The 51620-nt window shown below is 46.9% G+C and carries 45 protein-coding genes and 2 pseudogenes (1 of these 47 running past the window's edge); 33 read left to right on the plus strand and 14 right to left on the minus strand.

What is annotated here, in order from left to right; translation table 11 throughout:
- Positions 1–323 carry the 3' end of an N-acetylmuramoyl-L-alanine amidase family protein gene (locus BW944_RS09010; RefSeq protein WP_076558887.1) on the plus strand. The gene continues 661 nt to the left of window position 1, outside the view, so 323 of the gene's 984 nt are visible here — the last part of the coding sequence; its start codon lies beyond the left edge, outside the window; its stop codon occupies positions 321–323.
- Between the two features lie 83 nt (positions 324–406).
- On the opposite strand, the gene BW944_RS09015 is transcribed toward BW944_RS09010, so the two are convergent.
- Positions 407–2443, minus strand: a complete 2037-nt coding sequence (locus tag BW944_RS09015; protein WP_076558889.1) for a catalase — start codon at positions 2441–2443, stop codon at positions 407–409.
- Between the two features lie 312 nt (positions 2444–2755).
- Here BW944_RS09015 and BW944_RS09020 point away from each other — a divergent pair, with 312 nt between their 5' ends.
- The 10 genes and pseudogenes from BW944_RS09020 (at position 2756) to BW944_RS09065 (ending at position 13364) form a co-directional block, all read left to right on the plus strand.
- Complete coding sequence (locus tag BW944_RS09020) at positions 2756–3487, plus strand: NAD(P)-binding domain-containing protein (RefSeq protein WP_076558891.1); 732 nt, start codon at positions 2756–2758, stop codon at positions 3485–3487.
- A 118-nt stretch (positions 3488–3605) separates the two neighbouring features.
- A pseudogene (locus tag BW944_RS15485) lies at positions 3606–4208 on the plus strand (transposase); the annotation flags it as partial.
- A gap of 279 nt (positions 4209–4487) precedes the next feature.
- Positions 4488–5201 (plus strand): ABC transporter ATP-binding protein, encoded by a 714-nt coding sequence (locus tag BW944_RS09030; protein ID WP_076558895.1) that lies wholly within the window; start codon positions 4488–4490, stop codon positions 5199–5201.
- Positions 5198–6211 (plus strand): ABC transporter permease, encoded by a 1014-nt coding sequence (locus tag BW944_RS09035; RefSeq protein ID WP_076558897.1) that lies wholly within the window; start codon positions 5198–5200, stop codon positions 6209–6211. Before BW944_RS09030 ends, BW944_RS09035 begins: the two co-directional genes overlap by 4 nt.
- Before the next feature lie 158 nt (positions 6212–6369).
- Positions 6370–7215, plus strand: a complete 846-nt coding sequence (locus tag BW944_RS09040) for an ABC transporter ATP-binding protein (RefSeq protein ID WP_200806505.1) — start codon at positions 6370–6372, stop codon at positions 7213–7215.
- Positions 7166–8107, plus strand: a complete 942-nt coding sequence (locus BW944_RS09045) for an iron-hydroxamate ABC transporter substrate-binding protein (protein WP_076558899.1) — start codon at positions 7166–7168, stop codon at positions 8105–8107. The genes BW944_RS09040 and BW944_RS09045 overlap by 50 nt, the downstream gene beginning before the upstream one ends.
- A gap of 131 nt (positions 8108–8238) precedes the next feature.
- Complete coding sequence (locus tag BW944_RS09050; RefSeq protein ID WP_076558901.1) at positions 8239–9222, plus strand: FecCD family ABC transporter permease; 984 nt, start codon at positions 8239–8241, stop codon at positions 9220–9222.
- Complete coding sequence (locus BW944_RS09055) at positions 9219–10226, plus strand: FecCD family ABC transporter permease (protein WP_076558903.1); 1008 nt, start codon at positions 9219–9221, stop codon at positions 10224–10226. Before BW944_RS09050 ends, BW944_RS09055 begins: the two co-directional genes overlap by 4 nt.
- A gap of 176 nt (positions 10227–10402) precedes the next feature.
- Entirely contained in the window at positions 10403–11716 is a 1314-nt protein-coding gene (locus BW944_RS09060) for a polysaccharide deacetylase family protein (RefSeq protein WP_076558905.1), read from the plus strand.
- An 85-nt stretch (positions 11717–11801) separates the two neighbouring features.
- Positions 11802–13364 carry a mechanosensitive ion channel gene (locus BW944_RS09065; protein ID WP_076558907.1) on the plus strand — a complete coding sequence of 521 codons (1563 nt, stop codon included), beginning with the start codon at positions 11802–11804 and terminating at the stop codon, positions 13362–13364.
- 160 nt (positions 13365–13524) lie between these two features.
- Here the strand turns inward: BW944_RS09065 and BW944_RS15140 are convergent, their stop codons facing one another.
- Entirely contained in the window at positions 13525–13677 is a 153-nt protein-coding gene (locus BW944_RS15140) for a hypothetical protein (RefSeq protein ID WP_200806506.1), read from the minus strand.
- A 308-nt stretch (positions 13678–13985) separates the two neighbouring features.
- Positions 13986–15710, minus strand: a complete 1725-nt coding sequence (locus tag BW944_RS09070) for a pyruvate oxidase (RefSeq protein WP_234983156.1) — start codon at positions 15708–15710, stop codon at positions 13986–13988.
- A 244-nt stretch (positions 15711–15954) separates the two neighbouring features.
- On the opposite strand from BW944_RS09070, the gene coxB reads away from it, so the two are divergent.
- From coxB to BW944_RS09085, 3 genes are read left to right on the plus strand one after another with little or no spacing between them, the layout of a single operon-like run.
- Positions 15955–16650, plus strand: a complete 696-nt coding sequence (coxB, locus tag BW944_RS09075) for a cytochrome c oxidase subunit II (RefSeq protein WP_076558911.1) — start codon at positions 15955–15957, stop codon at positions 16648–16650.
- Between the two features lie 16 nt (positions 16651–16666).
- A complete protein-coding gene (locus BW944_RS09080; RefSeq protein ID WP_076558913.1) occupies positions 16667–18580 on the plus strand; it encodes a cytochrome c oxidase subunit I in 1914 nt (637 codons plus the stop codon).
- On the plus strand, positions 18577–19152 hold the full coding sequence (locus BW944_RS09085) for a cytochrome c oxidase subunit 3 (RefSeq protein ID WP_076558915.1): 576 nt from the start codon (positions 18577–18579) through the stop codon (positions 19150–19152). The genes BW944_RS09080 and BW944_RS09085 overlap by 4 nt, the downstream gene beginning before the upstream one ends.
- A gap of 109 nt (positions 19153–19261) precedes the next feature.
- Here BW944_RS09085 and BW944_RS09090 read toward each other — a convergent pair whose 3' ends face one another.
- Together BW944_RS09090 and BW944_RS09095 are read right to left on the minus strand one after the other, a co-directional pair.
- Positions 19262–19441 (minus strand): YjzC family protein, encoded by a 180-nt coding sequence (locus tag BW944_RS09090; RefSeq protein WP_076558917.1) that lies wholly within the window; start codon positions 19439–19441, stop codon positions 19262–19264.
- A 182-nt stretch (positions 19442–19623) separates the two neighbouring features.
- The gene (locus tag BW944_RS09095) at positions 19624–20472 is read right to left on the minus strand and encodes an STAS domain-containing protein (RefSeq protein ID WP_076558919.1); all 849 of its coding nucleotides are present in this window, start codon (positions 20470–20472) and stop codon (positions 19624–19626) included.
- A 204-nt stretch (positions 20473–20676) separates the two neighbouring features.
- On the opposite strand from BW944_RS09095, the gene BW944_RS09100 reads away from it, so the two are divergent.
- From BW944_RS09100 to BW944_RS09155, 12 genes are all read left to right on the plus strand, one after another.
- Positions 20677–21003, plus strand: coding sequence for a four-helix bundle copper-binding protein (locus tag BW944_RS09100; RefSeq protein ID WP_076558921.1), 327 nt, complete (start codon positions 20677–20679; stop codon positions 21001–21003).
- A gap of 247 nt (positions 21004–21250) precedes the next feature.
- Complete coding sequence (locus BW944_RS09105) at positions 21251–21517, plus strand: SHOCT domain-containing protein (RefSeq protein WP_200806507.1); 267 nt, start codon at positions 21251–21253, stop codon at positions 21515–21517.
- A gap of 17 nt (positions 21518–21534) precedes the next feature.
- Entirely contained in the window at positions 21535–23028 is a 1494-nt protein-coding gene (locus BW944_RS09110) for a multicopper oxidase family protein (RefSeq protein ID WP_143525697.1), read from the plus strand.
- Between the two features lie 16 nt (positions 23029–23044).
- A complete protein-coding gene (locus tag BW944_RS09115) occupies positions 23045–25081 on the plus strand; it encodes a heavy metal translocating P-type ATPase (protein ID WP_076558925.1) in 2037 nt (678 codons plus the stop codon).
- A gap of 181 nt (positions 25082–25262) precedes the next feature.
- The gene (locus BW944_RS09120; RefSeq protein ID WP_076558927.1) at positions 25263–25997 is read left to right on the plus strand and encodes an urease accessory protein UreH domain-containing protein; all 735 of its coding nucleotides are present in this window, start codon (positions 25263–25265) and stop codon (positions 25995–25997) included.
- A 155-nt stretch (positions 25998–26152) separates the two neighbouring features.
- Positions 26153–27106 carry a F510_1955 family glycosylhydrolase gene (locus BW944_RS09125; protein ID WP_076558929.1) on the plus strand — a complete coding sequence of 318 codons (954 nt, stop codon included), beginning with the start codon at positions 26153–26155 and terminating at the stop codon, positions 27104–27106.
- 54 nt (positions 27107–27160) lie between these two features.
- Positions 27161–28558, plus strand: a complete 1398-nt coding sequence (locus BW944_RS09130) for a sensor histidine kinase (protein WP_076558931.1) — start codon at positions 27161–27163, stop codon at positions 28556–28558.
- Complete coding sequence (locus tag BW944_RS09135; protein ID WP_076558934.1) at positions 28533–29198, plus strand: response regulator transcription factor; 666 nt, start codon at positions 28533–28535, stop codon at positions 29196–29198. The genes BW944_RS09130 and BW944_RS09135 overlap by 26 nt, the downstream gene beginning before the upstream one ends.
- Positions 29199–29313: 115 nt before the next feature.
- Entirely contained in the window at positions 29314–30612 is a 1299-nt protein-coding gene (locus BW944_RS09140) for an APC family permease (protein WP_076558938.1), read from the plus strand.
- 133 nt (positions 30613–30745) lie between these two features.
- Positions 30746–31981: a hypothetical protein gene (locus BW944_RS09145; protein WP_076558940.1), complete on the plus strand. Its 1236-nt coding sequence runs from the start codon at positions 30746–30748 to the stop codon at positions 31979–31981.
- A gap of 270 nt (positions 31982–32251) precedes the next feature.
- A complete protein-coding gene (locus BW944_RS09150) occupies positions 32252–32830 on the plus strand; it encodes a hypothetical protein (protein WP_143525698.1) in 579 nt (192 codons plus the stop codon).
- Positions 32755–33555, plus strand: coding sequence for a hypothetical protein (locus BW944_RS09155; protein ID WP_143525699.1), 801 nt, complete (start codon positions 32755–32757; stop codon positions 33553–33555). Before BW944_RS09150 ends, BW944_RS09155 begins: the two co-directional genes overlap by 76 nt.
- Before the next feature lie 149 nt (positions 33556–33704).
- Here the strand turns inward: BW944_RS09155 and BW944_RS15145 are convergent, their stop codons facing one another.
- Positions 33705–33851 carry a hypothetical protein gene (locus BW944_RS15145; RefSeq protein ID WP_200806508.1) on the minus strand — a complete coding sequence of 49 codons (147 nt, stop codon included), beginning with the start codon at positions 33849–33851 and terminating at the stop codon, positions 33705–33707.
- Positions 33852–34379: 528 nt separating this feature from the next.
- Between BW944_RS15145 and BW944_RS09160 the strand changes: the two genes are divergently transcribed.
- The gene (locus BW944_RS09160; RefSeq protein ID WP_076558944.1) at positions 34380–34571 is read left to right on the plus strand and encodes a hypothetical protein; all 192 of its coding nucleotides are present in this window, start codon (positions 34380–34382) and stop codon (positions 34569–34571) included.
- A gap of 114 nt (positions 34572–34685) precedes the next feature.
- Positions 34686–36017 carry an MATE family efflux transporter gene (locus BW944_RS09165; RefSeq protein ID WP_076558946.1) on the plus strand — a complete coding sequence of 444 codons (1332 nt, stop codon included), beginning with the start codon at positions 34686–34688 and terminating at the stop codon, positions 36015–36017.
- A gap of 113 nt (positions 36018–36130) precedes the next feature.
- Here BW944_RS09165 and BW944_RS15040 read toward each other — a convergent pair whose 3' ends face one another.
- Both BW944_RS15040 and mqo read right to left on the minus strand, forming a co-directional pair.
- The gene (locus BW944_RS15040; protein WP_159438219.1) at positions 36131–36301 is read right to left on the minus strand and encodes a hypothetical protein; all 171 of its coding nucleotides are present in this window, start codon (positions 36299–36301) and stop codon (positions 36131–36133) included.
- A gap of 186 nt (positions 36302–36487) precedes the next feature.
- Positions 36488–37984 (minus strand): malate dehydrogenase (quinone), encoded by a 1497-nt coding sequence (gene mqo, locus BW944_RS09170; protein WP_076558948.1) that lies wholly within the window; start codon positions 37982–37984, stop codon positions 36488–36490.
- A 369-nt stretch (positions 37985–38353) separates the two neighbouring features.
- On the opposite strand from mqo, the gene BW944_RS14775 reads away from it, so the two are divergent.
- Complete coding sequence (locus BW944_RS14775) at positions 38354–39163, plus strand: DUF6044 family protein (RefSeq protein ID WP_084193693.1); 810 nt, start codon at positions 38354–38356, stop codon at positions 39161–39163.
- Positions 39164–39227: 64 nt separating this feature from the next.
- On the opposite strand, the gene BW944_RS09180 is transcribed toward BW944_RS14775, so the two are convergent.
- Together BW944_RS09180 and BW944_RS09190 are read right to left on the minus strand one after the other, a co-directional pair.
- Complete coding sequence (locus BW944_RS09180) at positions 39228–39431, minus strand: hypothetical protein (RefSeq protein ID WP_076558950.1); 204 nt, start codon at positions 39429–39431, stop codon at positions 39228–39230.
- A gap of 740 nt (positions 39432–40171) precedes the next feature.
- Positions 40172–41209 (minus strand): YeiH family protein, encoded by a 1038-nt coding sequence (locus BW944_RS09190; RefSeq protein WP_084193694.1) that lies wholly within the window; start codon positions 41207–41209, stop codon positions 40172–40174.
- 120 nt (positions 41210–41329) lie between these two features.
- Between BW944_RS09190 and BW944_RS09195 the strand changes: the two genes are divergently transcribed.
- Positions 41330–42220, plus strand: a complete 891-nt coding sequence (locus tag BW944_RS09195) for a LysR family transcriptional regulator (protein WP_076558954.1) — start codon at positions 41330–41332, stop codon at positions 42218–42220.
- A 57-nt stretch (positions 42221–42277) separates the two neighbouring features.
- On the opposite strand, the gene BW944_RS09200 is transcribed toward BW944_RS09195, so the two are convergent.
- On the minus strand, positions 42278–43072 hold the full coding sequence (locus tag BW944_RS09200) for a C40 family peptidase (protein ID WP_076558956.1): 795 nt from the start codon (positions 43070–43072) through the stop codon (positions 42278–42280).
- A 549-nt stretch (positions 43073–43621) separates the two neighbouring features.
- On the opposite strand from BW944_RS09200, the gene BW944_RS09205 reads away from it, so the two are divergent.
- Positions 43622–43939, plus strand: a complete 318-nt coding sequence (locus BW944_RS09205) for a DUF3870 domain-containing protein (protein WP_076558958.1) — start codon at positions 43622–43624, stop codon at positions 43937–43939.
- Between the two features lie 116 nt (positions 43940–44055).
- Positions 44056–45174 (plus strand): DUF819 family protein, encoded by a 1119-nt coding sequence (locus tag BW944_RS09210; protein WP_076558960.1) that lies wholly within the window; start codon positions 44056–44058, stop codon positions 45172–45174.
- Here the strand turns inward: BW944_RS09210 and BW944_RS14780 are convergent.
- A pseudogene (locus BW944_RS14780) lies at positions 45168–46274 on the minus strand (IS256 family transposase). The gene BW944_RS09210 and the pseudogene BW944_RS14780 sit on opposite strands and share 7 nt — an antisense overlap.
- Before the next feature lie 2160 nt (positions 46275–48434).
- On the opposite strand from BW944_RS14780, the gene BW944_RS09240 reads away from it, so the two are divergent.
- Positions 48435–48839, plus strand: a complete 405-nt coding sequence (locus BW944_RS09240) for a bleomycin resistance protein (protein ID WP_076558968.1) — start codon at positions 48435–48437, stop codon at positions 48837–48839.
- A gap of 1351 nt (positions 48840–50190) precedes the next feature.
- Here BW944_RS09240 and BW944_RS09245 read toward each other — a convergent pair.
- Positions 50191–50511, minus strand: a complete 321-nt coding sequence (locus tag BW944_RS09245; RefSeq protein ID WP_076558970.1) for a helix-turn-helix domain-containing protein — start codon at positions 50509–50511, stop codon at positions 50191–50193.
- 301 nt (positions 50512–50812) lie between these two features.
- Positions 50813–50980 (minus strand): hypothetical protein, encoded by a 168-nt coding sequence (locus BW944_RS15045; RefSeq protein ID WP_159438220.1) that lies wholly within the window; start codon positions 50978–50980, stop codon positions 50813–50815.
- Between the last annotated feature and the right edge of the window lie 640 nt (positions 50981–51620).

The raw sequence follows: 51620 nt of genomic DNA on the forward strand, positions 1-51620 counted from the left end.
CATACAATGCGGATGCATTCGTAAGTGTACACTACAATTCCAGTCGATCCGAAAACGCCAGAGGAATAAGCTCGTTCTACTATGGTTCTCCATCGCTTGCAGGAGCTATCCAGGATCGACTCGTAGCCCGCACTTCCTACCAGGATGATGGGACAAGGCATGGAGATTTCCACGTTCTTCGGGAAAACAGTTCTCCAGCGGTTCTGCTGGAACTTGGCTATGTCTCGAATGCTTATGAACTGAGCCGGGCAAAAACAAGAGATCACCGGGAACAGGTAGCTCAGGCTGTGACAGAAGGAGTAAGGAACTATTTAGCCGATTGACAACAAGAATCCTACATAATTTTAAAACCAGGCTGTTAACGTAAAAATCCCCGGATTCGATTAGGAATCCGGGGATTTTTCATTTATACGAGCTCGCGATCAAAGAAACGGTGAGCAGCAACTGCTCTGATGAAATCTTCGCCGAAGGATTCAAGATCGCTGGAAGTGATGACACCTGGTTGATGAGCCATCTCCTCTTCTTCGATCCATGTTTTTCCGTCGTGCGTAGCTCCAATGGGTTTGAAGTGCATATATGCTTCTTTCGCAAAATACTTAGCTTTGTCTTTGTAGGATTTATCGAGATTCGGTCCTCCTACAACATAGACAGCATCGAACAGGACGGAGTCACCAGTGAGGAAGGTATGGTCCGCTTCTACTGTGTCTCCGTTATCCGCTTTGATTTTTCCGAGTTTGGTACTGAAAATCTCAGCGTCTGCGCCGGCTTTATCGATACCGTCAAGCACACCCTGTACCTCTTTTCCGTTGAAACCTTCCGCAAGAAGAACGGCGACTTTGCGGGTCTCCGGTGATTGTACAGAGTTAGCGATACTTAGAGCAGGAGAAGATTTCGTGATATTTTCCGCCTGATCCTGTGGAGCTGCAAGACCGAGGTTGTCAGCTACATAAGAAGCAAGGTCATTGCTGATGTGGGAAAGCATATCTACAACTTGCTCCCGGACAGCTGTCTGCTGGCATTTGCCGAGCTCAAAGCTGATCGCATCTTTGATGTGACCTTTTTCATATTCGTTCATACTGTTCCAGAACAGAATTGCCTGGGAGAAGTGGTCTTTGAAACTCTCACTACGCTTGCGTACTTTCTTGCCGTCCACTTTCTCCTGGTAATGTTCAAATCCACCTTCTTCTGGCGGCACTGTACGTGGATGGTTATCAGCTAACGAGTTGTTGTGGTAGCTCGACTGACCACGGTTGATAGTCATCCGGTGCATGCCGTCACGCTGGTTGTTGTGGAATGGGCATACGGATTTGTTGATCGGAATTTCATGGAAGTTCGGTCCGCCGAGTCTTGTAAGCTGAGTATCCGTGTACGAGAACAGACGTCCCTGAAGAAGCGGGTCGTTTGAAAAGTCGATACCCGGCACGACATGTCCAGGGTGGAAAGCGACCTGTTCATTCTCTGCGAATACGTTGTCCACGTTCCGGTTCAGCGTCAGTTTTCCGACGATTTTTACCGGTACATCCTCTTCCGGCCACAGTTTCGTAGCATCGAGGATATCGAAATCGAAAGTATGTTCATCTTCTTCCTTGATGATTTGGAGCCCAAGTTCGTACTCGACGTGATCTCCGTTCTCGATAGCTTCATATAAGTCGGCACGGTGGAAGTCCGGGTTCTTTCCGTTCACTTTTTGTGCTTCGTCCCATACGAGGGAGTGAACGCCGAGCTTCGGTTTCCAGTGGAACTTGACGAAATGCGCTTTCCCTTCTTTGTTCACAAGACGGAAGGTGTGTACGCCGAAACCTTCCATCATCCGGAAACTGCGTGGAATGGAACGTGGGCTCATCGCCCACATGATCATATGCGCAGATTCCTGGTTGTTCGCAATGAAATCCCAGAAAGTATCATGCGCACTGGCTGCCTGCGGAATACCGTTATGAGGCTCAGGCTTCACCGCATGTACGAGATCCGGAAATTTGATGGCGTCCTGAATGAAAAAGACAGGTATGTTGTTTCCGACCAGGTCGAAATTCCCTTCATCTGTGTAGAATTTCGTAGCGAATCCACGCACGTCCCTTGCCAGATCAGCCGATCCTTTGGAGCCGGCTACTGTAGAGAAACGGGTGAATGTCGGTGTCTTTTTGCTTGTATCTGTAAGAAAATCTGCTGTTGTGTATTCTTCGAGAGATTCGTAGAGTTCGAATTCACCATGAGCGGAAAATCCTCTGGCGTGTACGGCGCGTTCCGGAATACGCTCATGGTCGAAGTGAGTGATTTTTTCTCTGAAATGGAAATCTTCCATGAGGGTAGGGCCACGTTCGCCTGCCTTCAGGGAAAACTCATCCTCCGATAGCTTCGTGCCATGATTCGTCGTCATATCTTTATCGCGGTCATCAGCTGTGAAACGGTCCAGTTGTTCCTGTTTCTTGCTTTTTTTATCGCTCACATACATCCTCCTTTTAAGAATAGATTCTTAAAGATTTTACCCAGTACATAAAACATCGAAACATGTTTTTGACATTTATTGTGAGATGATAGCGATTCTAATTTAGATATGCTCAGCATATAATTCTGATTGAGGGGAGGGCTTGAGTTTCTCTTTTGAAGATGGGGTGAAAAGTAGCGGACCACCTATGCAGAGAGGGCTTCTATGTTTCTTTTAGTCTATTTTCGATAGCGTATATACAGGTACAAAAAACCGATTTCATTTTTCGGAATACTCTGTTAGTGTTCTATTTGAACTGAGAGGAGGGGCTATATGAATGTTGTAAAAGCAGAAGAAATCAGAAAGAAATTTTCGATGAGGGAAACGATGGAACCGGTTTTCCTTTGTGACGCCATTGCGGTCACAGCCCTTCGAACCGGGGCGCTCGGGGCGCTCGGAGGGCTCGGGATGAAATATTTAGCTGATAAAAATGCGGAAACGCTCGGAATCATAGGTACGGGCACTCAAGGATGGAGTCATCTTCAGTCCGCCCTTGTGGCACGTAATGTCAAAGACGTACATATTTTCAATCGATCGAAAAGCAAGGCTCTTTCCTTTAAAGAAAAAGCGGAAAAGACGTTTTCTGAGGTGAGGTTCCACGTTTCTGATGTAGAAGAACTGGTGAAACAATCAGATATCATCGTGACTACCACTACCTCTTCGGAACCGGTTTTGCCGGAACTTCCTGAAGAAGAGTGGAAAGGAAAACTTATAGTCGGAGCAGGCTCGTTCCGACCTGCGATGCAGGAAATATCTGATCAGGTTCTGAAAGTTGCTGACGAAATACATGTGGATGCGGAAAGTGCACTTCGTGAATCAGGGGATATGATCAGAGCACAGGAGTTGACGGAGAAAATTGATGGGTCCCGGAACTTAGAACGACTCATCACGGACGGATATATTCCGGATAATACTTTAGATAAGCTTATTTTATTCAAATCCGTCGGCGCTTCAATCTTTGATTTGGTAACTGCTCGTGCTATTTATGAAAACTATTACAGGTGAATAGGGGGGGAGAAGAAAGGAGAGATTTGACGAAACAGAAATGGAAAGACCCTGGTATTGTAAGAGGCGGAGTTTTTGGTACACTAAGGGTACATTACATAAAGAGGGATGGGATGAGATGTTAGACCGGCAGTTATCGATGAATCTCAGTCAGTATGAAGGGCTCTATGATATGGTCGTCCCTCAGGGTCATTTTTTGAGGAAAATCAATGACCTGGTCGACTTTTCGTTCGTCTATGATGAACTGAAAGATACCTATTGTCATAATAACGGTCGTCATGCCATCCATCCGATCCGGATGTTCAAATACCTTCTACTTAAAACGATTTATGACCTCTCGGACGTTGATGTCGTTGAACGGGCGCAGGTGGATATGTCCTTTAAGTATTTTCTGGAAATGGCTCCGGAAGAAGAAGTCATTGATCCCAGTCTCCTCACTCACTTCCGCCGCCAACGTTTGAAAGGGGAAGGCCTCCTCGATCTTCTCATCGCAAAAAGTGTGGAGGTGGCCATCGACCAAGGAGTTCTCAAATCCAAAGCCATCATCGTTGATGCCACTCATACCAGAGCCCGTTATAATCAGAGCTCGCCGGAAGAAATCCTGCGAAAGCGTTCCAAGGAAGTAAGGAAGATGATCTACAAAGCCGACGAAACGAAAAAAGATATCATGCCGGAAAAACCGGTGGAAAACACCCTTGAAGCAGAACTGGCTTATTCGGAACATCTCATCGATGTCATCGAAACGGATGCAGCCGTGGCGTCTCTCGGGCGTCCCTTCCAATGAAAGTCATTGGAAGGGACGCCCTTTTTTACTAATATTTACTGGTTTTGTACCAGACTCTTTTATTTGCCTTTTAGGGCTTTTTCCCGGAAACAAGGGCTCAACAACGGGAAGATGAAGGTATGTTTTGGCAGGGAGTATGTAAAAGTGAAATAAATATGAAGTTTTTGTATAAAATGATACATACATAGGGAATACAGATAAAAGAGGGAAGGGGGCATCAAGGTGATTGAGCTAAACGGAGTATCCCACAGTTTCGGCAATATCAAAGTTTTAGAGGACATCAACCTTTCTGTGGATAAGGGAGAAGTGTTTGGTCTTCTCGGTCCGTCCGGTTCCGGAAAAACGACACTTGTCAGAATAATGACAGGAATGATTGTACCGGATGAAGGTAGAGTGAGACTCAGAGATCAGGAAATGCCGAAGCGTTCCTTGATGAAAAGGTTCGGATATATGGCTCAGGAAGATGCTCTTTACCAGGAACTGACGGCATGGGAAAATCTGGATTTTTTCGCTTCTTTTTACCTAAGGAAAAAGAAGAAAGAGAGGATGGAGCATGTCCTTCACATAACAGGACTTACGGAATATAAGGAGAGACCTGTTTTCAAGTTTTCAGGGGGGATGAAGCGTCGTCTATCCCTGGCGATTGCTCTTGTGCACAACCCCGACATCCTTATCCTTGACGAACCGACGACTGGACTCGATCCTGTGTTGCGTCGTTCTATCTGGTCTGAATTTTATCAGTTGAAAGAAAACGGTAAGACGATTCTCATAACGACTCACGCATTGGACGAGGCGGAGAAATGTGATCGCCTTGCTATGCTACGTGGTGGAAAAGTAATCGCTGCAGGCAGTCCAGGTGAGTGGAAGAAGGAGCTTCGCACGGATAGTCTTGAAGATGTATTTCTTCATTATGGGGGTGGAGATATATGAACATTCCTGTAGTCGCTAAACGGATTCTGCTTCAATTCAGGAGGGACAAACGCAGTGTTGCCCTGATGATAGTTGCCCCGATGCTAGTGCTTACACTGCTTTGGCTTGTACTGGATACGGATGATCGTCTTGTGGAAATAGCAGTGGTCGAAGCTCCGGAAGCTGTTTATGAACAGCTGGCTTCAGGAAGAATGGAGGTTACCATCCTTGATGAAGAAACGGCACGGGAGCAATTGAACAATGCCGAGATTGACGCTCTTCTCAAATGGGAGGAAGCCCGCCCCATCCTCCTTTTGGAAGGATCTGACCCTACAAATCATGAACTTATAAAAACAGCTGTTCAGCAAGCAATGGGGATGGAGATCGGGGAATCTGTCCGTGTGGACTACTGGCATGGAACGGAGGATATGAATATTTTTCATTACACTGGTCCTGTACTGATCGGATTCTTCATTTTTTTCTTCGTTTTTATCGTCGGTGGTGTATCATTTCTCCGGGAGCGCACGCAAGGGACACTTGAAAGGGTGCTTACGACACCGATCCACAGGTACGAGCTGGTCGGGGGTTATCTGCTCGGATTCGGTCTTTTCACGATTTTACAGTCGATTCTTATCGTGTTTTATTCCGTTTATGTACTTGATATGTATATGGTCGGTAATTTGTGGAGGGTATTATTCATTACACTTCTGCTCGCGCTCACCGCCCTCAGTTTGGGCACGTTGTTATCTGCTTATGCAAAGAATGAATTTCAGATGATCCAGTTCATCCCGCTGGTAATAGTTCCTCAGGTATTCTTCTCTGGGCTTTTTCCGGTGGAAGGACTTGCAGGTTGGATTCAGCTCATCGGAAATCTGATGCCACTCACATATGGAGCGGAGGCCCTGCGAGGTATTATGCTAAGAAACGAAAATCTCGGTGATCTTCAGTGGCAGGTATTCATGCTTCTTGTATTCTTTTTAGTATTCACTGCGCTGAACGTGAAAGCGTTGAAACGTCACCGTAAACTTTGACTCCGGGATTTTCCGGTGTTTTTTCTTATCCAGAGTTTTTGTTCAATTTTGAAGAAATAATGACAATTGAACCGAATCTGATTGACTTTACCCGTATAAAGAGGTATCATCATGAATGATAATCATTCTCAACGGTAAACAGAAAGGAGTGCCTGGCTGTGGGCCATATGCACATCGATCACCTGGACGTAGGATATGATGATAAAAAGATCATTGAAAATATGAACGTCGATATTCCAAGCGGCCAGATCACTACCATCATCGGGGCCAACGGGTGCGGGAAATCCACACTCTTGAAGACGATTGCACGGATTCTTCCGAAACAGGGAGGAGCAGTCACCCTGGACGGTAAAAATATAAGCAAGTATCCGACCCGCGACCTTGCCAAACGTATGGCAATTCTGCCGCAGGCTCCTGACGGTGCACCGGGACTGACAGTAGGCGAGCTCGTATCTTATGGAAGATTCCCCCACCAGAAAGGCTTCGGGAAGCTTTCGAAAAAGGACCATGATATGATTGACTGGGCCCTTGAGATGACGGGTGTATTCACTTATAAATACGATTCGATCGACGCCCTCTCCGGCGGTCAACGGCAACGGGTGTGGATCGCCATGGCGCTTGCTCAGGAAACGGAAACGATACTCCTCGATGAGCCGACGACGTACCTGGACATGGCTCACCAGCTGGAAGTACTCGAACTTCTGGAGCGATTGAACCGTGAAGAGGGAAGGACGATAGTCATGGTCCTCCACGATATCAATCAGGCTGCACGTTTTGCGGATAATATCATCGCCTTGAAAGACGGAAAAGTTGTCAAAGCCGGAAATGCTCACTTTGTCATACAGTCCGAAACGTTGCGGGAAGTGTTCAATATCGAAGCCGATGTCATGCCGGAGCCCCGCACGGGTAAACCGATCTGCTTTACTTACAATTTGTCAAAGGGAGCGAAAATAGATGAAAAAATTAATGATACTGTTCCTCTTGGTAGCGCTCGCCGCGCTTAGCGCCTGTGGAACAAGTGAAGATAACGGATCAACCGGAGAAGGAAACGGAAATGAAGAGTCCTCCGATTCTTCGGACATGCGTACGTACGAAACCGAGAACGGAGAAGAAGTCGAAGTCCCGGATGAACCGGAACGGATCGTCGTTTTATCCTCTTATGCAGGAAACGTCCTCGAACTCGACGGTAATATTGTAGGGGTCGACTCCTGGTCGAAAATGAACCCTAATTTCGAAAGTCAGCTCGAAGGGGTCGAAGAGGTATCCGCCGATAATCTCGAAAAAATCATCGAGCTCGATCCTGACCTGATCGTCGGGCTTGCCAGTACCGAAAATGTGGATCAGCTGAACGAAATTGCACCGACTGTTACATACACGTATGGCGAGCTCGGGTATTTGGAACAGCACGTAGAAATCGGTAAGCTGCTAGGCAAAGAAGAAGAAGCCCAGACATGGGTGGATGAATTCAAGGCCGATGCGCAGGAGACCGGAGAACAGATCAAAGAGGAAATCGGTGAAGATGCTACAGTAACTGTCATCGAAAACTTTGAGAAAGAATTGTACGTATTCGGTGACAACTGGGCTCGCGGTACAGAAATCCTTTATCAGGAAATGGGTCTGAAGATGCCCGAAAAAGTGAAAGAAATGGCTATGGAACCGGGATTCTATGCGATCTCTCCTGAAGTGCTCCCTGAGTACGCCGGAGACTATATCATTTTCAGTAAGAATTCGGATACGGAGACTTCGTTTGAACAGACGGAAACTTATCAGTCGATTCCGGCTGTGGAAAACGGGAACGTATTTGAAGCAGATGCGAAAAAATTCTACTTCAATGACGCAATCTCTCTTCAGCATCAGCTTGACTTCTTCAAAGAGAAATTTCTGGGAGAAGAATAATCGATTTATTCTTCCAGGAATGCCATAACAGGTAATAAAGCAGGACAGATGGCCGCTTCAGGTCATCTGTTCATTGCTGTTTGACGCTCTTTTGAAATCAAACGAATTTATATAGAAAAGTTGGGACATTTATGCGTATCGTAATGTGGAGCACCAGTATCGTCGTGCTTGTTTTTTCCTTTTTCATCGCGATGACGTTCGGGGCGGCCGACTCCGGGATCAAAGATTCCTGGGTAGCGATTACCGGCGATTCACCGGAAGGAACAGCGCTGATATTAAGAGAAATACGTCTTCCTCGGGAAGTGGCGGCCATGCTTGTCGGAGCTGCACTCTCCGTTGCAGGAGCGATTATGCAGGGACTTACCCGGAACCCGTTAGCTGATCCAGGGCTGCTCGGGCTTACGGCAGGAGCTAATATGGCTCTGGCATTTACATATGCCTTTTTACCTGATGCGAATTATCTTGTGATCACGATCGGTTCCTTTATAGGAGCAGGTATCGGTATGGCACTTGTTTTCGGAGTGGGGTCGATGAACCGTGGAGGTTTTTCTCCTTTTCGTATCGTACTTGCAGGTGCTGCGATTTCGGCCTTCTTATTCGGTATCGCTGAAGGGGTCAGCCTCATATTCAAGATTTCAAAAGATGTTTCCATGTGGACAGCCGGAGGGCTGTCGGGGACGAGTTGGGGACAGGTGCAGCTGTTGGCTCCTCTCGTATTGACCGGTATTTTCATCGCCATGTTCTTCGCCAAACATTTGACGATTATGAGTTTGAATGAGGAACTTGCGATCGGACTTGGGCAAAGGGTGACGAAAGTGAAATGGGCACTCTTTGTCATCATCGTGCTTCTTGCAGGTGCGGCAGTGGCGCTCGTAGGTAATATGGCGTTTTTAGGGTTGATGATCCCTCATATCGTACGTCCCCTTGTGGGACATGACTACCGAAACGTTTTACCGGCTTCGGCTGTGATCGGGGCGAGTTTTATGCTGATCGCCGACACGCTGGCCCGAACCATCAACGCCCCGTATGAAACACCGGTGGCCGCGATCGTCTCCTTTATCGGATTGCCCTTCTTCCTATTCATCGTGCAGAGAAAGGGGCAGAGTTTCACATGATCCATCCTTCCGTACTTCGTAAATTCAAAATTTATATGGTCGTGTTCACCTTCCTGATCATAGGGACATCGGTCCTGGCGATGGCGCTCGGCTATTCTTCCGTCGCTTTTGACCGACTTCCTTCTGTAATCATGGGGGAGGGTTCGTTCAAAGAGAATTTCGTCTTCTTCCAGGTGCGCCTGCCGAGAGTCATCATTACGATTCTTGCCGGGATGGGGCTCGCTTTATCCGGTGCCATCTTGCAATCCTTGTCGAGAAATGATTTAGCCGACCCGGGTATCATCGGCATCAATGCAGGGGCCGGAGCCGCAGTCGCTCTATTTTTCCTGTTCGCTCCACTTGAGCCGGGGACCTTCATCTATCTATTGCCATTAGTGGCGTTCGCAGGAGCATTGGCAACTGCTCTCGGTATCTACTTTTTCTCATTCGACCGACGTGCCGGATTTCAGCCGATTCGTCTTATCCTAGTCGGGGTCGGGTTTTCCATGGCTTTATCCGGGCTGATGATCATCCTTATTTCGTCAGCGGAGAGAGAAAAAGTGAACTTCATTTCCCAGTGGCTCGCCGGGGATATTTGGGGTGCCGACTGGCCGTTCATCCTGGCACTTCTACCGTGGCTCCTCGTTCTGGTGCCGCTCACTTTCTTCAAGGCGAACCGGATGAATATTCTCAATTTATCAGAACCTATCAGTATCGAACTCGGTCTACCCATCGGCAGGGAGCGCTTCACGATGCTGATGATCGCTGTGGCACTGGCAGCTTCTGCGGTTTCCGTCACCGGGGGGATATCGTTCATCGGTCTGATGGCGCCCCACCTGGCGAAGACGATTATCGGTCCGAGAACGCAGTTATACATGCCGCTTACACTGTTACTCGGTGGTTGGCTCCTGTTAGTAGCGGATACGATCGGGAGAAATGTTTTAGAACCGGACGGACTGCCGGCAGGAGTGATGACGGCTTTGATAGGTGCTCCGTATTTCATTTATCTGCTGACGAAGAAATAATATTTCAAGCCTCGCACAAACAGTAGTGCGGGGCTTCTTTTGTAGAGGGACATTCCATAACGGTTTCGGTAGACAAATCTGTTTTTCCATTTCTGAAAAAAGGGTATAAAAAAAGGAACACGGTTCAGGTAGCAACTAGTCTACACCAATTTACAAAAAAAGGGGGGAGGAGCCTGATGATCAGACTGAAACTTGTACTCGCATCTCTTCTAGTGGTCCTCCTTCTGCTCTTATCTCTACTCGCCTGGGTATGGCTTCAGCCTGAGGAGGAGGTGGTGAGAGAAGAGGAGATTTCCGGTTCCTCGGCTTACCCGGGGATGTCGATCCGTACATCGACAGAAACGGACGAAAGGTACCGTGTCTCCATTCAGGCTCCTGTGTTCCGGGAGGAGAGCATAAATGACAGAATACGTACGTACATAAATGATGCACAGGAAACCTTCCATGAAAAACGGAAAAACCAGGACCTGCGGTTACTGCTCGAACGTCCGGCGACTTTTTCGGTGTCCTTCGATATTCACCCTATTGCAGAAAACGTTCATTCGATTGTACTCAATGTCGACAGTTTCACAGGGAAAAGGGACCCGGTGAAAAAACGGGCGTTTATGATGGACCTGAAATCAGGAGAAATGGTTCAACCGGCGGACTTATTCAAAGAAAAAGGATGGGAAGAGTTGCGACGTATGGATATCAGTGGCGTGATGAAAGAAGAAGAGTTTTTTAAAAAGGTGTACATGACCAACGAAGAGCTCGTTTTCCTTGAAGACGGCGGGAAAGAAGTAACGGTGAGTTATAGGGAGGTGAGCGGGTTGTTGAAGGAGAAATGGCGTTCTGCAGTCTCAGTAGAGGGAACGGAGAAAAGGGAAGAGGAAAATGACAGGAGTACGGAAGACCATCCTGTGGCGGTGAAAAAAGAGAGTGACGAAAACCATGTGGCACTTACTTTCGATGATGGACCTCATCCGAAACACACGCCTGAAATCCTGGACCTACTTGATGAATACGACCAGACTGCTACTTTTTTCCTGCTCGGAAGCAGAGTTGATTTTTACCCCCAGCTCACAGAAAAAATTTTGGAGCAGGGTCATGAAATCGGCAATCATACGTGGACACACCGCGATTTGAGGACGTTGACTCCAGAGGAAATAGAAGAGGAATTGTCACGGACTCAGGAAGCGATTGAAGCTGCGAGCGGCTATACTCCAAGGGTATATCGACCTCCTTATGGGGCGGAAAATCAGAAAGTGAAAAATGCTGCAGCCTTGCCTTCCATACTGTGGACGCTTGATACAGAGGATTGGAAATCAACAGACACCCCAGCGATCAGAAAACATATCGAAGGGAACGTGGAGAAGGGGTCGGTCATTTTGATGCACGATGTTCAGGGGATTTCTCCGGAAGTATTGAAAGAGGTCCTGGAAGTTCTCGAAGAAAAGGAGCTGAAATCAGTAGAAATATCGAGAATGTACACGCACCCCGGAAATAATTGATCTAATTTTCAGATAAATACGGTTTGTTTTCCTCCTATACGGGTAGTGGTAAGAGAAAGAAAAATATTGTAAAAGGAGGAGGATTATGAACAATTGGACGGATCAATTTGCAGGCGTCATAGAACAGATACCTCAGATACTTCTGGCGTTTCTTGTTCTAATTCTGGGTTTTATCATAGCCGCTATCGTCGCCCGTGGGGTGCGCAAAGGGCTGGAAAAAACGAAGCTGGATGACAAACTGTTCGGTCAGGAAGATGGGAAGAAGAAGTTCGATAGTGAAAAAATCATAAGTAAGATTGTGTATTATTTAATTGTTATCATCGCGTTTATCTGGTTTTTCAATATGCTCAATATCGATATGCTCGCAGAGCCGCTATCGGAGATGTTGAGTACAATCACGGCTGCCTTCCCCGCTATTTTGAAAGCAGCGCTCATTCTGCTCGTAGCTTATGTCATAGCGATTGTATTGAAGAAATTGATTGAAAGTGTAGGTGGTAAGTCTTCCGGCATGCTGGTAAAAGCGAAAGCTGCAGAAGACGAAGCATCTGCACGCAAAGCAGTCGACACTTTAGCTCAAATCGTTTTTTACCTGGTGTTATTGTTTGCACTTCCGGCTGTGCTCGGTGCTTTGAATATTGAGAGCCTCAGTCAGACGTTCACTTCGATGCTCGAAAATATTCTCAACTTCATCCCGAATCTTATCGCCGCAGCACTGATTCTACTGATTGGGTGGTTCGTAGCTAAAATTGTTCGGGACATTCTGACGAAGTTTCTGCAAAGCATCGGAACAGATCGTGCTGCAGAAAGAATGAATTTGTCCAAGACGCTGAAGGGTACCAGTTTCTCCGAAATTATCGGTACGATCGTTTTCGTACTCATTCTCATACCGGTAGTTATCTCTGCATTGGAGACGCTGAGTATCGAAGGGATTTCCGATCCTGCTATCAGCATGCTTAACGACATTCTGTCGATGTTGCCTCAAATCGCCGTTGCCGTTCTGCTTATCCTTGTCGGGGTCGTACTCGGCGGCTGGGCGAAACGTATTGTCACCGGTATGCTTGAACGTGTAGGATTCAATTCCCTGATGCACAAGATGGGGCTAGGACAGGCAGAGAGACGGACAGATGTACCGAGTCTCTCGGAAATTGCAGGATATGTGGTACAGATATTCATCATATTCCTGTTTACAGTAGAGGCTCTTCAGGTCATTCAACTTGAATTCCTCGTCGATCTGGCCACTGGCGTCGCAGGTTATCTGCCTGCCGTGTTTGCGGCTGTCGTCATACTCGGTATCGGAATGTGGCTCGGTGAAGCAGCATCCCGTTTCGTGAAAAGTGCGATACGCACGCCGGGTGGGGATTCCAACGTTCTGGCGGCAATTGCCAAATACGCGATTCTCGGGTTTGCGTTATTCATGGCTCTGGACCAACTCGGCGTTGCAGACTCCATCATCAACTCTGCGTTCATCCTGATCCTCGGCGGTCTCGCTCTTGCGTTTGGACTGTCGTTCGGTTTGGGAGGTCGTGAAAAAGCAGCGAAATACTTGGAGAAAATGGATCGAAAAATGAATGAGATGGAAGTAGAGAAAAAATCAGACGCTGCCGACCCGGACAGGGACGATTTTCCTGATAACAGGAACGATTTCTAAGCGAAGTAACCTGATGGCCTATTCCCGGCCGTCAGGTTTTTTTGCTCTGAATGAAGTGTGTAAGTGGTGAAAATGCATTAAAAAACAGCGTCGCCCTAATGGTTGAAGGGAACGCTGTCTATATTGGTGGATGAGTTTTCATTTGCCCATAGATGACCTGCTACTTCCGTTTACTGCTTCTTCTTAACCACTTACCACTTTTCGTCCGTTTAGCCCGGCGTGCTTCTTTCGCAACTTGCTGGTTCTTGGCTTTGGGACTATTTTTGAAATCTTCATCAAACTTTTCCCGGGCTTTTGCGTAAAGCAGGGTCATCAATGTACCTCCCTTCGAAAAGATGGAAAGGGCGGAAGAGGGGTTATTCTGCTTCCTCAGCTCTCGTCCGGAATTTGTGTTGTTTCTAAAGGGGAAATAGGAGAACCCGGACTAGGGGTTCCCTTTCTTATTCCTATAAGTTCCTCTAATACATGGTATTCAAACCTGAACCCCCAAAATATATGAACTTATATTAGTCTTTTCACCACCAGAAAGAAGGGGAGGAAGCATGAAATCAGTTTTAGCCCTCTTCCATATGACGACAAGGAAGGGATAATGGTTATCTGATTACTATTTTTCAATGTTTATCAAAACATCCGTCTTGCGGCTTTTTTCATATCAGGAAGGTCCATCGTCCCGGTTTCAAAGAAATTCTTGATGATATACTGGGAATAATTTGTGGCGGCCGTATAATCGATATGGCCTGGCAAAGGCGCCATGTCTTCGATACACACATCAATGATCGTCGGTTTATCGGACATGAAAGCCTGCTTCATCTTCGTTTCCATCTCATCGAAAGACTCAATCCGGTAACCGTCCCCTCCGCAATTTTCAGCGAATCCGGCAAAATTCACCGGTCCGAGATCCGTTTCGGAACTGATGTGCCCCATCTGTTGTTGTTCATACTTGATCATCCCTATTTTTTCGTTGTTCAAAATGATCACTTTGATCGGCAGCTGGTACTTCACTGCAGTGACGAAATCGTGCATGCTCATAGAAAAACCGCCGTCACCGCAAATAGCGATAACCTGCTTGTCCGGATATACTATTTGAGAAGCTATTGCCCCTGGGAGACCGATGCCCATCGTGGCCAGTTGGCCGGAAATGAGAAATTTCTGGTCAAGAAAGGAAAGGAAGCGTGCTGCCCATACCGTCACATTACCGACATCAGTCGAGACTACTGCGCCGGGCTCCATCAATTGTTCGATTTGATACATCACTTGAGGACCCTGAATCGGGGTCTTCTCTTCACGTTTTTCCTTTTGCAGAGCCACACGCCAATTGTTCATTCTTTCCTGCTGTTTTTCGAGATACGAATAATCTTCCGTTTTGTTCATCGTGGAGATGAGAGAAGCGAGTGTTGCTTTGGCGTCCCCGGCGAGTCCTGCAGTGACCGGGTAATACTTGCCGATGTTTTCCGGCTTGTTATCGATTTGAAACCCGGGCACGTCTTTCGGGAAGAACTCGGCATAAGGGAACTGAGTACCGATCAGGATGAGAAGGTCCGTCTCCTTCATTGCATAATAGGACGGTTTTGTTCCTATTTGACCATGGTGGCCAAGGCAATAAGGGTGATTGTCCGGAATCAGCCCCTTGGCAAGAAGACTTACGATAATCGGTGCCCCGGCTTTTTCTGCGAATGAAATAAGTTCCTCCTGGGCCCCGGAAGCTCCTTTTCCGGCAAGGATGAGCGGTTTCTCCGCCTGTTCAATAAGGTCCCGGGCTTTGTTCATATCTTCCTGAGCGGGGAAGATATTCGGACGGAAATAGCCTGGAGTAGTAAGCGTCTCTCCTTCCTTTTGCTTTTCGGCAAACAAATCGTCCGGGACGATGAGGACGGAAACTCCTTTTTCCGCATAAGCTGTACGAATCGCCTGGTTCAGCATGTCGGGAAGCTGTTCATGGGATTCGGCACGTTTGTTGAAGACAGCTACGTCGTCAAACATGCGCTCCAGATTAATTTCCTGGAAGGCATCCGTCCCTAAAGAAGTACTTGCTACCTGCCCGACGATTGCGAGTACAGGCGCATGATCTCCTTTAGCATCATACAGCCCGTTCAGGAGATGAATGCCGCCAGGTCCTGCGATAGATAAGCAGACCCCTAAGTTTCCGGTCAGTTTCGCTTCGCTGGAAGCAGCAAGAGCTCCTGTCTCTTCATGGCGTACCTGGATGAAGTCAAGGTCGTCCTTATTGCGTATATCGTCGATGAATTCATTGATGGAATCACCGGGAAGGCCGTAGATATGATTGACCCCCCACTGACGTAATTGTTCTGTCATGATTTCTCCGGTTCGTTGTGCCAAAATTTTCATCCTCCTTTTGCTGTTGCTAAAAGACTAGTAACCCTTTTTCAGATCTGCTAAACCCTACGCCTGTGCCCCTCTCCTGTTTTATTCTCTGATAAAGCGTATTTTGAAGACATGATCAGAATGAAAAAGGATGAAACATGGATCATAAAAGGAAAGTAGAACTTCTTCACAACTGCGTTTAACTTGTGTACTGCCGTGGTATTTTTAAATTAGAATAGTTAGAAAATTTTAGGGGAAGGGTGGAGAGATGAATAAACGGATTAAGATGACCCCGCTGTTTCTTCTTCTTATATTATCGGCTTGTGATTTGCGTGTGCTTGACCCTGCAAGTGAAACGGGTCGTACGATAGGAAGTCTGATTGAGCTCAGTTTTCTCCTTATGATGATTGTCCTTATAACCGTCTTCATATTGTTTGCCGTTTTCATGCAGAAATACCGGGCCAAAGACTACACGTGCATACCCCCGGACAGGAAAGAGAATAAATGGTTCGAAGTTACGTGGACTGTCTTGCCTATACTGCTCCTTGTCGTATTAGCGATCCCCGCTGTTCAGGCGACTTATAGTCTTACCTATAAATCAGAAGCAGAAAAAGGTGATCTTGAAGAAGAGGGGACGCATATCGAAGTCACAGCAGAACAGTATTCCTTCACTTTCACTTATCCAAATGGAAAAGAGTCGACCAATGACCTTGTTTTGCCGGTGGACCGGGAAGTGACGTTCACCCTTACTTCGGAGGACGTGGTGCACTCTTTCTGGATCCCGGAGCTTGCAGGAAAAATTGACGCCATCCCCGGAAAAGAAACTCACCTGCAGGTGACCCCGGACGAGGTAGGACAATATCAGGGCAAGTGCGCTGAATTCTGCGGGTCTTATCATGCGGAAATGCGATTTACGACCCGTGTTGTGGAAGAAGAGGAGTTTGAGCGATGGAGAGAAGAATAGGAAGGGAGAGGTCGGAATGGATGTGCCATTCATCGGACAAGTACCAACTGATGTCGTAATGACTTGGGTATTGATGATAATAGTCGGGCCTGTATTCATCATAATTCTGACGAAGATGAGAAAATGGCCACTTATTTGGGAATACATGCGCACCACCCACCATCGTAAAATCGGGACCATGTACATCCTTGCGTCCATCCTTTTTTTCTTCCGAGGGGGGATGGATGCGCTATTAATGCGTACCCAACTGGCTGTACCGGAGAATGAATTCTGGTTGTATCAAGGGGACAAGTATAATGAACTGTTCACTTTTCATGGGACCGTAATGATTTTTTTCGTTGCCATGCCGCTTTTGATTGGACTTATGAATGTGGCGATACCTCTTCAAATCGGGGCGAATGATCTGGCGTTTCCTTACATGAATGCTGTGAGTTTCTGGTTATTTTTCGCTGGAGCGATGGTTTTCAATATGTCGTTCTTCTTTAATGCAGCTCCGAACGTGGGGTGGACAGCTTACGCTCCGTTATCGACGGAGGCCCATACGACTGATATAAATAACAATTACTACATATTCGGCCTTCAAGTATCCGGACTTGGTACAATCCTCACTGCCATCAATATGATCGTCACCATTATCCGTCTCCGGGCTCCGGGGATGAGATTGACGCGGATGCCGCTTTTTCCCTGGTCGACCCTCGTCACTTCGATACTTATTCTCGCGGCCTTTCCGGTACTTACGATTGCATTGACACTACTTATGTTCGACCGCTTTTACGGTACTCATTTTTTCACGACAGAGATGGGGGACCCCGTTTACTGGCAGCATTTGTTCTGGATCTTTGGTCACCCGGAAGTATACATCCTCATTTTACCGGCGTTCGGGATTTTTTCAGACGTCATTTCTCACTTCTCCAAGCAGAGGGTGTATGGCTACAGATCGATGGTGATAGCTCTCATTCTGATTGCTCTGCTCGGGTTTATGGTGTGGGCACACCACATGTTCACCGTCGGGCTGGGTGCATTCGCGAATACTTTCTTTGCGATCACTACGATGATGATAGCTGTACCTACAGGTATCAAAGTGTTCAATTGGCTGTTTACGATCCGGCATGGGTCCTTCCGCGTTACGACACCGATGCTTTTTGCTCTCGGGTTCATTCCGACCTTCGTGATGGGGGGAGTGACGGGAGTGATGCTCGCAGTGGCAGCGGCAGATTATCAATACCATGATTCCTATTTCGTAGTGGCTCACTTCCACTACACGATGGTTGGAGGTACGATTCTCGGAGCTTTTGCAGGGATTTATTACTGGTTTCCGAAAATGACCGGTAAAATCCTTGATGACAGACTCGGGAAATGGCATTTCTGGTTGTTTGTGATAGGCTTTCATCTGACGTTTCTGCCTCAGCATTTCGCGGGATTGCAAGGGATGCCGCGACGTGTGTTCACCTATCTTCCTGAAGACGGAGTAGCAGTCTATAATCTTATCAGTACGGTCGGGGCGTTCCTGATGGGAATCAGTATGCTGTTTCTTTTACTTAACCTGTATAAAACGGCGAAGACGAAGGAGACCGCCTCCGCAGACGCCTGGTACGGGGAAGGGAGGACGCTTGAGTGGACGGTTGCATCTCCGGCCCCGGAGCATCCGTTTGAAAAAGTACCTTATGTCAAAAGTGTCGATCATTACTGGTTTCATAAGCAGGGGACATTGGAAATGCTGACAGCGGACAATCCGAGACCCTCACCGGTTTCCGTGAAGACAATCCAGCCTTTTTTACTGGGAGGAGTCCTCAGTGCGATGAGTATCGCGTTCATCTATCACTGGCTCTGGCTTGAAATCGTGTTTGGGCTAGCGACACTGGCGTTTTTCCTGATCCGGACAGTTATAGATGAAAGAGAGAGTGTATACAGAAAGGAGGGAGAAACATGACTACCGTGACTCAGGAGTTGTTCAAGGATAAACGTATGGGCTTTTTCCTCTATCTTGGAGTAGAAGCGGTCATGTTCCTCACTCTTTTTGCAACGCATCTCGTTTATACACCTCCGGAGAGTGGCGCGCATCCGGAAGAAGTTTTCAAAGCACAGGAAGTGATCAAGGCCTCAGCTGCCCTTCTTCCATCAAGTCTCACTCTGCTGCTCGCAGAAAGAGGGCTCGTAAATAGAAATAGAGCGTTGGTATGGACGGGGCTAATACTTACGTTTTTGCTAGGGGCTCTGTTCCTGGCCTTTGAGCTCAACGAATTTTACAGGTACGCGGCCGTCGACGGGTATGTGATATCGATGAACAACTTTCTGGCCTCTTTCTACGTCCTTGTCGGATTGCATGCGGCACACGTAGCTTTCGGTCTGGTATGGATGGTTATTTTGATGGTGCGTTTCTCCGTTTCCAACCTGCGTGATTATTTCATTGAGAAACATAGGATTTTCAATTACTACTGGCACTTTATAGATATCATTTGGGTGCTTATCATACTCATCGTCTACCTGCCTTATATAATTTGAGAAAGAAGGTCCACTTCAGTGATCGGGAGGATGAAAAAAACACATGGACCGGGAATGTTTATTCCTGCTCCATGTGTTATATTCAAAAGGTTTTCATTGAGATGACAGGTCAAGTTTTTACCCAGTAGGCCTCTTCCTTGTCACCGGGAGCCGGTGGGAAAGTTTCGCCCTCTGCCATTTCGACCATTGCATGATCTTCACTTAAATAGCCACTGACCAGCCCGTTGATCTTATAAGTTCCGGGTATAGGGGCACTCTCTCCTGTTTTATAGCGTGTTTCGTTACTCATCTATTATTTCCTCCTTCATCACTATTTTCTTTTTACATTCCATGGAAAGAAGGAGTTCAAACGAAAAAAAGAAAAATGTAACTTAATTGTAATATAATAGAAGTAGTTGTTCCGAATCTTGACAGGAAGAAAGGTGCATCACTTCAATGAAAGGAAACCCCCGTCCTTAAGGGAGGAGGGAGTCAATCAGTGATAGGTTCTGTTCGGGGAGGCCCAAGTGATTTCTCCAGTGCCTGAAGAAGACTGCTGTTTGTTTCGATTTTTTTCATATTGATACCGAGTTGAACCATCGTCTGTGCAATGTCAGGACGTAACCCGGAAAGTATTGCGTGCACACCGGATACTTCCAGAGCGTTGATGACTTTGAAGAGCTGATCGGCTACCATTGTGTCGATGACGTTCACTCCCTGAAGGTCCATGATGACGGTATCCAGCTCATATTCGGCTGATTGATGTAATGCGTTGGTCATGATGGTTTGAGCGCGTTTTGTATCGATATCCCCGATGATCGGAATGACACCGGTCTCCTTTGTTACACGGACAAGAGGTACCGACAATTCTTCGACCGCATAATGAGCATTTTTTAGTGTTCGCTCGTGCTCAGCGACATACATACGACTAATGATGTAGCCTGCTTCATCTACAATCACATTAAAATAATTCAACATTTCATAAAATTCATCAATGGTAAGCTGTTGCTGTTTTGCTTCCTCTTTGAGAACGTTGCCGATCGCTGCCCGGTAATAGTCGATTTCCTGCAAGGCAGTATCAAGAGGTAGGCTGAGTTCCACAAGTTTGTCTGCATATTCGTCAGCCCATGCCTGGAGAAGCTGCTTAGGCTGTTTCGACCCATCGGTGAGACTTTGGGAAAATACTTCAAGTAAATGAAAGCGCCACGGCATCAATTCACCAGTCAAATGACTGTTGGCCTGAATCGCTCCATCGGGCAGCGATCTTTTGGCGAAATCTTCTTTGTTTGTAAGAATCTTTTCCTGAGCATTTTCCAGCCAGGATTGTTGTGAAATGTCCATTGAATCTGCTCCTAAAGGTAAATGTTGTGTGTTAATCCTGTTCGTTATTGTACACGAACGGGAGAGGAATTTCCAGTTTTCTGTATAAAATCTTATTTCTCCACAATTTCTGCACATTTGAAGGTCAAAACAATTGTGTAAGACTTTCCTGTTTTCTTGAGAAGGTCTGTATTTTTCAAAAAATCTTTGAAGGAGGAGTAATGTATGGCTCATCAACAGTATCAGGAAGCATTGAACGTACTTCACGAATGTATGGAGAGTTGCAACCATTGTTTTGACTCCTGTCTGAAAGAAGATGATGTACAAATGATGACGAAGTGTATCCGCTTAGACCGCGAATGTGCAGATATTTGCGGATATCTCGAAGCGGCGATCACCCGGAACTCTCCTTATGTTTCCGAGCTTGCTTCCGTATGTGCAAAAATTTGTGACGACTGTGCGGAAGAATGTGCAAAACATGATCACGATCATTGCCAGGAATGTGCAAAGGCATGTCGCGAATGTGCCGAAGCGTGCCGGAAAATTTCATAACTTCCTAAAAAAAGATCGGCATAGCGCCGGTCTTTTTTGATAAATCCGCTTATATCACTAACTTTGCTCTATTAAAGTTGAATTTCTCCTACTGCCGGAAGACCTGACTGATTCTTGTTTTTCATCGTCATAATATCTACATCAGATATTCATAAATTCTGCACAAAAAGAGGTGATACTAAGAGTGTAGAAAAAATTTTATTCAACAATAAACCATACCCGGTAAGGGTAGAAAGGAAGATGCAACATGGGTGGAATGATGAATGGTTACGGTATGGGCAATGGATTTTTCGGAAACTTCCTGGTATTCGGATTGATTTTCCTGCTGCTGATTATTGCGATTGTCGCAATCGTCGTCTGGATGGTGAAACCGGGAAGCGGAAGCAGAGATACACAGCCTACAGGAGATGAGCGGGGGAACGAATCGGCAGATGATATATTGAGAAAGCGACTGGCCCGGGGAGAAATCTCTGAAGAGGAGTACGATCGTCTGAGCAGGAAAATGAAGGAATAGCAGTGGAGGCGAAAGATATGAAGCGATATGTAACGGGATCTATTATGATTATCATCCTGCTCGGAATCGGAGGTTGGGTGTTTTTACAGACGCCGTGGATGCAGGAAACCAGTAGCGGAACTATCTCCTCAGATGACCAGGGGAAAAGCATTTTGGAACTTCCTGTCGCTGAGGCAGGAGATCGTCCTGTGAAGGAATTTGAGCTTACAGCTGAAGAAACGGAATGGACAATAGAAGGCGAAGAGTCCGTAAATGCCTGGACCTATAACGGAACCGTACCCGGAGAATCATTGCGAGTACAAAAGGGAGATTTTGTGCGCGTGGAGCTGAAGAATGAACTGGATGTGCCTGTAACGATTCACTGGCACGGCGTAGTCCTTGAAAATAGAATGGACGGGGTGCCGGGAGTAACCCAGGATGCCGTGGAGCCCGGGGAGTCTTTCACTTATGAATTTGTGGCGGATGATCCCGGCACGTATTGGTACCACTCGCATCAGCACAGTTCTTATCAGGTCGATAAAGGATTGTACGGTCCTCTCGTCATTGAAGGTGATGGTCCTTCCGTGGATAAAGATAAGACGTTCATACTCGATGAATGGGCGGTGAACCAGGATAGGGAGCAATGGACGAATATGACCGGTATGATGATGGGATCAATGAACGGAGATGGGGAAGCGGATACGAAGCAGATGTATGACACATTTACGGTGAATGGGAAAGCAGGAGAAGCGATTCCTCCTCTTGAAATGGAAGAAGGAGAAACGGGAAGACTGCGTTTTGTGAATGCCGGGTATCAACAGCATCGACTCGTCTTTCCACAGGGGTCCATGGAAATGCTGGCCACAGACGCAGAGAAAGTTGAAGGGACCGATGGGGGAAATGTATTGGAAATAGCCCCTGGAGAAAGAATAGATGTGTTATTTAAGAAAGGGAAGGGAACAGAGGTGATAGCACATTCCTCTTCTGTGGAAAACGCCTCGGATATGCAAATCCCGGTCGTTTCCTCTGAAGGGGAGGCCCATCCTTTGCCGGAAAAGGACTCACAGGGCTCTGCAGTAAGCGGAACCTCTTATGAAAGTAGTGAACTTCTGTTTGAAGAGCTTCCGAAAGCCGATGTCTCTTATGATATGGATTTAAGTATGGGGATGAATATGGGGGAAGGGATGACGTGGCAAATCAACGAAAAATCCTTTCCTGACACACCTCCGATCGAAGTGGAGGAAGGAGATATCGTCAAAGTGGACATAACAAATGAAGGTCGATTCAATCATCCGATGCATCTTCATGGGCACAGGTTCCAGGTGCAATCCGAAGATGGAGGAGCAGTGGTGAAGGATCTGATCAATGTCAAACCGGGTGAATCCTATACGATATACTTTGAGGCGGATAACCGGGGGGAATGGCTATTCCACTGTCATGATAATAATCACGCGGACCGAGGTATGGTAACTATAGTCGATTATGAAGGCGTATACTCGCCTTTTGAATTGAATGATATCAATAATCCTTAGAGAGGAGGAAAATGAAATGGCACATGAAGAACACGAACATGAGGAGACTCATGAAAATCATGATCATGGTCACCATGAACACGACCATGGAAATCACGATCACAGCGGTCACGACCATGGAGCGATGGTGGACGATTTTAAACGAAGGTTCTATATCTCCCTGGTCGTAACGTTACCTATCCTCCTGTTATCCCCGATGATCCAGAATCTGCTCGGGTTCAGCATAACGTTCCCGTTTGATCAATATGTTCTGTTCGGACTGGCTACCTTTATTTTCTTCTACGGCGGCTGGCCGTTTCTCACAGGGGCTGTCGATGAAGCGAAAAATAAAAATCCGGGAATGATGATGCTTATAGCTTTGGCGATCACCGTCGCTTACGTTTACAGTTCCCTCGTGGTGTTCGGCTGGGCCGGACGTAACTTTTTCTGGGAGCTTGCGACACTGATCGATATTATGCTTCTTGGACACTGGATTGAAATGAGATCGGTGATGGGAGCCTCGAACGCTCTTCAGGAACTGGTGAAACTGATGCCTGATACTGCCCACCGCATGAAAAAGGATGGGTCTACAGAAGAAGTGAAGGTCGATGTTTTGGAAACGGGAGATACAGTACTCGTGAAACCGGGAGAAAAAATACCGGTGGACGGAACGATTACGGAAGGGAAATCTTCGATTGATGAATCGATGCTGACGGGGGAATCCGTCCCCGTGGAGAAAGAGCCCGAAGAAGAAGTGATCGGAGGATCCATAAACAAGGAAGGTAGTTTGACGATCGAAGTGAAAAAACTCGGGAAGGAGTCGTATCTTTCCCAGGTGATTACTCTCGTCGAGGAAGCGCAGAATTCAAAATCACGGGCTCAGGATTTTGCGAACCGTGCAGCTAAATGGTTATTTTATCTGGCGCTTGCCTCCGGCATCATAACGTTCACCATTTGGCTTGCCCTCGGGCATCCGGTCGATATGGCTGTGGAGCGTATGGTGACCGTCATGGTCATTACCTGTCCTCACGCACTCGGACTTGCAGCACCACTTGTGGTGGCTGTTTCCACTTCTTTATCTGCAAAGCAGGGACTTCTCATACGGAACCGTACGCAGTTCGAGAATGCCCGTAATGTGGACGCTGTCATTTTCGACAAGACGGGTACACTGACTAAGGGGGAGTTCGGCGTGACGGATATCGTCGTCAATCAGGGAGAAGAGAAAGATGTAATCTACTGGGCGGCGAGTCTCGAACAGAAATCGGAACACCCACTTGCACGCGGGATTCTTGATAAGGCAGAGGAACGGGAGGTGAAGCTTGGAAACGCTGAAGATTTCGAAGCGGTAACCGGACGTGGACTGCGCGGAACGGTAGACGGAAAAGAAGTGCTCGTGATGAGTCCGGGTTACATGAAGGAACAAGGCATTGATTATGATACGGACGCTTTCGGACGCATGTCGGAAGAAGGGAAAACGGTCGTATTCGTACTAGTTGAGAACGAATTCCTCGGCATGATCGCTCTTGCCGACATGGTGAGGGAGTCCGCAAAAGAAGCGATTGCCGAACTGAAAGAACGAGGCATCCGTTCGATCATGCTGACCGGTGATAATAGGAAAGTCGCGGACTGGGTCGCGGGTCAGATCGGTATCGATGAAGTGTATGCAGAAGTGATGCCGGATCATAAAGCGGACCAGGTGAAAAAAATCCAGAATGAAGGACTGAAAGTGGCGATGACCGGAGACGGCATCAACGACGCCCCGGCTCTTGCGACGGCTGATGTTGGCATCGCTGTAGGAAGCGGAACGGACGTAGCTGTGGAAACGGCTGATATCGTCCTCGTGAAAAGCGATCCGCAAGATATTGTTGCTGTCGTGACGTTATCGAAAAATACGTATAAAAAGATGGTTCAGAACCTGTGGTGGGCAGCAGGTTATAATATCGTTGCAATTCCGCTTGCTGCCGGAGTACTAGCTCCGATCGGGATTCTGCTCAGCCCGGCAGTCGGAGCTGTGTTGATGAGTCTCAGCACGGTTGTAGTAGCGATTAACGCCAAACTACTGAAAACGGCATGAGAAAGAGAGGGGGGGTCTCCTCTCTTCTTTTGTTTACTCATCCTTAAAAGGTATTGTCTGCTTCAGTACCAGAGAACCGGATATAGAAAAGCATTTTTCACAAGTCAGACGCCCCGATTGTAGATACATAAAATCTGTATAATTTTTTATTATACTGACAGATAGAGATAGGGGGAGCGGAATGTATCAGTTATTCAATGAAATCAGCAGTTTTTTCAGCCAGCCATTTATGGAATTAGCCACACAGCAGGAGGGCATCCCGCTACTTGGAGCTTTCTTTCTCGGTCTTGTCGGAGCCGTTGCCCCGTGTCAGATGACAGGAAATGTAGGAGCCATGACGATTTATGGAAACAAGACGTTCAAGGATAAAGTTCCGTGGGGACATGTCACTTATTTCATGCTCGGAAAAGTGCTAGTTTTTTCTGTGCTCGGGCTGGTGGTATGGCTGTTTGGAAAAGAAGTCCAAGGTACCCTCTCTTCCTGGTTTCCTTATCTCCGGAAAGCTATCGGTCCGATGCTGATCGGGATCGGTCTGTTCATGATCGGTCTTTTTTCCATGAGATGGACGTTTTCGCTCGGAAACAAATGGCTTCCATCCATCAGAGATAGCAGGACAGGGAGTTTTCTTCTCGGGGTCAGTATTACGCTGGCTTTCTGTCCTACGATGTTCGTTCTCTTCTTTATGACTTTGATGCCTATGGTGCTGACAACCTCTTACGGGGCAGCTTTACCTTCGATTTTTGCGATAGGTACTTCTGTGCCTCTCCTGTTCTTCCTGTTTCTTTTCACCTGGTTCGGCATCGACAGGAAATCGATTATGAAGAAAGGGCGGAAAATAGGGGGCCGAATCCAGAAAATAGCGGGAGTACTTCTTTTGCTGATCGGAATTATGGATACGGTTACGTATTGGTTTTAAGGCAGTTGATGAACGGACCAGGTAAAGTCGAATGATTTTTCAGGAATATCACATAGACTTGTGGTACAATCGTTCACAAATCAGACAGAGAAACTGCACAAATTCTCGATAATTTCCTGTCACGTTGAGGGGAGATGAAATGAGGAGGAATATTCATGAAAAAAATATCACTACTCTGGTTTAGCGCTATGGTTATATTTTTAGCTGCCTGCGGAGGAGAAGAATCGGAAACGGAGAACCAGGCGGAATCTGATGAAGATAAAGATCAAACCAGCACAGAAGATGTAGCACTTGAAGAATTCGAAGGTACGATTGAACACGTGCACGGCATGGGATATACAGATGCGGAAGGGATTACGTTCGCTTCTCATCAGGGACTGAAAATATTCAGGGAAGGGGAATGGATGGAAACTCCCTTTCATAACAACGACTATATGGGCTTCAATGCGATAGAAAATGGAATGTACGTATCAGGTCACCCGGGGGAAGATACTACGGATCTCGAGAACCCGATCGGACTTCAAAAAGGGAAAGCGACGAAAGAAGGATTAGAAAACCTCGGGTTTGAAGGAGGTAGTGATTTTCATATCCTCGGTGTCGGGTATGAAAATGAAGCGATCTATCTATTGAACAGTCAGCCGGACCCGGAACTCGACACGGGGTTCCACCGCAGTTTCGATCAGGGGGAATCGTTTGAACGAATGGCTGCGGAGAACCTTCCGGGAGATGTATTCCAGCTCGCCGTCCATCCGGTAGAGGAAACGGTGGTCGCTGCAGCCACGAAGTCCGGGGTATATTTGAGTACTGATTCGGGAGACACTTTCGAAAGGGTATCGGAGCAGGGCCAGGCCTCTGGTCTTTCTTTCACCGAAGATCAGTTATATTTCGCCCTTCTTCAAGAGGAAGCTTCCTTCAAGACGTATGACTGGGAATCCGAAGAAGTAAAAGAACTCCCTCTCCCTGATTTCGGCGAGGATGCTGTGATGTATTCTGCCTCTCATCCGGAAAATAGTGAAGTGGCAATATATACGATGAACGGAAGCAGCTATGTGACCGATGATGAAGGAGAGACGTGGACGCAGATTCTGGATAATGGAACAGTGAAATAATCTTGAGAATGGGATAAACTAAGGGAAAACGGAAGATGTATGTGGGGGAATCCTATGAGAAGGAAGCTTTCGGTGAAACTCGGATTGCTGTTTTTTGTACTGATGCTTTTGATCGAATTGTCTCTGTTTGTCATCCTTTACACTACGATTTCTTCGCACCGGGTCAACGAAGTGATGGAAGGATTGCTAGCTAAAGGGGCAGGGCACAGAGATGTTCTGGAAAATAATTTTGACGCTTCCACCCTGCACCACGTAGTTCTGATGGAAACGGAAGCATCTACGGATGTCATCATTACAGATGAAACCGGAGAAATCGTCGATCGATCTGAGAATGAGGAATCTTTTCAGACAGATATCGTTGAAAGCCATACCCCTGAACCTGAGACCGGGGACCAGATTCTTGAGGAAAACTGGGGAGAGAATCCTTATGTAGCCACCGTTTCTCCGATCATAGTCGATGGAGCTCACAGGGGAGACGTGTACATGTTTTCTCCCTCCATGACCATCAAAAATATCCTCGCCCATTTATCCGAACAGTTTCTGTGGGTAATGGGGATGATAGCATTCGTTACTCTGGTTCTGGTATTTGCGCTTTCTCAGATTATCACGAGACCGCTCGTGCGCATGCAGCGGGTGACAGAAAAACTGAGCGAAGGGAAAGCGGATGTCGAACTTGACGAGAGACACAATGATGAGCTCGGGACGTTGGCTGTTTCCATCAATAGTCTTTCGGATGATCTGGAACGTCTGAAAAAAGAACGCAACGATTTTCTCTCCTCTGTCGCCCATGAACTGAGGACTCCCCTTACATACGTAAAGGGATATGCAGATGTAGCCTCGCGAAAAGAGACGAGTGAGGAAGATCGTGAGAAATATTTAGCTATCATCAGAGAAGAAGCGGAGCATTTGACTACGATGGTGAGACAGTTGTTCCAGCTCGCTAAAATAGAAGAGAATACATTCACGATCGAACCTTCAACCGTGCGCCTTCGTCCATTATTTGACGAAGTGAAAAAGCAGATGGCCCCTTCATTCAAGGAAGACCAGCACCGGCTTCTCGTTCACATACCTGAGGACTTATACGTGTATGCAGACGCGATGCGGCTCAAACAGGCCTTCCTTAATATTCTGCACAACGCGCTTTCTTATGCAGGGGAACACCCCGAAGTTCAGGTGGAGGCGATGAGCCGGGACGATGCCGTAACGATACGGATTTCCGACAACGGCCCGGGGGTACCTGAGGAGTCTCTTCCTCGCCTGTTTGACCGATTGTACCGGGTCGATAAAGCAAGATCGAGAGAAGAGGGAGGCTCAGGTCTCGGTCTTGCAATCGTGAAAGAGATCATAGAAATGCACGAAGGATCAGTACGAGCCTTCAACGATCATGGCCTGACGATTTCAATAACTTTGCCGGAGGAAGATGCTGATGACACAGATTCTAGTCGTAGATGATGAACAGCGTATGCTCGACCTGCTGGAGCTGTATCTGCTGCCGCACGGATATGACGTAACCAAAGCCTCAGGTGGAGCAGAGGCGCTTGAAAAACTGAAGCATAAACCATACGACCTCATCGTTCTGGATATAATGATGAAGGAGATGGACGGGTTCGAAACGTGCCGGCGACTGCGGGCATTTACGGACATCCCAGTACTGATGCTGACTGCCAAAGACCAGAAGGAGGACGTGCTCAAAGGACTGAAGACAGGAGCAGACGACTACGTTACGAAACCGTTTGATGAAGATATACTCATAGCACGTATTGAAACTCTTCTTCGCCGGAGCGCCCCTTCTTCTCTTGAAATAAACGGACTGAGATGGAATGAAGATACGTACGAACTGAAATATAATGGTTATTCCGTTCCTCTCACGCCGAAAGAGTTCCAACTGATCGGGCTGCTGTTGAAGCGGCCGGGCCATGTGTATGACAGGAACGATCTGCTCGACCTGGTGTGGGGATTCGAATCGGATACCGAAGGACGGACCATCGATTCTCACGTACGTAACATCAGAGAAAAAATCAGACGTTCCGGTTTCCCTGCAGACGATCACCTGAAAACGGTGTGGGGTGTCGGTTATAAGTGGGTGAAGTGACAGTGCACCTGTTTTGCGTTTTACAGCAGAGCAGGTGTTTTGTTTTGTCTGGATTTGCATAGTTTCTGCATAATTTGAGGAAATCTCCTCCCTTAGAAAAGGGAGGTAGAAAAGTATGAGTAACTATAGAAAAAACAGCCTGACATTGATCGGGGCTATTGGCCTTGGAACCGGAGTGATGATCAGTGCAGGGATATTCGCCCTTCTTGGTCAGGTCGCTGAACTGGCAGGCATATGGTTTCCGCTCATTTTTATCGTGGGAGGTATAGTGACAGGGTTCAGTGCCTACTCCTATGTGAAAATGAGTCAACAATATCCCTCTGCCGGGGGAATCGGAATGTTTCTAGTCAAAGCTTATGGGAAAGGGACCATAACAGCATCAGCCGCTATGCTGATGGCGATTTCAATGGTCATAAACCAAAGTCTCGTAGCCCGGACGTTCGGTACCTATACTCTCCAGATTTTCGGAGTCGAATCCTCGGGATGGCTGGTAGCTTTACTGGCTGTAGGTCTGTTGATTTTCGCTTTCATTGTTAATATATCAGGAAATGAATTCATACAGACGTTCACTTCCGTAGTATCTCTGTTGAAAATCATCGGTCTGCTCATCTTTGCAACCGGAGGGTTGTGGGTGGCCGGATTCACGTTAGAACCCGCCGGCACGGGAGGAAGCGCCGAAGAGAGAGGTATAGCTTCCATTATTGCAGCGGTAGCCCTGACGATACTTTCGTTCAAAGGATTTACGACTATAACGAATAGCGGCTCGGAAATCAAAAACCCCGAGAAGAACGTGGGGCGGGCGATCGTGGCTTCCATTTCTATCAGTCTGTTCGTTTACCTGGTCATCGCCTGGGCAGTTTCTTCCAATCTTCCAATTGACCGGATTATCGAAGCGAAAGACTACTCTCTCGCAGAAGCAGCAAGGCCAGCGTTCGGAAGCTACGGTGTATGGTTCACCGTAGGACTTGCTATCATAGCGACGGTTTCCGGGATTATCGCAAGTGTGTTTGCGGTATCCAGGATGCTGGCGATGCTGACCGATATGAGTCTCATCCCGCACCGTCATTTTGGGATGCCCGGACGTATCCAGAAACACACGCTTGTTTATACAATAGTACTGGCGATGGTTCTGGCTGTACTGTTCGATTTGAGTCGTATTGCATCGGTAGGAGCTATTTTGTATCTGGTCATGGATATGATCGTTCACTGGGGAGTTTGGAAACATCTGAAAAAAGAAACCGGAGCCAATACTCTCATCGTTGGAACCGCATTCCTTCTCGATGCGATTGTACTTGGCGCTTTCGTTTACGTGAAACTCACTTCCGATATTCTGATTGTGCTCGTATCGCTCGTATTCCTGATTCTTACTTTTTCCGGCGAACACTGGTTTTTGAAGAAACAAAATAAGCAGTGATCAGCAAGGGGGTCATAAAATGGACGAGTAAAAACAAAATAATAAATCTCTGTTTTAATCAGGTGAATCAGGGAAAACCCTTGAAGAAATAGCTTTATCAGGAAAAAGGTCAGTAGAAAAAGGGGGGCGGCCGATGTCACCAGGGACAGTGAGGGTCGGGATCGTAACGGCACCCGGATATACGAAAAGAATCGGGGAAGGGTTATATTATTCGTTGCCGGAATTATTGAAAACGTACGTGGATGATACGAAAGAATGGGTAGTCGAGTCGCTTGAAAGTCCTTTGACAGGATATACGGAAGAACCGGATGAGGTGCTCGGCGCCCTTCTGGAAAAGAAAAAGGCGAATGAGTGGGACATAGCGATCTGTCTTACGGATCTGCCACTCTTCAGAGATAAGAAACTGATTGTAGCAGAAGCGAACAGTTCGGAAAACGTTGCGCTGTTAAGTCTCCCGGGGCTTGGAGCTACTCCTTTGATCAAACGTATCCGGGAATCGATCATGCAGTTATTGAGTGAAATGTACCAGGGGATTTCCTATGAAGCCCGTGACGAGGTGCAGAGAACCATCGGACAGATCGATAAAAGACGAAGAAAAAAATACAACTCCCGTGAACTGGTCCGTAAGCGGGGGTTTGACCGGTTTTCTCCGATTACAAGGGAAACCCCGGATGCAGATAAAATGTCGGAAGTGCGATATACGGTGGATTCCAGAACACGTGGGGCGATGAGGCTCATTACCGGTATGGTCCGGGCCAATCGTCCATGGATGCTGTTCGCTCCGTTCATCAAAGTTCTTGTCATCGCATTTACGACCGGTACGTTCGCGGTAGTGTTTCCGACGCTCTGGAAACTCAGTAACCACTATAATCTGTGGCGGATGTTCATGATCAATGTAGTGGCTGTCTCTTTGCTTGTCTTCTGGATTATGGCAGCCCATAAAATGTGGGAGAGAAAGAATGATCACTCCAGCAACTATATCCGGAGACTATATAACAGTACGACGCTTATGACGCTTATGACGATGGTCAGTTTCTACTACACTCTGCTGTTTATTTGTTTCCAGCTTATCGTTTTCGTCTTACTGCCGATCGATTTCATCGCCGAAGAACTGAACGAAGATATGGAGACGAGAAGTTATTTCTTCATCGCCTGGACTGCTACAAGCATTTCTACGATCATCGGTGCACTCGGGTCCACGATCGAAGACGAGGAAGTTGTACTTTCCGGTACGTACGGCAACCGGCAGCGCCAGCGGTATGAATTGATGTATGAAGCGGAACAGGAGAAGAAAGAAGCAGCCGAAGAGAAAGAAGAAGCGGCACGGAAGAAGAAAGAGGCGATAAAAGAAAAAATGGGAGAGCGATAACAGGGAAGAAAGCATTGTACCAGAAGAGTCTTAGGAAAAGGACTCTTCTTTTTTTCCAGAAACTAAAGACGTTTTCTTTTTGTCCGAGGGGGAATTTGATAATCAATCATAGTACAGGAAAGGAAAAAGGGGAATGAATAAAAAAAGGGTAAAAAAAAGGAAATGTCGTAAATGTCACAAGCTATACCCTGCTGCCCATTTCCAGGAGGATAAAGTGACTCATCTGTACTGCAGTTTTTGCCGGCAACGCTCGTGGAAAGGATGATGAGAATGCCAGAAAAGCTGGGAAAATTCCGGTGTGTCTCCGGCCATATTTTTCGGGAGGAAGCGTATATTCAATGGGGCTCATCTACAGAGTCTCTCGGGGCATGCCTGACACTGAAACCTGGAACCGAAGAGCGGGACCATCCGAACGTTCTGCGTTTAAAACATGGAGAATCAGCCCAAGTCCCCCTCTCCACGGAAGATGACACCTTGAAGCAGCTCGAAGCATTCATCCGGCGGATCCACTACGGCGAAGAACCGGAAGGTCGTCTTTATTTATACAATTTGTTTCCACTCGTCGTAAAGGGTACTGAAAACTCGATCCTTCAATTCGAAACGATGGTTCGGCGCGGAGAACTGAACCCCGGAGAGGCCGTCCCCTCTAAGGAGGAACTGAGGGAGCACCCTTGGATTCTCATCGGGTGGGGGATCAATCGGGAAAAAGGGGGGGAAGACCTTGCATACGCAAAACACCGATGGATGACGGCAGTCCAGGAATCCGGTATTCCATGGTTCGGAAAAAAAGAACACAGGAGACCGATTATCATCACCCTGCTCCGAAAATCCGGAATCAACGTTCATTGATGATAGAGGAATTACTCTCCCTTTATCAAAATGAAGTCGAAGCCCTGAGGGAACGTGTCGAGTTCACCGTAGCCGCTTGTTACCCGAACCTCTATATCAGAAGTAGAACTTCTCCGTTAGAGAACGAGGGATGGTGGCTATCGAGGGAGGACCCGGGAGCTCTTGTCCGTTCTTTTTCCCTGTTGAAACTGAAGGAAGGGTACAAGCTTGGTGGGTATCTGTTCAAAGAGGGAGGGCACGGAAATGGAATCGTCTGGGCCTTTCCGGAAGAAGAACAGGCACCGGAGGCCGAGGCGTGCGAACGTATGAAAGCGGAGGATCATTCCTTACGCCCTCCCCGTCCGCACCAGGCGCTCAGTGATTTCATGCAAGTAATAGATGGAGACGGGTGCCCTTTATCTTACTTACAGGCTGCCGTTCTCTTTCACGAGCTGCATGAGTTCGGAGCCATAGGACAGGGAGTTTCCTGGTCGGAGGATGTTTTTTATTCCCCGGAAGAGATGGAGGTGGACTACGACTGGGAAATGTTACGCGAATACCCGAAACGCACTACCCCCTGTTTCTTTTATAATCATCGGGGGCGGCCGGTGGTGAGGTTCTATACAATCATTCGCATCGGAGAAGTGACCTGGAATGAATACTTACACACGTTCAGAAAGGGGAGTTATGAGTTGAAAGTGGAAAAGGATTATATCGCCACGGGCGGGCCGGGGATTATTTTATAAATGGTCCCGGTGAAGAATGTGGAGAATGATCCTTAAGAAAAGACATAGAAAAAACCTCCGAAACGACGACCTCGGAGGTTTTGTTTATACCTATACTCGTGAAGGGGAGATTTACATTTCACATAGTCTGGTTTTGGCTTTCGTATATTTTATTGTTTCGTTTGTTTCTTTTTACTGAAAAGCTTACCGCTCTTCTTCTGTTTCACGTCTGCTTTCTTTTGCTCACTGTTTTTTACGGGAGATTTTTTGAAATCCTCGTCGAAACCTTCGCGAGCTTTAACATAAAGCAATGTCATGATCGTCCCTCCTTTGTTTCTTTTACACTCGAAAGGGGGAACGTCGGTGTCATGACAATCCTAGGGGGAAGATACATAATACCGATCGGAACTAATCCCTTTCGTAATTAAAGTTTTCCTCCGAATACCTTCTCTGAAACATATAAACTTAAGAAAATGGAAGAATGAGGATAAAGGTTCAGAGATTTGGGACTTTAATCCCGTAAGCTTATTTGTAATTGGATTCTTTTCCGATTTTTCTTGGAGTATTGTGTTTTATACGACGTTCGGGGCGTGGATGAATAGTCGAATGTCGCTGGAAATTCTTTTGCATCCATTCGTGGAGAAAATTTTAGTATGAATGTAGCATAAATAATTTTTGTTAGATGTTCACGCACGATTCACCTGCTTGAACGTCTCATAAAAGGTGAGTTGTGTAATAATGAAGAATAGAAGCAGAAAAGTTATTGCTTGTGTAAGAGTGTGATTATAAACGCCAGAGCTGATAACATTAATGACAAACTATTTCTTACGCAGGGAGGAAGAGGCTTGATCAATACACTTACCAGTACCTGGTTTTCCATTCTCCTGGCAGTAGCGGTAGTATTTCTCGCGATGCAAGGAGGACAGAGAGAAAGCCTCGTCGATTGGGGAATAGAGTTTATTTTAAAAGTTGTGTTCGTAACCCTCGTTTACAAATTGCTATCTGCGTTTCTCATCAAACATTTATGGGATACATAACTTTCGTCTTACGTACGTTCAACTCTTCTTTCGTGATAGAATGTAAAATGAAATATCTCTAGTACATAATCAGTGAAAAACTATGTCCCTGTAAGAGAAGCAGGAGGAATTGAAATGAACGATGCTCATCAAACACTGATGACCAAACCGGTCCGTCGTGTTTTTTTCCAATACTTTTTCCCATCCCTCGCAGGTATGATGCTCATGTCTGTGAACATTCTGACCGATGGTATCTTCGTCGGGAACGGGGTAGGAGCGGAAGCACTAGCAGGGGTGAACCTGGCGATGCCCGTCTTCTCCCTTATTTTTTCCATGGCACTGTGGATCGGTATCGGTGGCGGAACGCTCTTTTCCATGCATATGGGGAAGGGGGAGAAGAAAGAGGCACGAAGCATATTCTCTCTATCTGTCGTAAGTCTCTTTTTCATACTTGCCGTCATTGGCAGCATCGGCTATTTTTACATTGAAGAAACTGCCCTGTTGCTCGGGGCCAACGAGGATACCCTCTTTCATACGATGGAATATCTGAAAGTGCTGATGCCACTGGGATGGATCGTAGCCGTCCATGAGCTTCTAAGTATTTTCGTGCGTAATGATGGAAGTCCTGTACTGTCGATGGTATCTCTCGGCACCACAGCAGTCGTCAACATCATACTGAACTACTACATGATTTTCATTCTCGAACTCGGCGTGTTCGGGGCAGCACTTGCCACCGTCCTTGCCAGTGTTGCCGGCTTGTTCGTTTTGGTCGTCCATTTTGCCGGGAAACATTCGAATTTAACCACCCTTACTTTCGGCTGGTCGTTGGCTGCACTTCGAAAAATTCTCAACATCGGATTTCCGAGCTTCCTTACAGAAGCGGGGATGCTCGTGTTCGTCGCAGGGTACAACCTGGCACTCGTCCAGCTTCTTGGAACGGAAGGTGTGGCCGCTTTCTCCGTCATCAACTACCTGCATGGTTTCATGTTCCTGTCGTTCTTCGGTATCGAGACGGCTTTGCAGCCGATGATCAGCTACTACCATGGAGCCGGGGAAAAAGAGAGGATCAAGGCCAGCGTGAAAATCGGGGAGAAGACATCGCTCGTCCTCGGGGTGTTCCTGCTGAGCGTCGGATTGGTGGCAGCTCCCGGGCTTGTCTCCCTGTTCGGTCTCGAATCGGAAAATATCCGGGAGCTCGCGATTGAAGGGATTCGTCTGTTCTTTTTCACATATCTATTCCTTGGGTTCAACTTCGTGTACATGACGTACTTCCAGTCGATCGGAAATATCCGCTCGGCGATGATCATCATCCTGCTCAGGAGTTTTGTATTCATCGTGATTTTCCTATGGGCTCTGCCAGCTCTCTTCGGTACTTCAGCTGTGTGGCTGTCCCTGCCGCTTGCTGAGATGCTGGTCGCAGCACTCATATTCTTCCTGGCAAGAAAACACGTGATTGGACGAACGTGAAATCTGCATATGAAAAAAGACTTCCTTTTATTAAAATGTCCTTGACATAGGGTACACTTCATATCGAGGAAGTCTTTTTTATAGGTTTCTACAGTTTTTATAAAGCTGGGTGCTCAATATTTGGTTTGATCTTCAGTATTAGCCGCCACTTGTTCAGATACATGTTTCAACTTTTCGCTGATTCTCCGTTGTTCTTCTTCAAGGCTTTCCAGTCGTTCTTTCAATGGCTGCAGTTTCTCGTCCAATAAAGATGAAAACATCTCTCTGATTTCCTGATTCTCCATATTTTCACCACCTCTCCCTATTGTATCAAAGTGGAATAATCAACAAGTGGATGATTTAAAATCGGTGGAAGCGTATGGTTGATTTGAAAAACGGAAGGCGGGATATTTGGGAAAAATAGAAAAAGGGAAGCATCAATCTGCTCATGGCAATTGATGCTTCCTTTTCTCGTTATAAAAAGCGACGCTTCACTTCGCTGTTTCTTCCAGGCCGAGAATACGGGCACTTGAGGTATGAATCTTTTCCAGCAGTGCGGGATTGTTCTCCAGTGACTCACCGTAAGAAGGGATCATTTCCTTGATTTTCGGTTCCCATACTTCGAGATAGTGCGGGAAGCATTTTTCGACGACTTCCAACATAATCGAAGCGGAAACGGAAGCCCCCGGCGATTCACCGAGAAGGGCAGCCATCGTTCGGTCATTCGAGTGGATCAGTTTGGTGCCGAATTGAAGGGCCCCTTTTCCGCCTTCTTCCGTATCTTCAATCAATTGGACGCGCTGTCCAGCTACGAGGAGATCCCAGTCTTCGCTAGTGGCGTTCGGCACGAAGTCCCGGAGCTGTTCCACCCGTTCTTCTTTCGACATGGTCAGCTGTTGGGCCAGGTATTTGATCATAGGTGTGTTTTTCGCTCCAGCTGCCAGCATACTCAAGGCATTACTAGGTTTCACGGAACCTAACAGATCCATATAGGAGCCGGTTTTCAGAAACTTGGGTGTGAATCCGGCAAACGGGCCGTACAAGAGGGTATCTCTGCCTTCGATATGTCTTCTGTCCAGATGCGGCACTGTCATCGGCGGAGTACCAGCAGGTTCTTTCCCGTATACTTTGGCGTTGTGCTGCTTCACGATTTCGGGATTGTCACAGACGAGGAACTCTCCGCTGATCGGAAATCCACCGATATGCTTGCTTTCGGGGATGCCAGTCTTTTGCAGTATCGGCAGTGCCCCGCCACCGGCCCCGATGAAGGCGAAAGAAGCGGTATGTTCTTCCAAAGTATCGTCTTCGAAGTTACGGACTTTGACTTCCCACGTGTCATTATCCCTCTGTTTGATATCGTTCACTGTGCGATTATAAAGGATATTCACATTATCTTTTTTCTCCAGGCTCTCAAGCATCTTACGGGTCAATTCCCCAAAATTGACGTCTGTGCCATGATCGACTTTGGTCGCAGCGATAGGCTCTTCCGAGGTACGACCCTGCATCATCAAAGGAATCCATTCCGCTAAGTGTTCCGGGTCTTCCGAATACTTCAAGCCGTGGAACTGCGGGTGATCGGCCAGCGCCTCGAAGCGTTTCTTCAGAAAGTTCACATTGCTTTCCCCGTGGACGAAACTCACATGAGGAAGAGGGCGAATGAAATCTTCGGGATTCTGGATATCGTTCTGTTCAACTAAGTAGGACCAGAGTTGTCTGGAGACCTGGAACTGGTCATTGATTTCCACCGCTCTGTCTATACGTATGTCTCCATTTTCATCTTCAGGTGTATAGTTCAATTCACATAAAGCGGCATGCCCGGTTCCGGCATTATTCCATTCGTTTGAACTCTCTTTCCCTGCGGCATCGAGTTTTTCGAACAAAGTGATGTTCCATTCAGGTTCGAGTTTGTGCAGAAGCGTCGCTAAAGTCGCACTTACGATTCCTGCTCCGACCAGGATAACATCGGTCGTCGTTTCATTAGTGTTCATGGTTGGTCCCCCTTTTTCCCTACAGCCTTAACGTAAGTAGAGTATAGTTGTTGATTATTATTTTCTCTGAATATGGTCATCCGGATCACTGAGTGGATGAACGGATGAAACTGTAATACTTATATTAAGTTTAACACTACCCGAATTTTATCCAAAGGAAAATTTCTCCTTTCACTAGCGGTATGAAGAAGTGCTTCACTTTTTTTCGATAACCCCTCATTCTCTGTATCTGCCCTTACGAATTCTTTAGAAGGACCTGCTGTGTAGGAAATTACTTTGTAATCCGATTGATTCGAATAACAGGAAAAGGGGTAATAGGGAAAAAGATAATAATTGTCCACTCTGGCAGTATATAGGAGGTTGGAAGCGATGAAAGGTATTATTCTTGCTGGAGGAAGCGGCTCCAGGTTGTATCCGATGACGAAATCCATTTCGAAACAGATGCTTCCGGTCTACGATAAGCCGATGATTTTTTATCCTCTTTCGGTACTGATGCTTTCAGGCATCAAGGAGATTCTGATCATATCCACCCCGAAAGATACCCCCCGGTTCGAGGAACTGTTGGGGGACGGCAGCGAATTAGGGATTTCTCTTTCATATGCTGAGCAGTCCTCCCCGAGAGGGCTCGCGGATGCATTCCTGATCGGTGAATCGTTCATCGGTTCGGATCGAGTCGCATTAATTCTCGGAGATAATATATTCTTCGGTCAGGGCTTCACGCCCCTGCTTCAAAAAGCTGCCCAAAAAGAAAAAGGCGCTACCATTTTCGGCTACCGGGTGGTGAGCATCGGGATGCACCCGGCGGTTTCCCAGTATAACGATATGCACACACTCGACCTATATGCCCCTGTCTACCCGCTTTCCTACAAACATGAATTCAGGGAAGTCATCGCCGGGGAATTGGAAAAGAATGCGTCGCTGGAAAATTACGTAGATACATGGGGCGGCCGCTTGTATGTATTTGTCGATGAGCTCGGGGAAAACTATCGCTTCACGAAAGAAGATGACAAAACCGTGGCGGACCTGCAGTTCAATACGGAAAAATTCAAGGAGATGGGCGGAGATTATGTACTCTCTGCAGTCGAGATCGAAAACGCCGAGGAGAATAACCTCGAGCTGCTGAAGGTGTTTGAAAGCGATGAGTCCGCCTGGAGGATTCATCTGTATCAGGCAACCTAGAAAATATACTACGGCTCTTCACTAAAAAACCGGAACTCTCTGAAGCAGGGAGTTCCGGTTTTAATTACTGTTGTCTATCCACTTCTTCATAAGGAGATTTTCTGTGCGTTTCTTGAGGGGCCTGGGTGCTATAGTCTTTGGTTTTTCCGCTATACATATCGCTTGCAGGTGTGTAGTCCTCACCTTTGGAAGGCTTACTCTTAAATGAAAATTTGAACGCGACAACAATAATAAGGATGATTATTATTGTCATGATTACCATTGCCATTAAAAATGTTCCTTTCTACTCACTATGTATTTTTCTATTTTAATATATACCATTTCTTTCTGAGAGGCGATTAGAGTTGATGCGGAATTCGTCTCCTCGATTTCATAACGTTTAATGGGAAATATCTCTTCGGTAAACCTTTTTCTTCTCCTGAACCCTGCAGCCGTTTTGTAGGAAAGTTTTTTGCATCGGCAGGTTGTTGCTGCTGGTACTACCGATATAATAGGAAGCCTGACATTCGTGTTTCAGGAGGTGAAGAATGTTATCAATTGCTCGTTTGAAAGATGGTCTGTATCTTCAATCATAAGATGGTTGTAGCTTTCGATAATTTTTCCTTTACTCATCATTTATCCCCTGACTTATTTTCGAGTGTGAGGAGTAAGGATTCTTTAGTCGATTATATTCGATAGAGAAGTCTAAATAAATCATTGAGAAAAGTCTGAAGGATCGTTAAGGAAATCCATGAAATCGAGGACTCCTATCGTGACGAGAGTAAGAGCAAAAACAATTAAAACGAGCCGAATAACTTTGAAACTGAACTTTTCCGTTTTAAAATCCTTGATGCCTTGCAGAGGGAAAAACAAAACACATAATCCGATCAGAATCGTAATAATAAAGATAGCAGACACCTTCCTCTTTTGAACTTCTTTTTTTTATACGACTCGAGGAATTGTAAGTTTCAAAAATTATTCATTATGATGAAAGCTCGGATAGTGCATGACTTTTCAGGGAGCAGGAACTTACATGAAAATGATCAGGGTCGTCACGGAAAGTACGACGGAAGTGATCGTCATCGCTACCAGCGGCTTCCATGCTTTCTGGCGCAACTGTTTCAAATCCACTTTCAATCCGAGACCGACCATGGCAGCGGTCAGAAGGAACGTTGTCATCACATCGACCGTGTTCATCGTACTCTCAGCTACAGGAATTACTGGACCGAGGACGTACGTACCGACGATGCTCATGATAATGAATCCGAGCAGAAACCATGGGAATGTCACTTTCGCCTCTCCTGTATCTTCGTTTTTTTGTTTCCGTTTCATAATATACATCAGGATGAAACAAAGGGGAATGAGCAGGAACACACGTCCGAGCTTGGCGAGCAGAGCCATGGCGAGAGGTCCTTCCCCGGCCGGAGCCGCTGCCAGCGCGACCTGGGCGACTTCATGGATGCTGACTCCGACCCAGCTTCCGTAAGCGAGATCGGTCATCGGTAAAATGGGACGCAAGAGTGTGTAGAGAATAGCGAAAAATGTTCCCATCAACGCGATGATGCCGACCCCGATCGCCGTATCTTCCTCTTTCGATTTCACGATGGGGGCAGTCGCAGCAATAGCGGCAGCACCGCACACGCCGGTTCCGATACCGACGAGAAGTGAAATCGAGCTGTCCGCTTTCATTACTTTCGCTATCCACACAGTAAAAAGGATTGCAAAAGCGACAACACCCGCATCAAGCAATAGAAGTCCGAGACCGTCCGAAAGAACTGTGCCGATATTCAGTTTCAATCCGTACAGGATAATCGCGACCCGGAGCAACCGTTTCGAGGAAAACTCTATCCCGGGGCGGAGGTTTTCCGGATAGCCGGCCACTTGACGATACGCAACAGACAGCACAATCGCGGAAGCCAACGGCCCGGCCAGGGCGAATCCGGGGACAAGAGCCAGAACGTAACCGAAACAAGCGATGAGGAACGTGAATCCCACACCGCCGAGCCAATATCTGCGTAAGTCCGGTTTATGTTTCGCTTCTTCTGTCAGTAGATGTGGCAGCCCCATATCATCGTCTCCTTTAATCGTTCTTCTTTTCTCAGCTTATCGTTTCCGTTATGATAAGAAAAATAACTATTTATGATAAAAGTCATAAGTTATCACTTATGATAAGGAGGTTAGGAGAAAATGGATCATCAGCTCGAAGTGTTCGTGACGGTAGCGGAAACGGAGAATTTCTCGCGGGCCGCCGAACGTCTTCATATGACCCAACCTGCAGTAAGTCAGTACATCAAGGCTCTTGAAAAATCGATGGAAGCGAGACTTTTCGACCGCAGTAACAAATACGTCCGTCTCACCCAGGCCGGGGACGTCGTTTATCATCACGCAAAGGAGATTCTCGGCCTGTATACGAACATGCACGCGCTTATCGACGATCTCACCGGTAAAGCGGGCGGAGCGATCTCCATCGGGGCCAGCTACACATACGGGGAGTATGTGCTTCCGGTTATTTTGAAAAGGATGAAGGAAGAGGCACCTGATATTGAGCCTACGGTCACAATCGGGAATACGAAAGAGATCTCCCGGCTCGTCGCCGAGTATCAGCTAGATGTAGGGATTATCGAAGGGGAAGTGGGGAATGAGAATCTAACGGTCGAGCCTTTTGAGACCGATGCGATGTATGTTGTAGCCGCCCCTTCATTTTTTTTCACTACGGAAGAAAAAAATATCGCTCCGGAAGATCTAGAACAGGAAACATGGGTTATAAGAGAAGAAGGTTCGGGTACAAGGAGAATGTCGGATAAATTTTTCGAAGAAACAGGGATCGAGCCCGCCTCTCGTCTCGAGTTCGGAAGCACACAGCTCATCAAGGAGTCCGTGGAAGCCGGTCTCGGACTCAGTCTGCTGTCCCACTGGACGTTCAGAAAAGAAGCGAAGGCCGGAACACTTCAAGTACTCGATGTGGAGGGTCTCCCGCTGCAGAGGGAGTTTTCCGTAATCTCCAGGTCCTTGTTCCGTTCGAAGGCACTCGAGGTGTTTCTCAGGGAAGTGAAGGAAGGGTATAGAGGAGAGAAGTGACATCGACCAATAAAAAAACCCCGCTCATCCAGGTCGGATGAACGGAGCTTGACTTTACTATTGAATCGATTTTGCACCGATATAATGGTTCTGCCAGTAGTCGAGACCGAAGTTGGAAACTTCGACGCCGCTGCTGCCGGCATGGATCATTTTATTGTCACCGATATAGATACCACTGTGGGAAGCACCTGCAGTGTCATACGTACCTTCGAAGAACACAACGTCTCCTACACTAGGGGAAGAAACATGTGTACCGTTCGCAGCCCAGATGCCGGAGTGAGTACGTTCTACGTCTTTTCCAACCTGTTCGAATGTTTCATTGATGAAACCGCTGCTGTCCAGTGCGGCACGTGTCGTTCCACCGTATTCATAAGGGATGCCGACGAGATTCTCTGCGGCAGCTACGATTTCGGAGTCAGCGGCACTGCCGGAAGTGGATACAGAGGCAGAAGTGCCAGTTGTAACCGTTTCCTGTTCACTCGAAGTGGAAGCAGAAGCGGAACCGGAAGAAAGAGCTGACTTCGTATTCGGTCCTGCGATACCGTCAACAGCAAGCCCTTGGCTCGACTGGAACGATGCTACTGCGCTTTTTGTGATCGGACCATAAACTCCGTCCACATTATAGTTATAATACCCGTGAGATGCGAGTTCGGATTGTAGAGATGAAACAGCCTGACCGCGGTCACCGATAGTCAAAAGGTTGCTTTCTGATACCTGAACGGAAGATCCGTTATCAGAAGGGGCATTCGACTGAGCGGAAACACTTGATCCTACAAGCGGCGTCAGTGCCAAAGATGTTACAATAGCTGTGGATACGACATATTTCCTGAATGGGTGTACTGGGTTAGTCATGTCTAGTTCCTCCATAAAATTTATTTGTGAGTGAAGCAAGATGTAGCATATGTACAACTTCTTCAAGCCAAGACCTATTGTATCACCTTAATAGCTTCTGCAGGTTATGAGAAGGTTACGATTCGATTATGGTTGTTTGACAGGAGAACGAACATTGTAATTTTTTGCAGGTGAATAGACATGAGTCGGAATCACCAGCATAGAGCCGTAGTTGCTTGAACCGGTGGGGGTTCGACTTTTTTGTCGCTGTAATATAAATAAGATCTGGCCCGTTTACTGAGAGAGTTTTTCCTTTGATTGTAATTTTTTATACTTCTAATGGTTCCCGTTCAATAGGGATCCGGAAAGGTCGTCGAGGAGAACAGGGAAAATGAGAGTAACCGTATTCTCCCTTTTTAACCTAGAATTCCAAAAATTTTATTGAAAGCGTTTCGAAGACGTGGTAACATTTTCATGAACACCGATTGAATCTGCATTTTGTAACGGCGGTTTTCCTTTGATCGGGCGAGCTATCCTTACAAAAGATGCCGGAGATTCGGAGGCAACAGGATGTATGCAGAACACACATGTTTCGTAGTGGGTGAATCCAAATCACCCGGCAATAATGCCATCACGAAAAAATACGATTCCTTCTTCGCCGGATTCGTCGTTGATATGAAGAGTCATGAAATCGTCGATGTCGAATGCACGGCTATGCTGGATATCACCGTTTATTTTGTACATAGTCTGTTCATCGGAAAAAAAATGACGGACGGAGATTCGGTTGAACAGGCGATTACGAATCGCTATTTCGGATCTTCTCAAAAAGCACTGATTGTTGCTTTCAAGCAGGCACAGTTGAAGTACTGTGACATAATGAATATATGATACCGATTGCTTTATCTCACTGCTCGTGGATAGAACCCAGTCGCCAAGAAGCGTATTCTTGCCGGCTGGGTTTTTGTTTTTATATATACAATTATCATTCAAGGGGGACAATCATTATGATCGAAAGTGGATTTCTTTATTTAGGTGTAATCATAGGTCTGGCCGGGCTGGTCGCTTTTCTCGAATCATCGAAAAGTAAATTCTTCAAGTACGTCCCAGGCATAGTACTCATTTATTTCGGTGGGGCGATTCTGAAGACGACGGGAATCATAGGCTCCACAGAAACGATAGACAGCACGTATGGGAACGTCCGTGATGTGCTGTTACCTATGCTCATATTCCTGATGCTGATCAATTGTGATTTGCGCAAACTGAAAAAGCTCGGACCGAAGATGCTCATCGGGTATTTTACTGCGGCATTCAGTATCATGCTCGGGTTCGTCGTTACATATCTTCTTTTCCAGGGTCTATATGCAGAGAATACGTGGCAGGCGTTTGGAGCTCTTGCCGGGAGCTGGACGGGCGGGTCCGCCAATATGGTGATTATACAGGGGATCCTCGACGTGCCGGAAAATATATTCGGATATGCGTTGATCATGGATACCGTCAACTACTCCTCGTGGGTCATGATCATGTTTTGGCTCGTTCCGTTTGCGACGCTTTTCAACAAATGGGCAAAGTCGAATACGGATCATCTGGATGAAGTGACTGCGGAACTGAAAGAAGAGGATGAAGAAATGCAGGGCAAAACGACTTCCTTCGTTCACATGATCGGTCTGCTGGCGCTTGCTATTTTCGTATCCGCAATAGCTGCTGAACTCGGCGGATTGCTTCCTTTGTTCGGGACCGTCGTGAATGCGACGACATGGACGATTCTCATCGTCTCCATCGTCGGTGTACTTCTGGCTATGACGAAGCTGGCGAAAGTTCCGGGTTCGATGGATATCGCGAACGTCTTCCTTTATATTGTCATCGCTCTCATCGCCTCGCGTGCCGACTTCTCGCAATTGGGGCAGGCACCGGCTTATATCATTTCCGGGTTCGTAATCCTGGCTGTGCACGCTATCATCATGCTGCTCGCCGCTAAAATCTTCAAACTCGACCTGTTTACCTTAGGTGTATCGAGTCTTGCGAATATCGGCGGTATGGCATCTGCCCCGCTCCTCGCGGGAGCCTATCACAGATCACTGATTCCGATCGGCGTACTGATGGCCCTCGGCGGGTACCGTCAATAAGTTTGTGTAAAGCAGTGGGGTGATTCTCGGGGGAAAAGGTTAATTCCGTTCTTTTTTTCAGTCTGGGATCTATAACGTTCCTCAAACATAGCGTGAAGTTTAGGGCTTGCTTCTTTGAACCTACGGAGTTTACGTGTGGACTACTTGGTGTTGCACGCGTCTCAAACCATATAAATCACTTTTTTTACGGCTTCTTCGGAGGGCAGACTGGTCATTGTTTTCAGACGTTTTTTGAATTCCTTCATGGTGGGATGGATGATGTTTGTCGTGTAGATCATCGGGCGGATGGAGGAAGGATAGTTCAGGAACGCGGTGAGGATGTGGAGGTCCTTCCTCCAGGACTTGGCGATTTTTGGATATTTCTTCTGTCACGTGCCACAAAAAGCGTCCAGCTACTTTTCAGCTTCTTCGTTACTATGAGACCGATAGATAGCTTTCATTACTTCCTCGAGATCGGGAACCCCGTCGAAAACTCTGAGAAGCACTTCTTTGTAGCCGTGATGATGGGGGTATCGGAAAGAACTTTCTTCCAGCCGAGGGAGCTTTCCTGACCTCCGATATAGAAGCTGAGAATCTCGCGATAGTCGTCTTCCGTGACAACAATGATGAAGTAGACTACTTCGTTCGCCACATCGTCTCGGCGCAATTTCAGGTGTGTGCCATCGAGATAAAGTACGACTTACCTGTTTTGGAGAGGACGCTCCTGCCAGGTACGGATATCTTCCATCACTACATCGGTGATGTTATTTATAGTTGCGGGGGAGTAAGCATGGCCGAGGATGCGCTCGAGGAAGTTTCTGATTTCACGCGTGCTCATCCTTTTCTGATACATGGTGATGACCGTTTTTTCTCAGCCACTGTTTGTATCGCTGATACGGTTGAAACATTTCCGTCTGGAACGCATTGTCGCGGTTTCTGGGGACCTGAAGATCTTCGATGCGTCCGTATCTTGTGTCCAGTTGGCGATTATAGCTGCTGTTTTTATAATTCTTCAATTCCGGATTCTCTTCGAAGAATTGGTTCATCTCTTCTTGGAAGAAGGAACGGACCACATCCTCCAATATATTTTCGAAGGTGTTTTGTCCTATACTTGTAGACATAGGTAGGGCATCCCTTTTCATGAGTTGATTTGGTCGTTAACTATGAGGATACCCCACCTCTTTTTTTGTGTTCAATAGTTTTATACAAACTATTTTACGTCATCTTTAACTACCATACTTTTTTTGAAAATAGCAAAGGGATTTTATAGACAAGCGAAATTGATATAAGAATTATCTCCCCCAAAAACTCAACCCACTTCTGCGGTGTGAGTAGGCGAACACCGGGACGTAGTTCCACACCGGCGTACGTACAGTTCTTTCGTCGTGGGTGGACGAACAAAGCGTGAGCTTTGTGAGGGAGCCTGTAGCTCCGATTCAGGTCTCTTTCCCGAAACGAAGCGGGCGTTCCGGATGGATTGCCCGGGGAGAGAAGGCGAAGGGTTTCGCTCTTTATAAATGAGAAAGCGACGAAGAAGAGCTTTTGAATGAGCAGTCCGCAGGACCAAGAACCGGGATGCGCAAGCATTCTGGTACGCAGTAAGAGGGCGGGGTCAGCTATGCTGACTGACGAGGGCTGAAAGCCCGATGTCATACACGTCCCTTATGCTCTTTCCCCTACACGTCGACCAAATACGCCCACCCCGTAATACCGCCGCGAAATCCCGGCATACCAACAAATACGCTTACTCGGAGATGACAACAGTCGCGCCCGCGGCAATCAACCCCCCGCATAAACCCCGGCATATCAACAATCGTCAAATACGCCGACCCGATTTTCGGGGAGACAGCGTATGACGGCAATCACGGGGCGTATGTTCGCCGGAGTCCTTCGAAGAAGAAGGAATTACGGCGAGTTTCAGGGTGGGAGACGGGTCGATATCCGGGGCGATCTTTCACGCCCCGGGAGGGCTGTCAGCAGAAACGTGGAGGGGACGTTAGCGATAAAATATGACCTTTCGCTGGGCGCCGGTCCACAGGCGCAGCGGGAAATAAAGCGGTCTTCAGGCGATCGATCACTCGGAAAACAGCGGGGACGACGCGGGGGATATCACACAGCAAAATCGGTTCTGTACGTACAGAGGACGGGATGGTTGTCGAACGGATACTCCCCCTGCGGCGGCGGGACTCCGCGTTGCTTTTCCAGAGGGATCAGGTGCCGGAAAACGGAGCGGGAAGCCCGGAGCGGTTATACGAGCGTGAGCGAGAAAGGCAGGAAAGACCACCGACGGGCACGGGACCCGATCTGTTTGGAGGGGTTGGGGTACGTTACCGGAAAACACTGTCTGCACTGCGGTTTCAGAACGGGATTACGCCCTGGATGACGGTTCGTGGGGGAAGCCCGGAGCGGTTATACGAGCGCCAGCGAGAAAAGGCAGGAAACACCACCGACGGGCGCGGGACCCGCACGAACCGTCATCCCACCCCGGATACACAAACGACTGTCTATTCAGGGGTTTCGTTATTTTCTCATGCAATCCGACGCGTCGAACGGGAAGCCTGGAGCGGTTATAGGAGCGCCAGCGAGAAAAGGCAAGAAGAACCACCGACGGGCGCGGGACCCGTTCGATCGCGGCGGTATTCCCTGTGATACCAGCGAGTAAATCACTGACGGCACAGTAGAATAAGGCGTTTCCGCGCGGTGCCGCGCAGCGGATCACGCCGCGGGAGGACGGGTCGTGATCGGTCTGGTCTTTCGGAGAAGTATCTGGTCTGCTGGTCAGAAAAAAAACCGATAGCCGAGGGGCTACCGGTCCGGGTTCTTCATGGGATGCGACACGGTGTGTCATATATTATGCTCACGAGATACGCACACCGTGCCGCATGCTGTGCGAATGCTTCAGATTCTTTATGGAATGCTTATGATATGCGGCATGAGATACGAACATTGGGCCACATGCCGTGCGAATACCCCGGGTTCTTTAAGAGATATGCACGGGATGCCATATACCATGTGCACGAGAAACGTTATGAGATGCAGAACGATTCACGCACGCCTTTGATTCTTCATGGAATGCGTAGGCTGTCGGATAAAGCGTGGGGTGGGAATGATTACAGCCGTACCACCTCACATTTTTAAATGATTAAAATGAAAACCATACGTATATTCATTTATAAATGTTATGCTTGTTGTTTGAATTCGATTGGTTTTCAATAAGAACAGTATTCAACAATCGGGCTATTTAACGGAATAAATTCATCAGAAGGTTGAGGAGAAAAATAATGAGATTCAATGCTTTAATTCCAGAGTTATCTGTAACAGACATCGAAAAGTCTAAATGGTTTTATATAGAATTGCTCGGCTTCAAATTAGAATATGAACGAGTAGGCGATAAATTTGTATTTGTTTCGTTAGAAGAGGAAACGCAAATGATGTTAGAAGAAATCAATGGCCATTGGAACACTGGGGAGCTGAAACACCCATTTGGTAGAGGAATCAATTTTCAAATAGACATTGAAGACATACAACCTGTTATTAATCGGTTAAGAAAACAAAACATTCCACTTTTTAGAGAGCCCACTGTCAGCGAATATACAAGTAATGATACTACATTTATACAGAAAGAATTTCTTGTTCAAGACCCTGATGGATATTTACTTAGGTTCTCGCAAGAAATAGCAAGTTAACATAAAAATCTCTTACAGAATCGGGCGCGATTTTTGAAGATCAAAAGCCTAATTCCTCGCTAAAAATAGGGAGGGATTAGGCTTTTTTTATCTTAAATCTCCCAATTGGTAAATACCGTGGCAACAGGTGGTAAGTTCTGTGGCAATCACTGGAAAAAAAGATGACAAAAGTGGTACATTTCCTTGGCCTTAATCAGGGAAGTGGGTATTCCGAAAAAATAGAATTACTGAAGACTCTCGTCTGTCCAGCAAGGGGTTTTTTGTATCACAGAAAAATGCACTGGAACCCGGTGCATACGTTTATATATAGAAGCCCTTGGCGCAAATGTCGTAAATCACGCACAGAACGTCCAGACAAAGCCATAGCGACCTCATTGAATATAAGGGACAGCCAGAACACCGAAACGAGCCTCAGAACGCCTGTAAGCGCCTAATACGCATAATGACGGCCTGCTGAACTGAGACCCACTCCCGGATTCGGTATTTTTTAAAAACGGAACCCGCCGGGACACCCGTCACAGATACAAAGCTGGAAGATAAAGAGATAGGTAGCTGTATGTATAACCCGGGATTCCTCCTCACAGAAACAGGATGATGCGATCACTCTCATCAGAAAAGAGAATTGTACCTTGGTACCTCTTTTTTTTGAAGAAACTATTTATAAGTGAATCGTGCGTCATATATGACGTGTTCTGTTCTATATACTTCTTTTCTTTTTTAAATAAGGTGCAAAGGTACAAATCTCTATGAGCCCTTGATGTGACTCACTTTTGCTGTACCTTTTCCGTGAAAATAACTAGGTACATCGAGGTACAAAGCAGGTACACACCGCCATTTTTTTGTGATTAATTCCATTAATGGGATTATATGTATATTCGCTTCAAGATATATTGGCTGTCCATTCTGGCGAAAAAGATGCAATTCGCCCCTCAAACTAGGTACAATTCGCCCGAAAAAGGTACTGAATCGCCAAACAAGGTACATAACTAGGTACAGGATTTCGCACCGTCAATCGACCGGATTCTCCCGAAAGAGAGGTCTGTGGTGTGCTTCTTTTTATGCAAAAACTGTATGGATATACATCTATATACAATTATAAATAAACCGGTTTCCATAAAAAATGAGGGCGGAGGCCCCCGTTTCTTTTGTGACAATCAATATAATCAGACGTCCAGGATGCAGCGCATCAGATTCATTACGGTCTGTGGCTCCTTGATTGTTTCGCATGATACGATGGAGTCTTCATGTTTTACCTGGCGCATAATGTCATAAGCGACGGAGTTTTTCGTCGCCGGGTTCGTATCAGGTACGGTATCGTAAAAACCGCCCGGAACTTCCCGAACGGTCCTACCTATATGTCTTCGGCTCCGTCCGTCCCACGATCGGAGCAGGCCATTTGCTGGAACATCTCGGCGTATTCCCTAGGAGAAACCCCGAGTGCCCGGAAAATTTTCTCGTACGTATGAACCCCGAGGTTCCCCGTGCCTCCCTCGGCGCGGGTGATGGTTTTGAGACCTACACCTGCTTTCTCAGCGAGTTCTTTTTGCGTGAGCGATACCTGCCTACGCCGATTGAAAATCAAGCGGCCGAGAATCGTTCCGATACCGTAGAAGAAGTCCTCGGTTTCCGGAAGTTCCTTGATGACGTCATGGTTGCTTGTCAGATCCTTCATAGAATCATCTCCTTCTCAGCATACATCGAGCCCTGAGATCTGTTACATCTAGTATATCCTATTAAGACGCAAGCCGTGAAACGATAGAGCCGGTATTCGGAAAAAAGAACAGAACATCTCTACAATTGAGATAATCAGTCATAACACAAAGAACCCATGCCCTCGACGAACAGATTACGCCCGAGAACAAATCAGTACTCGAAGCGCTCGAACGGAACTCGAAAGCACTCAAGCATTTGTCCAAAGCACGCATTGGTCGCATCCTCGGGTGCCAGAACGTCAAACGAAAGACAATCGATGACTACATGGATATCCTGCAGAAAGCGGGCGCTGTGATGGTTATGAAGACGAAGAAAAAACGAGATACCTGATCCATCCGGATCTTATGTTCCGTCTCGACAACGACGGAACCGACAAATATACGCGTCATGTCCGTGCGATGTTCGATCAGCACGAAAACTGACGTCAAACCGTTCCGCTCTCTGTGGAGCGTTTTTTTATTTGGAGGAGTAGAGAAAACCGTGCTCTCATGAATACCTATTTCGGTAGTAGCAGGAGGAATTGAGAAAAGAGGGATCGTAAAAACCGTGCTCTCGTGAACCCCTGTTTTCAAGAAACTGTGCTTTCACGGGATCGAGTCTATGCCAAAATGCCATTCTCATAGGGGTGAGTTTATCCAAACCGTGTTCTCGTGACCCTCTATTTTCAAGAAACCGTGCTCTCACGGGGTCGGGTCTATGCCAAGATGCCGTTCTCATAGGGGGGAGTGGATTGTCAACACAAAACTAGACGATTTCGTTAAGGTGATTCCGACGATAATTAGCCAGTTCTTGATACAGGTGAAGAAACTGTCCGGTTGAGTTTAGCTTATATATAAGAAGGCATAATAAAGATTATTAATAGACGTTCAAATTACTCTGAGAAGCAAATAGATGAAGGTGGAAGCCATAGGAAGTGTTTGCTTGAAGGGAAATAGTTGGTACAGTTATTGGTCAGTTTTATTAAGTATTATACCTATATAAGTTGAACTTAAGCTTTCCATGTCGGTTTTTCGGGTATAAGAAAGGTATATAAATACCCGAAAGGATCGATGATAATGAACCGGGAAC

Origin of the sequence: Salimicrobium flavidum (assembly GCF_900156645.1) — a bacterium.
Classification (GTDB): Bacteria; Bacillota; Bacilli; order Bacillales; family Halobacillaceae; genus Salimicrobium; species Salimicrobium flavidum.

Bases quoted from the DNA above. Each gene is read 5' to 3' on its own strand.
- BW944_RS09085 (WP_076558915.1), top strand. From the start codon at position 18,577: ATGACTACCGTGACTCAGGAGTTGTTCAAGGATAAACGTATGGGCTTT.
- BW944_RS09095 (WP_076558919.1), bottom strand. From the start codon at position 20,472: ATGGACATTTCACAACAATCCTGGCTGGAAAATGCTCAGGAAAAGATT.
- BW944_RS09070 (WP_234983156.1), bottom strand. From the start codon at position 15,710: ATGAAAATTTTGGCACAACGAACCGGAGAAATCATGACAGAACAATTA.
- BW944_RS09155 (WP_143525699.1), top strand. From the start codon at position 32,755: ATGGTTCGGAAAAAAAGAACACAGGAGACCGATTATCATCACCCTGCT.
- BW944_RS09045 (WP_076558899.1), top strand. From the start codon at position 7,166: ATGAAAAAATTAATGATACTGTTCCTCTTGGTAGCGCTCGCCGCGCTT.
- BW944_RS09065 (WP_076558907.1), top strand. From the start codon at position 11,802: ATGAACAATTGGACGGATCAATTTGCAGGCGTCATAGAACAGATACCT.
- BW944_RS09210 (WP_076558960.1), top strand. From the start codon at position 44,056: ATGATCGAAAGTGGATTTCTTTATTTAGGTGTAATCATAGGTCTGGCC.
- BW944_RS09100 (WP_076558921.1), top strand. From the start codon at position 20,677: ATGGCTCATCAACAGTATCAGGAAGCATTGAACGTACTTCACGAATGT.
- BW944_RS09090 (WP_076558917.1), bottom strand. From the start codon at position 19,441: ATGAGTAACGAAACACGCTATAAAACAGGAGAGAGTGCCCCTATACCC.
- BW944_RS09060 (WP_076558905.1), top strand. From the start codon at position 10,403: ATGATCAGACTGAAACTTGTACTCGCATCTCTTCTAGTGGTCCTCCTT.
- BW944_RS09195 (WP_076558954.1), top strand. From the start codon at position 41,330: ATGGATCATCAGCTCGAAGTGTTCGTGACGGTAGCGGAAACGGAGAAT.
- coxB (WP_076558911.1), top strand. From the start codon at position 15,955: ATGAATAAACGGATTAAGATGACCCCGCTGTTTCTTCTTCTTATATTA.
- BW944_RS09050 (WP_076558901.1), top strand. From the start codon at position 8,239: ATGCGTATCGTAATGTGGAGCACCAGTATCGTCGTGCTTGTTTTTTCC.
- BW944_RS09110 (WP_143525697.1), top strand. From the start codon at position 21,535: ATGAAGCGATATGTAACGGGATCTATTATGATTATCATCCTGCTCGGA.
- BW944_RS09190 (WP_084193694.1), bottom strand. From the start codon at position 41,209: ATGGGGCTGCCACATCTACTGACAGAAGAAGCGAAACATAAACCGGAC.
- BW944_RS15145 (WP_200806508.1), bottom strand. From the start codon at position 33,851: ATGACATTGCTTTATGTTAAAGCTCGCGAAGGTTTCGACGAGGATTTC.
- BW944_RS09200 (WP_076558956.1), bottom strand. From the start codon at position 43,072: ATGACTAACCCAGTACACCCATTCAGGAAATATGTCGTATCCACAGCT.
- BW944_RS09180 (WP_076558950.1), bottom strand. From the start codon at position 39,431: ATGGCAATGGTAATCATGACAATAATAATCATCCTTATTATTGTTGTC.
- BW944_RS09120 (WP_076558927.1), top strand. From the start codon at position 25,263: ATGTATCAGTTATTCAATGAAATCAGCAGTTTTTTCAGCCAGCCATTT.
- BW944_RS09055 (WP_076558903.1), top strand. From the start codon at position 9,219: ATGATCCATCCTTCCGTACTTCGTAAATTCAAAATTTATATGGTCGTG.
- BW944_RS09020 (WP_076558891.1), top strand. From the start codon at position 2,756: ATGAATGTTGTAAAAGCAGAAGAAATCAGAAAGAAATTTTCGATGAGG.
- BW944_RS09080 (WP_076558913.1), top strand. From the start codon at position 16,667: ATGGATGTGCCATTCATCGGACAAGTACCAACTGATGTCGTAATGACT.
- BW944_RS09140 (WP_076558938.1), top strand. From the start codon at position 29,314: ATGAGTAACTATAGAAAAAACAGCCTGACATTGATCGGGGCTATTGGC.
- BW944_RS09130 (WP_076558931.1), top strand. From the start codon at position 27,161: ATGAGAAGGAAGCTTTCGGTGAAACTCGGATTGCTGTTTTTTGTACTG.
- BW944_RS15040 (WP_159438219.1), bottom strand. From the start codon at position 36,301: ATGGAGAATCAGGAAATCAGAGAGATGTTTTCATCTTTATTGGACGAG.
- BW944_RS09135 (WP_076558934.1), top strand. From the start codon at position 28,533: ATGACACAGATTCTAGTCGTAGATGATGAACAGCGTATGCTCGACCTG.
- BW944_RS15140 (WP_200806506.1), bottom strand. From the start codon at position 13,677: ATGACCCTGCTTTACGCAAAAGCCCGGGAAAAGTTTGATGAAGATTTC.
- BW944_RS09240 (WP_076558968.1), top strand. From the start codon at position 48,435: ATGAGATTCAATGCTTTAATTCCAGAGTTATCTGTAACAGACATCGAA.
- BW944_RS09035 (WP_076558897.1), top strand. From the start codon at position 5,198: ATGAACATTCCTGTAGTCGCTAAACGGATTCTGCTTCAATTCAGGAGG.
- BW944_RS09205 (WP_076558958.1), top strand. From the start codon at position 43,622: ATGTATGCAGAACACACATGTTTCGTAGTGGGTGAATCCAAATCACCC.
- BW944_RS09145 (WP_076558940.1), top strand. From the start codon at position 30,746: ATGTCACCAGGGACAGTGAGGGTCGGGATCGTAACGGCACCCGGATAT.
- BW944_RS09105 (WP_200806507.1), top strand. From the start codon at position 21,251: ATGGGTGGAATGATGAATGGTTACGGTATGGGCAATGGATTTTTCGGA.
- BW944_RS14775 (WP_084193693.1), top strand. From the start codon at position 38,354: ATGAAAGGTATTATTCTTGCTGGAGGAAGCGGCTCCAGGTTGTATCCG.
- BW944_RS09150 (WP_143525698.1), top strand. From the start codon at position 32,252: ATGCCAGAAAAGCTGGGAAAATTCCGGTGTGTCTCCGGCCATATTTTT.
- BW944_RS09115 (WP_076558925.1), top strand. From the start codon at position 23,045: ATGGCACATGAAGAACACGAACATGAGGAGACTCATGAAAATCATGAT.
- BW944_RS09165 (WP_076558946.1), top strand. From the start codon at position 34,686: ATGAACGATGCTCATCAAACACTGATGACCAAACCGGTCCGTCGTGTT.
- BW944_RS09245 (WP_076558970.1), bottom strand. From the start codon at position 50,511: ATGAAGGATCTGACAAGCAACCATGACGTCATCAAGGAACTTCCGGAA.
- mqo (WP_076558948.1), bottom strand. From the start codon at position 37,984: ATGAACACTAATGAAACGACGACCGATGTTATCCTGGTCGGAGCAGGA.
- BW944_RS09125 (WP_076558929.1), top strand. From the start codon at position 26,153: ATGAAAAAAATATCACTACTCTGGTTTAGCGCTATGGTTATATTTTTA.